52 protein-coding genes, 1 pseudogene and 1 riboswitch (2 of these 54 cut by a window edge) are annotated in these 56,056 nt (G+C 71.8%); of the genes and pseudogenes, 22 read left to right on the top strand and 31 right to left on the bottom strand.

What is annotated here, in order from left to right; all coding sequences use genetic code 11:
* The 4 genes from ftsH to KV097_RS00805 all read right to left on the bottom strand — a co-directional run.
* Positions 1–1,273, bottom strand: partial view of an ATP-dependent zinc metalloprotease FtsH gene (ftsH, locus tag KV097_RS00820; protein ID WP_220342258.1) — the 5' portion only. The gene continues 770 nt to the left of window position 1, outside the view; 1,273 of the gene's 2,043 nt are visible here — the first part of the coding sequence; its start codon is at positions 1,271–1,273; its stop codon lies beyond the left edge, outside the window.
* A gap of 186 nt (positions 1,274–1,459) precedes the next feature.
* A complete protein-coding gene (gene hpt / locus KV097_RS00815) occupies positions 1,460–2,020 on the bottom strand; it encodes a hypoxanthine phosphoribosyltransferase (protein WP_220342259.1) in 561 nt (186 codons plus the stop codon).
* Between the two features lie 23 nt (positions 2,021–2,043).
* Positions 2,044–3,048 (bottom strand): tRNA lysidine(34) synthetase TilS, encoded by a 1,005-nt coding sequence (tilS, locus tag KV097_RS19575; protein WP_220345448.1) that lies wholly within the window; start codon positions 3,046–3,048, stop codon positions 2,044–2,046.
* A 10-nt stretch (positions 3,049–3,058) separates the two neighbouring features.
* Entirely contained in the window at positions 3,059–4,141 is a 1,083-nt protein-coding gene (locus tag KV097_RS00805; protein ID WP_255558998.1) for a zinc-dependent metalloprotease, read from the bottom strand.
* Positions 4,142–4,255: 114 nt separating this feature from the next.
* Here KV097_RS00805 and KV097_RS00800 point away from each other — a divergent pair, with 114 nt between their 5' ends.
* Entirely contained in the window at positions 4,256–5,869 is a 1,614-nt protein-coding gene (locus KV097_RS00800) for a DASS family sodium-coupled anion symporter (RefSeq protein ID WP_220364827.1), read from the top strand.
* 7 nt (positions 5,870–5,876) lie between these two features.
* On the top strand, positions 5,877–6,935 hold the full coding sequence (locus KV097_RS00795) for a tartrate dehydrogenase (protein ID WP_220364826.1): 1,059 nt from the start codon (positions 5,877–5,879) through the stop codon (positions 6,933–6,935).
* On the opposite strand, the gene dacB is transcribed toward KV097_RS00795, so the two are convergent.
* Together dacB and KV097_RS19570 are read right to left on the bottom strand one after the other, a co-directional pair.
* Positions 6,925–8,403 carry a D-alanyl-D-alanine carboxypeptidase/D-alanyl-D-alanine-endopeptidase gene (gene dacB / locus KV097_RS00790; protein WP_220345450.1) on the bottom strand — a complete coding sequence of 493 codons (1,479 nt, stop codon included), beginning with the start codon at positions 8,401–8,403 and terminating at the stop codon, positions 6,925–6,927. The two genes, KV097_RS00795 and dacB, sit on opposite strands and share 11 nt — an antisense overlap.
* 10 nt (positions 8,404–8,413) lie before the next feature.
* Positions 8,414–10,078 carry a bifunctional UDP-sugar hydrolase/5'-nucleotidase gene (locus KV097_RS19570; RefSeq protein WP_220364825.1) on the bottom strand — a complete coding sequence of 555 codons (1,665 nt, stop codon included), beginning with the start codon at positions 10,076–10,078 and terminating at the stop codon, positions 8,414–8,416.
* Between the two features lie 155 nt (positions 10,079–10,233).
* Between KV097_RS19570 and KV097_RS00780 the strand changes: the two genes are divergently transcribed.
* Entirely contained in the window at positions 10,234–10,743 is a 510-nt protein-coding gene (locus KV097_RS00780) for an inorganic diphosphatase (RefSeq protein WP_220342560.1), read from the top strand.
* Positions 10,744–10,844: 101 nt separating this feature from the next.
* Here the strand turns inward: KV097_RS00780 and KV097_RS00775 are convergent, their stop codons facing one another.
* The 8 genes from KV097_RS00775 to KV097_RS00740 form a co-directional block, all read right to left on the bottom strand.
* Positions 10,845–12,143, bottom strand: a complete 1,299-nt coding sequence (locus tag KV097_RS00775) for a C40 family peptidase (RefSeq protein WP_220364824.1) — start codon at positions 12,141–12,143, stop codon at positions 10,845–10,847.
* Positions 12,144–12,217: 74 nt separating this feature from the next.
* Entirely contained in the window at positions 12,218–13,846 is a 1,629-nt protein-coding gene (gene pgm, locus KV097_RS00770) for a phosphoglucomutase (alpha-D-glucose-1,6-bisphosphate-dependent) (RefSeq protein WP_220364823.1), read from the bottom strand.
* Between the two features lie 10 nt (positions 13,847–13,856).
* Complete coding sequence (locus KV097_RS00765; RefSeq protein ID WP_220364822.1) at positions 13,857–14,606, bottom strand: hypothetical protein; 750 nt, start codon at positions 14,604–14,606, stop codon at positions 13,857–13,859.
* A gap of 46 nt (positions 14,607–14,652) precedes the next feature.
* On the bottom strand, positions 14,653–15,558 hold the full coding sequence (locus KV097_RS00760; RefSeq protein ID WP_220342269.1) for a carbohydrate ABC transporter permease: 906 nt from the start codon (positions 15,556–15,558) through the stop codon (positions 14,653–14,655).
* Positions 15,555–16,547 (bottom strand): carbohydrate ABC transporter permease, encoded by a 993-nt coding sequence (locus KV097_RS00755; protein ID WP_220342270.1) that lies wholly within the window; start codon positions 16,545–16,547, stop codon positions 15,555–15,557. Before KV097_RS00755 ends, KV097_RS00760 begins: the two co-directional genes overlap by 4 nt.
* Positions 16,544–17,962, bottom strand: coding sequence for an N-acetylglucosamine/diacetylchitobiose ABC transporter substrate-binding protein (gene ngcE / locus KV097_RS00750; protein ID WP_220342271.1), 1,419 nt, complete (start codon positions 17,960–17,962; stop codon positions 16,544–16,546). The genes KV097_RS00755 and ngcE overlap by 4 nt, the downstream gene beginning before the upstream one ends.
* A 30-nt stretch (positions 17,963–17,992) precedes the next feature.
* Positions 17,993–18,748, bottom strand: coding sequence for a sugar isomerase domain-containing protein (locus KV097_RS00745; RefSeq protein WP_220364821.1), 756 nt, complete (start codon positions 18,746–18,748; stop codon positions 17,993–17,995).
* Positions 18,741–19,718 carry a MurR/RpiR family transcriptional regulator gene (locus KV097_RS00740; protein WP_220342273.1) on the bottom strand — a complete coding sequence of 326 codons (978 nt, stop codon included), beginning with the start codon at positions 19,716–19,718 and terminating at the stop codon, positions 18,741–18,743. The genes KV097_RS00745 and KV097_RS00740 overlap by 8 nt, the downstream gene beginning before the upstream one ends.
* Positions 19,719–19,832: 114 nt before the next feature.
* On the opposite strand from KV097_RS00740, the gene KV097_RS00735 reads away from it, so the two are divergent.
* Complete coding sequence (locus KV097_RS00735; protein ID WP_220364820.1) at positions 19,833–20,825, top strand: BadF/BadG/BcrA/BcrD ATPase family protein; 993 nt, start codon at positions 19,833–19,835, stop codon at positions 20,823–20,825.
* Here KV097_RS00735 and KV097_RS00730 read toward each other — a convergent pair.
* Both KV097_RS00730 and KV097_RS00725 read right to left on the bottom strand, forming a co-directional pair.
* Positions 20,817–21,737 (bottom strand): GNAT family N-acetyltransferase, encoded by a 921-nt coding sequence (locus KV097_RS00730; RefSeq protein WP_220364819.1) that lies wholly within the window; start codon positions 21,735–21,737, stop codon positions 20,817–20,819. The two genes, KV097_RS00735 and KV097_RS00730, sit on opposite strands and share 9 nt — an antisense overlap.
* Positions 21,738–21,771: 34 nt before the next feature.
* Positions 21,772–23,436: a DUF885 domain-containing protein gene (locus KV097_RS00725; RefSeq protein WP_220364818.1), complete on the bottom strand. Its 1,665-nt coding sequence runs from the start codon at positions 23,434–23,436 to the stop codon at positions 21,772–21,774.
* A 103-nt stretch (positions 23,437–23,539) separates the two neighbouring features.
* On the opposite strand from KV097_RS00725, the gene KV097_RS00720 reads away from it, so the two are divergent.
* Positions 23,540–24,052, top strand: coding sequence for a GNAT family N-acetyltransferase (locus tag KV097_RS00720; protein WP_220364817.1), 513 nt, complete (start codon positions 23,540–23,542; stop codon positions 24,050–24,052).
* A 44-nt stretch (positions 24,053–24,096) separates the two neighbouring features.
* On the opposite strand, the pseudogene KV097_RS18960 reads toward KV097_RS00720, so the two are convergent.
* The 3 genes and pseudogenes from KV097_RS18960 to KV097_RS00710 form a co-directional block, all read right to left on the bottom strand.
* Positions 24,097–24,360 (bottom strand): annotated as a pseudogene (locus KV097_RS18960) (DUF2809 domain-containing protein); the annotation flags it as partial.
* Positions 24,357–25,019: a (2Fe-2S)-binding protein gene (locus KV097_RS19565; protein ID WP_220364816.1), complete on the bottom strand. Its 663-nt coding sequence runs from the start codon at positions 25,017–25,019 to the stop codon at positions 24,357–24,359. The gene KV097_RS19565 and the pseudogene KV097_RS18960, both read right to left, overlap by 4 nt.
* A complete protein-coding gene (locus tag KV097_RS00710) occupies positions 25,016–25,606 on the bottom strand; it encodes a bifunctional 2-polyprenyl-6-hydroxyphenol methylase/3-demethylubiquinol 3-O-methyltransferase UbiG (protein ID WP_220364815.1) in 591 nt (196 codons plus the stop codon). Before KV097_RS00710 ends, KV097_RS19565 begins: the two co-directional genes overlap by 4 nt.
* Before the next feature lie 149 nt (positions 25,607–25,755).
* Here KV097_RS00710 and KV097_RS00705 point away from each other — a divergent pair, with 149 nt between their 5' ends.
* The gene (locus KV097_RS00705) at positions 25,756–26,391 is read left to right on the top strand and encodes a maleylpyruvate isomerase N-terminal domain-containing protein (RefSeq protein WP_220364814.1); all 636 of its coding nucleotides are present in this window, start codon (positions 25,756–25,758) and stop codon (positions 26,389–26,391) included.
* Between the two features lie 34 nt (positions 26,392–26,425).
* On the opposite strand, the gene KV097_RS00700 is transcribed toward KV097_RS00705, so the two are convergent.
* Positions 26,426–27,019, bottom strand: coding sequence for a TetR/AcrR family transcriptional regulator (locus KV097_RS00700; protein WP_220364813.1), 594 nt, complete (start codon positions 27,017–27,019; stop codon positions 26,426–26,428).
* Between the two features lie 74 nt (positions 27,020–27,093).
* Between KV097_RS00700 and KV097_RS00695 the strand changes: the two genes are divergently transcribed.
* Genes KV097_RS00695 through KV097_RS00685 form a run of 3 tightly spaced genes read left to right on the top strand, consistent with a single transcriptional unit; the run spans position 27,094 to position 30,877 of the window.
* The gene (locus KV097_RS00695) at positions 27,094–28,584 is read left to right on the top strand and encodes an NAD(P)/FAD-dependent oxidoreductase (RefSeq protein WP_220364812.1); all 1,491 of its coding nucleotides are present in this window, start codon (positions 27,094–27,096) and stop codon (positions 28,582–28,584) included.
* Complete coding sequence (locus KV097_RS00690; protein ID WP_220364811.1) at positions 28,581–29,876, top strand: cytochrome P450; 1,296 nt, start codon at positions 28,581–28,583, stop codon at positions 29,874–29,876. Before KV097_RS00695 ends, KV097_RS00690 begins: the two co-directional genes overlap by 4 nt.
* A gap of 32 nt (positions 29,877–29,908) precedes the next feature.
* On the top strand, positions 29,909–30,877 hold the full coding sequence (locus tag KV097_RS00685) for an NADPH:quinone oxidoreductase family protein (RefSeq protein WP_220364810.1): 969 nt from the start codon (positions 29,909–29,911) through the stop codon (positions 30,875–30,877).
* Between the two features lie 30 nt (positions 30,878–30,907).
* Here the strand turns inward: KV097_RS00685 and KV097_RS00680 are convergent, their stop codons facing one another.
* Positions 30,908–32,437: an amino acid permease gene (locus KV097_RS00680; RefSeq protein ID WP_220342285.1), complete on the bottom strand. Its 1,530-nt coding sequence runs from the start codon at positions 32,435–32,437 to the stop codon at positions 30,908–30,910.
* Positions 32,438–32,616: 179 nt separating this feature from the next.
* Between KV097_RS00680 and KV097_RS00675 the strand changes: the two genes are divergently transcribed.
* The 5 genes from KV097_RS00675 to KV097_RS00655 are packed head-to-tail and all read left to right on the top strand — an operon-like array spanning position 32,617 to position 37,642.
* On the top strand, positions 32,617–33,984 hold the full coding sequence (locus KV097_RS00675) for a glutamine synthetase family protein (protein ID WP_220342286.1): 1,368 nt from the start codon (positions 32,617–32,619) through the stop codon (positions 33,982–33,984).
* Positions 33,965–34,702 (top strand): gamma-glutamyl-gamma-aminobutyrate hydrolase family protein, encoded by a 738-nt coding sequence (locus KV097_RS00670; RefSeq protein ID WP_220342287.1) that lies wholly within the window; start codon positions 33,965–33,967, stop codon positions 34,700–34,702. The genes KV097_RS00675 and KV097_RS00670 overlap by 20 nt, the downstream gene beginning before the upstream one ends.
* On the top strand, positions 34,699–36,087 hold the full coding sequence (locus tag KV097_RS00665) for an aldehyde dehydrogenase (protein ID WP_220364809.1): 1,389 nt from the start codon (positions 34,699–34,701) through the stop codon (positions 36,085–36,087). Before KV097_RS00670 ends, KV097_RS00665 begins: the two co-directional genes overlap by 4 nt.
* 11 nt (positions 36,088–36,098) lie before the next feature.
* Positions 36,099–36,866, top strand: a complete 768-nt coding sequence (locus KV097_RS00660) for a 3-oxoacyl-ACP reductase (protein ID WP_308289296.1) — start codon at positions 36,099–36,101, stop codon at positions 36,864–36,866.
* Positions 36,867–36,904: 38 nt separating this feature from the next.
* Positions 36,905–37,642, top strand: coding sequence for a FadR/GntR family transcriptional regulator (locus KV097_RS00655; protein WP_220342290.1), 738 nt, complete (start codon positions 36,905–36,907; stop codon positions 37,640–37,642).
* Here the strand turns inward: KV097_RS00655 and KV097_RS00650 are convergent.
* The 5 genes from KV097_RS00650 to KV097_RS00630 are packed head-to-tail and all read right to left on the bottom strand — an operon-like array spanning position 37,639 to position 42,486.
* On the bottom strand, positions 37,639–38,247 hold the full coding sequence (locus tag KV097_RS00650; protein ID WP_308289285.1) for an antibiotic biosynthesis monooxygenase: 609 nt from the start codon (positions 38,245–38,247) through the stop codon (positions 37,639–37,641). The two genes, KV097_RS00655 and KV097_RS00650, sit on opposite strands and share 4 nt — an antisense overlap.
* Entirely contained in the window at positions 38,244–39,122 is an 879-nt protein-coding gene (locus tag KV097_RS00645; RefSeq protein WP_301022896.1) for an ECF transporter S component, read from the bottom strand. Before KV097_RS00645 ends, KV097_RS00650 begins: the two co-directional genes overlap by 4 nt.
* Complete coding sequence (locus tag KV097_RS00640; protein ID WP_220364807.1) at positions 39,119–40,729, bottom strand: ABC transporter ATP-binding protein; 1,611 nt, start codon at positions 40,727–40,729, stop codon at positions 39,119–39,121. The genes KV097_RS00645 and KV097_RS00640 overlap by 4 nt, the downstream gene beginning before the upstream one ends.
* Positions 40,726–41,808, bottom strand: a complete 1,083-nt coding sequence (locus tag KV097_RS00635) for an energy-coupling factor transporter transmembrane component T (RefSeq protein WP_220364806.1) — start codon at positions 41,806–41,808, stop codon at positions 40,726–40,728. Before KV097_RS00635 ends, KV097_RS00640 begins: the two co-directional genes overlap by 4 nt.
* Before the next feature lie 3 nt (positions 41,809–41,811).
* The gene (locus tag KV097_RS00630) at positions 41,812–42,486 is read right to left on the bottom strand and encodes a hypothetical protein (protein WP_220364805.1); all 675 of its coding nucleotides are present in this window, start codon (positions 42,484–42,486) and stop codon (positions 41,812–41,814) included.
* A 73-nt stretch (positions 42,487–42,559) separates the two neighbouring features.
* Positions 42,560–42,674, bottom strand: a riboswitch (cobalamin riboswitch).
* Between the two features lie 46 nt (positions 42,675–42,720).
* Between KV097_RS00630 and KV097_RS00625 the strand changes: the two genes are divergently transcribed.
* The 3 genes from KV097_RS00625 to KV097_RS00615 all read left to right on the top strand — a co-directional run bounded on the left by KV097_RS00625 (position 42,721) and on the right by KV097_RS00615 (position 46,080).
* Positions 42,721–43,590: an alpha/beta fold hydrolase gene (locus tag KV097_RS00625; RefSeq protein WP_220364804.1), complete on the top strand. Its 870-nt coding sequence runs from the start codon at positions 42,721–42,723 to the stop codon at positions 43,588–43,590.
* A 65-nt stretch (positions 43,591–43,655) separates the two neighbouring features.
* Positions 43,656–45,545: an endonuclease/exonuclease/phosphatase family protein gene (locus KV097_RS00620; protein WP_220364803.1), complete on the top strand. Its 1,890-nt coding sequence runs from the start codon at positions 43,656–43,658 to the stop codon at positions 45,543–45,545.
* A 4-nt stretch (positions 45,546–45,549) separates the two neighbouring features.
* The gene (locus KV097_RS00615; protein WP_220364802.1) at positions 45,550–46,080 is read left to right on the top strand and encodes a DUF1440 domain-containing protein; all 531 of its coding nucleotides are present in this window, start codon (positions 45,550–45,552) and stop codon (positions 46,078–46,080) included.
* Positions 46,081–46,111: 31 nt separating this feature from the next.
* Here KV097_RS00615 and cbiE read toward each other — a convergent pair whose 3' ends face one another.
* Positions 46,112–47,314 (bottom strand): precorrin-6y C5,15-methyltransferase (decarboxylating) subunit CbiE, encoded by a 1,203-nt coding sequence (cbiE, locus tag KV097_RS00610; protein WP_220364801.1) that lies wholly within the window; start codon positions 47,312–47,314, stop codon positions 46,112–46,114.
* 197 nt (positions 47,315–47,511) lie between these two features.
* On the opposite strand from cbiE, the gene cobA reads away from it, so the two are divergent.
* Positions 47,512–48,618 carry a uroporphyrinogen-III C-methyltransferase gene (cobA, locus tag KV097_RS00605; RefSeq protein ID WP_220364800.1) on the top strand — a complete coding sequence of 369 codons (1,107 nt, stop codon included), beginning with the start codon at positions 47,512–47,514 and terminating at the stop codon, positions 48,616–48,618.
* A gap of 52 nt (positions 48,619–48,670) precedes the next feature.
* A complete protein-coding gene (locus KV097_RS00600; protein WP_308289284.1) occupies positions 48,671–49,675 on the top strand; it encodes an NAD-dependent epimerase/dehydratase family protein in 1,005 nt (334 codons plus the stop codon).
* A 24-nt stretch (positions 49,676–49,699) separates the two neighbouring features.
* Here KV097_RS00600 and mctP read toward each other — a convergent pair whose 3' ends face one another.
* Together mctP and KV097_RS00590 are read right to left on the bottom strand one after the other, a co-directional pair.
* Positions 49,700–51,358 (bottom strand): monocarboxylate uptake permease MctP, encoded by a 1,659-nt coding sequence (mctP, locus tag KV097_RS00595; protein ID WP_301022366.1) that lies wholly within the window; start codon positions 51,356–51,358, stop codon positions 49,700–49,702.
* A complete protein-coding gene (locus KV097_RS00590; protein WP_255558996.1) occupies positions 51,355–51,690 on the bottom strand; it encodes a DUF3311 domain-containing protein in 336 nt (111 codons plus the stop codon). Before KV097_RS00590 ends, mctP begins: the two co-directional genes overlap by 4 nt.
* Positions 51,691–51,929: 239 nt before the next feature.
* On the opposite strand from KV097_RS00590, the gene cobT reads away from it, so the two are divergent.
* The gene (gene cobT, locus KV097_RS00585; RefSeq protein ID WP_220364799.1) at positions 51,930–52,991 is read left to right on the top strand and encodes a nicotinate-nucleotide--dimethylbenzimidazole phosphoribosyltransferase; all 1,062 of its coding nucleotides are present in this window, start codon (positions 51,930–51,932) and stop codon (positions 52,989–52,991) included.
* A 10-nt stretch (positions 52,992–53,001) separates the two neighbouring features.
* A complete protein-coding gene (locus KV097_RS00580; protein ID WP_220364798.1) occupies positions 53,002–53,790 on the top strand; it encodes an adenosylcobinamide-GDP ribazoletransferase in 789 nt (262 codons plus the stop codon).
* 19 nt (positions 53,791–53,809) lie between these two features.
* Here the strand turns inward: KV097_RS00580 and KV097_RS00575 are convergent, their stop codons facing one another.
* Complete coding sequence (locus KV097_RS00575) at positions 53,810–54,343, bottom strand: bifunctional adenosylcobinamide kinase/adenosylcobinamide-phosphate guanylyltransferase (RefSeq protein ID WP_220345477.1); 534 nt, start codon at positions 54,341–54,343, stop codon at positions 53,810–53,812.
* A 151-nt stretch (positions 54,344–54,494) separates the two neighbouring features.
* Here KV097_RS00575 and KV097_RS00570 point away from each other — a divergent pair, with 151 nt between their 5' ends.
* On the top strand, positions 54,495–55,673 hold the full coding sequence (locus KV097_RS00570) for a hypothetical protein (RefSeq protein WP_220364797.1): 1,179 nt from the start codon (positions 54,495–54,497) through the stop codon (positions 55,671–55,673).
* Between the two features lie 28 nt (positions 55,674–55,701).
* Here KV097_RS00570 and KV097_RS00565 read toward each other — a convergent pair whose 3' ends face one another.
* A protein-coding gene (locus KV097_RS00565; protein WP_220364796.1) for an NAD-dependent protein deacetylase crosses the window boundary here: on the bottom strand, positions 55,702–56,056 show its 3' portion. It continues 470 nt past the right edge of the window; only the last 355 of its 825 coding nucleotides appear in the window; its start codon lies off the right edge, out of view; its stop codon occupies positions 55,702–55,704.

Here is a 56,056-nt window from a genome sequence, read left to right as displayed (position 1 = left end):
AGGCGGTGATCTTGCGCTCGTGCTCGCTCATCAGGCGGGTGCGCTTCTGCGGACCGGCGACGACCCGGTCGATCGCCTCGTCGAGCGTCGCGTTGTCGATCAGGGCGTCGGACTGGCGCGCGGTGAGCAGAGCCGCCTCGTTGAGCACGTTGGCGAGGTCGGCGCCGGAGAAGCCGGGCGTGCGTCGCGCGACGGACTGGAGGTCGACGTCGGCAGCCAGCGGCTTGCCGCGGGAGTGCACCGTGAGGATCTGCAGACGGCCCTTGAGGTCGGGGGCCTCGACGGCGATCTGGCGGTCGAAGCGTCCGGGGCGCAGGAGCGCGGGATCGAGCACGTCGGGACGGTTGGTCGCCGCGATGAGGATGACGCCACCCCGCACGTCGAAGCCGTCCATCTCGACCAGAAGCTGGTTGAGGGTCTGCTCGCGCTCGTCGTGACCGCCGCCGAGACCGGCACCACGGTGACGACCGACGGCGTCGATCTCGTCGATGAAGACGATCGCGGGAGCATTCTCCTTGGCCTGCTCGAACAGGTCGCGGACACGGCTCGCGCCGACGCCGACGAACATCTCGACGAAGTCGGAGCCGGAGATCGAGTAGAACGGCACCGCCGCCTCGCCGGCCACGGCACGCGCGAGGAGCGTCTTGCCGGTGCCGGGCGGACCGTAGAGGAGGACGCCCTTGGGGATCTTGGCGCCGACCGCCTGGAACTTCTGCGGGTCGGAGAGGAACTCCTTGATCTCGCCGAGCTCCTCCACCGCCTCGTCGGCCCCGGCGACGTCGGCGAAGGTCGTCTGAGGCGTGTCCTTGGCGATGAGCTTGGCCTTGGACTTGCCGAACTGCATCACGCGGCCGCCGCCGCCCTGCATGGAGTTCATCAGGAAGATGAAGAGGAGGAAGATCAGCGCGAACGGGAGCAGGAGGCCCAGCAGGTTGCCGAGGAAGCTCGGCTTGGGGATCTGCACGTCGTACGTCTTCATCTCCTTGTCGGAGACGCTCTGGTCGGCGAGCTTGCGCAGCTGGTTGCCCTGGTTGCCGAGCCAGTTGGCGCGCACCTTCTTGTCGTCGTCGAGCGTGGCACGGATCTCGTTGTCACCGGCCCCGACGAACGTGGCCTCCGAGACCTTGCCCTGCTCGAAGTAACGGACCATGGTCGCGGTCTTGACCTCTTGGTAGCCGTTGTTCGACGACACGATCTGGAGCAGCGCGAGCACCGCGATGACACTGATGATGATCCAGAGCCACGGGCCCTTGAAGATGCGTTTGACGTCCATGATCCGAGGCCGCGCCTCGCTCCTCCTGCGTAGGAATGCGTACGGTGAACGACGTTACACGCCTCGACCACGGCGGCCGGACGACTCGTGTCCCCAGGTGCTTCAACGATCGGCACCCTGGCCCATGTTCCCAGAACGGCCGATCACGTGTCCCGGACTACCCCGCACACGGGGCGAGGAGGTGCGTCAGGAGGAGTAGACGTGCGGCGCCAGGGTGGCGATGTCGCGCAGGTTGCGGTAGCGCTCGTCGTAGTCCAGGCCGTATCCCACGACGAAGGCGTTGGGGATGTCGAACCCGACGTACTTCACGTCGACGGCCATCTTCAGGGCCTCCGGCTTGCGCAGCAGGGTGCAGATCTCCACCGACGCCGGCTTGCGCGAGCGCAGGTTGGAGGTGAGCCACGACAGGGTCAGACCGGAGTCGATGATGTCCTCCACGATCAGCACGTGGCGGTCGGTGAGATCGGTGTCGAGGTCCTTGAGGATCCGGACGACGCCCGACGACGTCGTGCCCGAGCCGTACGAGGAGACGGCCATCCAGTCCATCTCGACGTCGCGGTCGAGAGCCCGCGCGAGGTCGGCCATGACCATCACTGCGCCCTTGAGGACGCCGACGAGGAGCAGCTGCTGCCCCTCGTAGTCGCGCGTCACCTCGGCGGCGAGCTCACGAAGCCGGGCCTGGATGTCGGCCTCGGAGATGAAGGTCTGGTCGAGCGCGAGGTCGCCCTCGATCTGCGATGCGTCCACGTGACCAGCGTGACACAGACGGCTCAGCCGCAGGTGCTCGGCCTCCGGAACTCCAGGGCGCCTGCGGCGCGGATCACAGCGACCCCGCCCGGCAGCGCCGGGCCGCCCTGGCCCCGCCACCGCGTGACGAGACCCTCGACGTCGGCGACGTGGGCGGCCGTGAGGTCTCCCGCCGGGCAGCCGGCGTCGATGGCGACAGCGCGCAGGACGCGAGTCCGCATCGCCCGGGGCAGCGCGGCCAGGCCGGCGACGTCCAGACCGCCGTCGGGCCGCGAGACCTCCTGACGTGCGTGGACGGCCAGACCGTCGAGCAGATCGGCGTCGTCACGGAGCAGGTCGGCGCTGCGCGCCAGCGCCCCGCTGATGCCGGGGCCGAGGGCCTGCTCGACGACCGGCAGCACGTCGTGCCGCACGCGCACCCGGGCGTACCGCTCGTCCTCGTTGTGCGGGTCGTCCCACCAGGTCAGCCCCGAGGCACGGCAGACCGCCTCGGTGTCGGCGCGCGTGAGCGTGAGGAGCGGACGCCGCCACGGGTCGCTGCGGGGCGCCATGCCCGCCAGCGACCGAGCGCCGGACCCTCGGGCGAGCCCGAGCAGCACGGTCTCGGCCTGGTCGTCACGCGTGTGCGCCAGCAGGACGGCTGCGCACCCGTGCCGGTGCGCAGACGATGCGAGCGCAGCACGGCGCGCGGACCGGGCGGCGGACTCCTGCCCACCGGAGCGACCCACCTCGACCGCCTCCACGTCCGCCTCCAGCCCGAGCTGCCGTACGACGTCCGCGGCGTCGCGAGCCACGCTCGCCGAACCCTCCTGAAGCCCGTGGTCGACGACCAGAGCACGCGCGCAGAGGCCTCGACGGGGCGCGACGAACGCGGTCAGCGCCGCCAGCGCGAGCGAGTCGGCTCCCCCCGACACCCCGAGGAGGACCCCCGTGCCCGGGGCGAGGTCGTCGAGAGCACCGGCGACCGCACGTCGTCCGCGGGCGACCGCCGGGTCGAGCCGACCCTTCCCGCGCGGCGCGCCCTCCACGGGGACGCCCTCAGCCGTGGACCCGCGCGACCCAGAGATCGGGCTTCTCGATCTCGGCCGCGGACGGGAGGTTCTCGGGCGCCGCCCACACCGCGTCGAAGCCGTCGCGCCCGACCTGCTTCTCGACCGTACGGACGAACGCGGCGCCGTCGCGGTACTGACGCATCTTGGCGTCGAGCCCGAGGACCTGGCGCACGATGCGGTCCAGCGGCCCACCGCTCCCGCGCCGCTTCTCGAAGCGCTTGCGGATCTGCGCGACCGAGGGGATCACCGACGGGCCGACGCCGTCCATGACGACGTCGGCGTGTCCCTCGAGCAGCGACATGACGCCGGTCACCTTGTCCACCACTTCACGCTGCTGGTCGTTCTGGAGCACCTCGATCAAGGAGACGCGCTCGCCCTTGACCATCCGGCCGGCCGCCTTGCCGAGCTCGCCGAGCGACCGCGAGACACCCTCGGGGTCCATGTCGGTGGCGTCGACGAGCTGGTCGATCAGCCCCTGGACGTGCGCACGCATCCACGGCACGGCGGTGAACTGGACCCGGTGGGTCTCCTCGTGCAGGCACACCCACAGGCGGAAGTCGTGCGGGTCGACGTCAAGCTCGCGCTCGACATGGACGACGTTGGGCGCCACCAGGAGGAGGCGGCCGCCGACCGGCACCCCGTCGGCGCCGGCGGGAGCGGTGAAGAACGGGTCGAACTGACCGAGGACCTTGGTGGAGAGGAACGCGAGCGCGGCCCCGAGCTCGGCCCCGGTGATCCGAGAGCCCACGGAGCGACCGATCCGGCCTGGCGTCTGCCCGCGGTCGGCTGCCGCACGCGACGCCTTCGTCAGCATCGGAGCGAGCACGACCTCGAAGGACGCGACGTTGGCCGCGATCCATCCCGGCCGGTCGACGACCAGGATCGGGGCGCTGGCCGCGGTCGCGGACAGCCCTGTGAACTCCCGGACCGAACCCTCCGAGCGGGCCGCCCCCTCACGCAGCTCGGCGACGGCGTCAGCTGCCTCGGCGCCGGCGACCTCCGGGCCCGTACGCGTCATGCGTACGGCCGTGGCGAGCGCGAAGTCCCAGTCGATCATGCTCTGCGTCATGCGCCGAGCCTACGCGGCTGTCCTCACTCACGAAGGGAGACGTTTTGTGACAGTGTGATCCAGGTAACACCGACTGCGTACCGACGACGCCCTGCCGACCCCAGGAGAGATGCCATGAGCACCGTCGACCGCGAGCCTGGTTCGAACACCACCGACGTGGACCAGGCATTCCTCGGGAGCGCCACCTACCGCAGTCTCGGCGAGCAACGCCTGTCACCGCAGGAGGAGCGGTTCGAGAAGGCGCGACGCACCTCCGGTCTCGCGCTCGCGCCGCTCGCCACGATCGTCATGCTGCTGATCCCGTTCGACCTCCCCGACCAGCAGCACAAGCTGGCCGCGGTCCTCGTCGGCGTCGTGATCCTGTGGGTCACCGAGGCGGTCCCGATCCCGGTCGGTGGCTTCATCGGCATCGCCGCGATCGTGCTGATCGGCGTCGTCCCGGCTGACGACGCGCTGGCGCCGTTCGGTTCGTCGACCGTCTTCACGTTCATCGGTGCCTTCATCCTCGCCCAGGCGATGCTCAAGCACGGGCTGGCGAAGCGGTTCGCGATGTTCGTGCTCAACCTGCCCGGCGTGGGGACGTCCACGACGCGGGTCATCATCGCGTTCGGCGCCATCACCTGTCTGCTCTCGGCCTTCGTCTCCAACACCGCCACGGTGGCGATGCTGCTCCCGACGGCCATCGGCATCCTGACCGTCATCGCGAAGCTCATGCAGTCCCAAGGCATCGTCGAGGACGACTTCGATCCCCTGCGGCTCCGGGTCGGCGCGGCGCTGATGCTGATGCTGGCCTACGGCGCGAGCGTCGGTGGGCTGCTGACCCCGGTCGGGTCCCCGCCCAACCTCATCGGCCGCGGCCTGATCGAGGAGGCGACCGGGGAGACGATCGCGTTCCTCGACTGGATGCTGCTCGCGATCCCGGTCTGCGCCCTGATGTTCGTCGCGCTGGCCGTCGTCCTCCTCCTGGTGAACCGGCCCGAGATCAAGCGCCTGGAGGGCGTCGACGAGTGGGTCCGCGCCGAGAAGGCCGAGCTCGGTCCCCTCTCGCGCGCGGAGAAGAACACCCTCCTCGCCTTTGTCGTCACCGTCTCGCTGTGGATCCTGCCGGGCATCGTGGCGCTGGTGGCCGGCACCGAGTCGGGGACGTACGAGACAGTCTCCGACCGCCTCGACGAGGGCGTCGTCGCGGTGCTGGGCGCCTCGCTGCTGTTCCTGCTGCCCACCGACTGGGCCAACCGTGAGTTCACCCTCCGCTGGAGCGACGCCACCAAGATCGACTGGGGCACCGTCGTCCTCTTCGGCACCGGCATCATCTTCGGATCGCTGCTCGCCTCGACCGGCCTGGCCGAGACGATCGGCAACGGGGCCTACAACTGGCTGGGTCTGAGCAGCGCGGTCCTCCTCACCGCCTTCGCGGTGGTGCTCGCGATCGCGGTCTCGGAGACCACGAGCAACACGGCGTCGGCGGCGGTCGTGGTCCCGATCATCATCCCGATCGCGATGGCGGCCGACGTGAACCCGTTCGTCCCCGCGCTGGCGGCGACGTTCGCGGCGTCGTTCGGCTTCATGCTCCCGGTGTCGACGCCGCAGAACGCGATCGTCTACGGCTCCGGCGTGGTCCCGATCACGCGGATGATCCGTTCGGGCATCTCGTTCGACGTCATCGGCGCGATCCTCATCATCGTCATCCTGCCGTTGATGATCTCGGTGCTCGGGCTGGGCACCTGAGCCGACGATGACGCAGCAGATCGCGGTGATCCCGGGCGACGGGATCGGGCCGGAGGTCGTCAGCGCCACCCGCACGGCGCTCGACGCGGTCGCACGGTCGCACGGGCTGGACCTCGCGTACGACACCTTCGACTGGTCGTGCCGCCGCCATCTGGAGCAGGGCGCGATGATGCCCGCGGACGGGCTGGACCTGCTCCGCCCGTACGACGCGATCCTGCTGGGCGCCGTCGGGTGGCCCGGTGTCCCCGACCACGTGTCGCTGTGGGGGTTGCTCATCCCGATCCGGCGGACCTTCCGGCAGTACGTGAACCTGCGCCCGGTGGCGGTGCTCGACGGCGTCGACAGTCCGCTGCGCGACGTCCGCGCCGGTGACGTCGACCTGGTGGTGGTCCGCGAGAACGTCGAGGGCGAGTACAGCGAGATCGGTGGCCGGCTCAACCGGGGCTTCCCCGACGAGATGGCGGTGCAGGAGTCGGTGTTCACGCGTGCGGGCGTGACGCGCGTCGTGGACTATGCCTTCGAGCTTGCCCGTGCCCGCAGCGGCTACCTCACGTCGGCGACCAAGAGCAACGGCATCGTGCACACGCTCCCGTTCTGGGACGAGGTGGTGGCCGAACGTGCCGAACGGTTCGGCGACGTGCGCTGGGATGCCGAGCACATCGACGCGCTCGCCGCGAAGCTCGTGCTCGAGCCCGGGCGGTTCGACGTGATCGTGGGCTCCAACCTCTTCGGCGACATCCTCAGCGACCTCGCGGCCGCGGTGGCAGGCAGCATCGGCGTCGCGCCCTCGGCGAACCTCGACCCGACCCGGACGTTCCCCTCGATGTTCGAGCCGGTGCACGGCTCGGCTCCCGACATCGCGGGCCGGGGAGTCGCCGACCCGGTCGGCGCTCTGTGGTCCGCGGCGATGATGCTCGACCACCTCGGTCACGAGGAAGCCGGGGCCGACCTCCTGGCCGCGGTGCGGTCCACGGTCCGCTCGCCCGCGACCCGGACACCGGACCTCGGCGGGACGGCGCGTACGACCGAGGTCGCCGACGCGGTCGCCGCGGTGGTCAGCCGCTAGCGCAGGTGCAGGCCGACAGCCGGGCGGTGATCCGGTCCAGGGTCGTGCGCGCGTCGAGCGTCTTCGGGACCGGGACCCGGTCGGTCATCAGGACGAACCCGACGGGAGTGCCGTCACGCGTCGTCGTCGTGCCCGCCAGGCTGTGGACGCCGCTCAGCGTGCCGGTCTTGGCGCGGACGGCACCGAGCGCGGGCTCCGTCCCGGTCGCGGTGAACCGCGCGGCGAGGGAGCCGTTGAAACCGGCGACGGGATAGCGGTCGAACAGCTCCGAGCCCGAGGTGACCACCGCGAGCATCGACGCGAGGGTGACCCGGTTGCCGCGTGCGAGGCCGCTGCCGTCGTAGACGGTGTTGCCCTGCCACGGGATCCCCAGACCGCTCAGCACGGACTCGACCGCCTTCACGCCTCCCGCGAAGCTCGCCGGCTGGTCCTCGGCGAGCGCGATGTGGCGTAGCAGGACCTCGGCCGCCTGGTTGTCGCTGTTCTCGATGACCGACTGGACGATCTGTGCCACCGTCGCGCTGGTGATGGCAGCGAGCTCCTCCGACTCCACCGGCCGTGCTGCCTTCGCGACCGTCGAGACGGCGATGCCGCGGGCCCTCAGCTGCCGGGCGAAGACCTGCGCCGCCTGGCGGTCCGGCTTGGCGCTGCGTCGCCATCCGTCCATGCCCTGATCGACCCACAGGGCGCTGACCGGGGTGGTGACGAACGAGGTGATGTAGGTCGGCTCCCACGCCGGACTGACCGCCGGGCCGGTGAAGAGCGACGGGTCATACCCCAGCGAGACCTCCGTGACGCCGTCGGCCTTCAGCGCGGCGGCGGTCCGGCGGGCGAGCTGGGCGAGTGACGCCTGCTGCGGGTACGACCCACGGGCCTCGGGGCCGGACGTAGCGGTCAGGTAGGGGTCGCCGCCGCCGACCAGGACGATGCGGGCGGGTGCGGGCGACGGTGCGTCGGTCGCCGGCGGGGCGGCGGTGCCGGGGGTGACCGACCCTCCCGTGCCGGTGCCGGTCGTGTCGTGCAGGACCGTCGTGCGGAAGCGGTGCTCGGCGCCGATCGACGTCACCGCCGCCAACGCGGTGAAGAGCTTGAGCGTCGACGCGGGCGCGAAGGTGCCGGTGCCCGAGGACCACACCTGCTTGCCCGTCGACAGGTCGGAGACGGCGAACCCGACGTGAGAGCCGAGTGCCTTGCGTCCGAGGAGCGGGCCGACCGCCTTCTGGACCGCGGCGGCGTCCAGCCCGGGGTCCGGTGCGGCAGCGAGGACCGGTCGGAGGGCGGGCGCGGGCGGGGTGTCGGGGACCGCGGCCCGCTCCGGCTGGCGGGCCTCGCAGGTGCCGTCCTCGCAGACCCACCGGTCGAGGTAGCCCAGGCCGTACGCCGCGACTCCGCCGCCGGCGATCAGCAGCACGACCGCGAGCAGCAGGTAGGGCCACGCACGGCCGGCCTCGGAAGTGCGCGATCGCATGCGGACGAGCCTATCCGGCGGGGGCGAACGTCAGTGGCGTCCCGGCGTGCACCAGCCGCCAGTGCGCGTGCGTCGAGGCGTACGGGGCACCCGCCGCGAGGTAACGCTCCACCAGCGTCCGCAGTGAGTCGCAGACCTCGTGGACGACCGGCGCCTCGGCGACGTCGGGGTACGCCGCCGCACCGGAGGCGCGGTATCGGCTCACCACCACGTGCAGCGGCTGGTCGTCGGCGAGGGAGGCGCCGTCGTACGACAGCCCCGTGATCCGCCGGCCGACGGTCCGCGCGAGGTCGATGTCGTAGGTCACCGGTGCGTCGATCCCGTAGGCGACGTCGTAGTCGAAGTCCGGCGTCCCCAGCGGCGTACGAGGGGTGGGCGCGTTCGTGAGCGTGTCGGGGTCGTGATCCCCGGCGGTCGTCACGCCGTGGAAGAAGGCGGCGGCGTGCTCGAGGTGCGCCCTCAGGCGCCGTCCGTCCAGGGCGACCACCACGATGCCGCTGTCGAAGGTGCAGAGCGCCGCCACCTGACGGCGGCGTACCGGGCCGACCGCGATGGATGCGTGGCGGCTCGTGGGGCTCACGAGGCTGATGAGGGGCACGTCGGCATCTGCTCGGCGACGGGCGCCCTCGGCCTGGGCGCGGGCGACGAGCGCGAGTGCGTCGGTGGCTCGATAGCGCGCCGGCTCGGCATCGACGGCTGTGACCGCGTGCCCGACGATCTGCGCGCCCAGGGCCCGGACGTGGGTGTGCTGCGGCTCGACCAGCGAGACCACGGCCGGGTCCTCGGGGGATCGCGCGGTGTCGACGAGGCGTGCCCGCGAGTCCAGGACGCACCAGCGACCGCCTCGGACGGTGAGGTCGAGCTCGACGACGGCGACGCGCATCCCCCAGCAGAGCGGCTCGGTCAGCACCACAGTGCGGCCGTCCGGCCCGCGTTCGCGGTGTTCGGCGACCTCGACGTGCGCGTGCCCCGCCACGATCACGTCGATCCCCGAGACCTCGCGGGCCAGCGCGACGGCGGCGTTCTCGCGGGTCGCCGGCTCGACGATGCCGGAGTGGACGACGGCGACGACGACGTCCGCACCACGCCCGCGCACATCGTCGACCAACGGTCCGGCAGCGGTCACGAGGTCGTCGAACCGGAGCTGCGCCGCGACGTCGCGGTTCCACGTCGTCACCTGGGGAGTCGTGAGACCGATGATCCCGACGCGGACCACCGCGCCGCCCGCGAGCGGGACGTCCCGGACCAGGCCTCCCTCGAAGGCGGGGACCCCGGTCGCGGCGTCGCGGACGTTGCCGGCGAGGAGCGGCGCGTCGAGCTGCTCGCGCAACCTGGTGAGCGCGGCGACACCGTAGTCGAGCTCGTGGTTGCCGAGCGTCACGGCGTCGTAGCGGAGGTAGTTCATCGCCGCGGCCATCGGGTGGAGCGGCGGGTCGTCGTCGCGGAGGCGGCCGGAGTAGTGGTGCGCGAGCGCACTCCCCTCGAGCAGGTCGCCCGCGTCCACGAGCAGGGCGCCAGGGGCGTCCGCGCGGATGCGCTCGACGACCGAGGCGACCCGAGCGAGTCCGATGCCGTTGCCGTAGACGTCGGCGTACGGGGCGTCGGTGCCGTAGTCGAAATCGCGCACCTGCCCGTGCAGGTCGGTCGTCGCGACCACGGTGAGACGTGCGGTCACGGCCGGCACGTGGTGTTGCCCACGTCACAGTCGATCACCCGGTGTCCTGCCGTCTTGCGCACGTACGAGACACTAGACACGCCGTGCGTGTCGGGTCGGACCGGCCCGGACACCCGCGCACGAGCCGGTCGCCGAGAACCAATGGAGGAACAGTGCTGGAATTCGACGTCACGGTCGAGATCCCCAAGGGCGTACGCAACAAGTACGAGGTCGATCACAAGACCGGGCGGATCCGGCTGGACCGCACCCTGTTCACCTCCACGCAGTATCCGGCCGACTACGGCTTCATCGAGAACACCCTCGGCCAGGACACCGACCCGCTCGACGCACTCGTCCTGCTCTCCGCGCCGACGTTCCCCGGCTGCCTAATCCGCTGCCGCGCGATCGGCATGTTCCGGATGACCGACGAGGCCGGTGGCGACGACAAGGTCCTCTGCGTACCCGTCGGCGATCCCCGCCAGGAGCACCTGCAGGACATCCGTCACGTCCCCGAGTTCGACCGGCTGGAGATCCAGCACTTCTTCGAGGTCTACAAGGATCTCGAGCCCGGCAAGTCCGTCGAGGGCGCCGAGTGGGTCGGCCGTCGCGAGGCGGAGCTGGAGGTGGAGGCGTCGTTCAAGCGCGTCCACGAGCAGCCTGCCCACGACGAGGACGGCGAGCACTGATCGTCCGCTGAGACTGCACGGAGGCCGCTGATCCCAGACGGGGTCGGCGGCCTTCGTCGTTCTCGCGACCGGTGCGGAGGGAGAGTATCTGCCGCCCGACCTCAGCGGATGCGGGCGGCGAGGTCCGGCCCGGTCCAGGAGTAGACCGACACGACCTGCACGCTCTTGCCCGGTCGCGGCGCCTCGACCATCCAGCCGTCGCCGAGGTAGAGCGCGACGTGGTGGATGGAGTCGGGGCCTCCGCGACTCCAGAAGAGCAGGTCGCCGCGGCGCGCGTCGGACAGCGCGATCGGCGTCGACGACGCGTACTGGGCGCCGCTGAAGTGCGGCAGGCTCTTGCCCGCGGCCTGCCAGGCTCGCATCGTCAGACCCGAGCAGTCCCAGACGTTCGGGCCGGCGCCCGCCCACACGTAGGGCTCACCGACCTGGGCGAGCGCGAACTGGACCGCGGCCTCCACGCCCTTCGCCCGCTTGGGGGGCGTGGCTCCTGGCTGCGGCGCGGGCGCCGGGCCTGGCGCGGGCGCCGGGCCTGGCGCGGGCGCCGGGACGGCCGCGGGCGGCTCGTCGACGGTCGGCGGCAGCGAGGGGGCAGCAGCGGGCGGACGGTTGGCCTGCTCCTGAGCGGCCTGGGCCAGCTTCTCCAGCGCCCGCTGGCGCTTGCTGGCCACGGTGACGGAGATGCCTTCGGCGTGTGCGAGCTCGCGGATGAGCTGGTCGCGGTCGCGCTGGAGCGATGCCCGCGCCGCCGCGGCGGCGGCCACGGCCTTCTGGGCCTCCTGCTTCGCCGCCCTCGCGGCGTCGGCGGCGGTCTCGCGCGCGGCGACGGCGACGTCTGCGCGGCGCTTCAGCGCGATGGCGACCGCCTGCTTGGACTCGTACGTCGCGAGCGCGGCACGACTCGCGTCCCCGACGGAGTCGTACGCCGCGAGCTGGTGCAGCAGCGAGCTCGGCCCGTCGTCGGAGAAGAAGCTGCGGAGCCGGTTGTACGGCGCGCGTGCGGCGATCCCACCCACGGCCTGCCGCTCGACGGCGAGACGCTCCTGCTCGGCGGCCGCGGCGGCGGTCCTGGCGGCAGCCTGCGCGGCCTTGGCGGCGTGCTCGGCCTTCCTGAGGGCGTACTGGGCGCCGTTGTCCTTCTCTGCCGCCTCGGCCGCTCGCACCGCCAGGTCGTCGACCCGCTTGGTCGCCGCGGCGATGCGCGCCCGGATCGCCGCCACCTGGTCGCCCTTGGCGACGACGTTCTGCTGGGCCTGCGCGACGGCCTCCGCGCTCGGGACCTCGTCGGCGTGGACGGCGGAGACGCCGGTCAGCGTCAAGGCGCCGGCGGCGAGCAGCGGCGCCGTACGGCGCCAGCGCAGTCGCCTCGGCGACACCGCGCGTCCCTCGTGCCCGAGCCTCACGTCGTCCCCCTGATGCGTTCTCGCAGACCAGCGTCGTCGCAGGTCAGCGACAGATGCCGACCGTGCTGCGCACTCTACGTCAGAGCCTCGCTCACCACGGCTTTTGCTGCATCTTGGACCTCGGCCAGGTGCTCGGGTCCCCGGAAGGACTCTGCATAGATCTTGTAGACGTCCTCCGTGCCCGAGGGTCGGGCCGCGAACCACGACTGCTCCGTCTCCACCTTGATGCCGCCGATTGCCGCATCGTTGCCGGGCGCGTGGGAGAGCACGCGTGTGATCGGGTCTCCGGCGACCTCAGACGCGGTGATCGCGTCCGGATCGAGGGCAGCGAGACGCTTCTTCTCCTCGCGGGTCGCCGGAGAGTCGACCCGGGCGTAGGCCGGGTCACCGTGACGCGCGGTCAGTCCGGCGTAGTGCTGGCTCGCGCTCCGCCCTGTCACGGCCTGGATCTCGGCGGCCAGCAGGGCGAGCACGATGCCGTCCTTGTCCGTCGTCCACACCGAGCCGTCCTTGCGCAGGAACGACGCGCCTGCGCTCTCCTCGCCACCGAAGACGGCTGACCCCGCCAGCAGCGGGTCGACGAACCACTTGAAGCCGACCGGCACCTCGTACAGCGCCCGTCCCGCGTCCGCGACGACGCGGTCGATCATGCGGGAGGAGACCACGGTCTTGCCGACCGCGGCCGCGGCGTCCCAGTCACGGTGCTCGGTGAGGTAGGCGACGGCGACCGCCAGGTAGTGGTTGGGGTTCATCAGGCCGGCGTCGGGGGTGACGATGCCGTGCCGGTCGGCGTCCGCGTCGTTGCCGGTCGCCACGTCGAAGCGCTCGCGCTGCGCGACCAGTGACGCCATCGCGTGCGGCGAGGAGCAGTCCATCCGGATCTTGCCGTCGTGGTCGAGCGTCATGAACCCCCACTGCGGGTCCACGGTGGAGTTGACCACCACGAGATCGAGCCCGTACTCCTCGCCGATCCGCCCCCAGTAGCCGACCGAGGCACCGCCGAGCGGGTCGGCTCCGATCCGTACGCCGGCCGAGGCGATCGCCTCCAGGTCGACGATCGATCCGAGGTCGTTGACGTAGTGGGTCAGGAAGTCGTATGTCTCGACCCGGTCGCGGGTCTCGTCGGTGCTGGCGCGCCTCACCCCGCGGAGCCCGTCGCGGAGGAGCTCGTTGGCACGGTCCTGGATCCAGCCGGTGATGTCGGACCCGGCTGGGCCGCCGTGGGGCGGGTTGTACTTGAAGCCACCGTCGCGCGGCGGGTTGTGCGACGGCGTGACGACGATGCCGTCGACCTGCCCGTGAGCTCCGAGACCGTTGAGCCGCAGGATCGCGTGCGACACCGCCGGCGTCGGGGTGAAGCCGTTCTCGGCGTCGACGAGGGTGACCACGTCGTTGCCGATCAGCACCTCGAGCGCGGTCTGCCACGCCGGGTGCGAGAGGGCGTGGGTGTCCCTGCCGACCAGGATCGGGCCAGCGATGCCCGCGTGCGCGCGGTGCTCGACGATCGCCTGCGTCGTGGCCAGGATGTGGGCCTCGTTGAAGGCGCCGTCGAGACTCGAGCCCCGATGTCCGCTGGTGCCGAACGACACCTGCTGCGCCGGATCGTCGGGGTCGGGGGTCCGGTCGTAGTACGCCGTGGCGAGCGCGTCGAGATCGACCAGGTCCTTCGGCTCTGCCGGCGAGCCGGCGCGTGGGTCCACCATGCGGCTCAGCCTAGGTGCGGACGACCTCGGCGTCCGGTGTGTGCAGCGGCCCGGTGGGGAGCAGCCGCGACTCGTCCGTCCAGGCCAGGACCCACCCGCCGTCGCGGACCCGGCCGACCATCCTCAGGGTGTCGCCGAGACGAGGAGGGGCGTCCGACCCGACCCTCGTCGTCCACTGGTAGGTCACGTCACCGACCGCCACGGTGACGAGGACCTCGTCCGGCTTCGCCAGCCGTGCCCAGCCGACCACGACCGCGTCGACGCCGTCGCGGCCGCGCAGGAGCGAGGGCAGCGCCATCGGCGTGAATCCGAGCGCGAGCCGCACCACGCCGTACGCGAGCGCGAGGACGAATCCGAAGAACCGCATGCCGTCGAAGGCGAGGAACCACAGCCAGTCGATCGCACGGAGAACGACGGGGTGGTCGGCAGGGGAAACCTCTGAGACGAGGAACGCCTGGTCGTCGCCGGGGAAGCGGACGACCCGGACCTCGTCACCGTCGTTCGGAGAGGCTTCCATCGTTGTCTCGGTCCGCCACAGCGGCAGGACGCGGCCGTCCTGGAGGCGGACGCGGTCCTCCGACCGGTAGTGAGCGACCAGGTGCGGTTCCGAGCCGACGAGAGCCTCCGCCCGCACCTGCATCCAGACGCTGTGGTGGATGCCGACGGCCGCCCCGGCGAGGGCACCCGACCCGGCGAGGAGCGCGGCGACGACACCGAGGACGACGCGACGGCGCAATGCGCTCGGGAGGTGGGCGATCACGGCGTGACTGTAGCGGTCTCCGCCGGTCCGGCGGACGACGAAGCCGCTACTTGCTTGCCCCCTGGGACACCGACCCCTGGAGCTGGCGCTGGAAGATCACGTACACGATCAGCACCGGGACGATGGTGATCACCACCGCCGCGAACAGCCGGCCGTAGTCGGTGTTGTAGCCCGCCCGCGAGGCGAACGCCGCCATCCCCTGCGACAGGACGTAGTTGTCCCGGTTGGTGTTGAGCGCGACCGGCAGCAAGAACTGGTTCCACAGCCCGAGGAAGTTGAAGATCGCCACCGACGCGATGCCCGGCTTGGCCATCGGGAGCATGACCTGGAAGAACTTCCGCCACTCCCCCGCACCGTCGATCTCCGCCGCCTCGGCGATCTCCTCGGGCAGCACCCGGAAGAACGGGTAGAGGAAGAAGACGGTGAACGGGAGGGCGAAGGCGACGTAGGTGATGATCAGCCCCGGCAGCGTGTTGAGGACACCGAAGCCCTTGAGCACGAAGAACAGCGGCACGATCGCCAGGAACACCGGGAACGTCAGCCCGGCCAGCATCATGTAGTAGATCAGGCGGTTGCCGGGGAAGGTGTAGCGCGCGAGCACGTAGGCGCACATCGACCCGAGCAGCATGACGAGCACCAGTGCCGTGCCGACCACCACGACGGTGTTGAGGAAGTAGCGGCCGATGCCCTCCGACGTCCAGGCCGAGACGTAGTTGTCGAAGCTCCAGGTCGCGGGCCAGGAGAACGGGGAGGAGAAGATCTCGTTGCTGGTCTTGAACGACGAGAGCAGCGTCCACAGCAGCGGGACGATGACCAGCAACGCCCAGAAGCCCAGCACGATGTGGGCGAGCGACGAGACCGCGCGATCGGCCTTGCGGCCGGGCGCGCCGCCCGCCGGGGCGGCGACCTCTCGCACGGACTCCTGTCGTGACGGCTCGGTGCTCGTCGTCATCGCCGTACCCCTTCCTGTCGGCCGCCCGCGAGGCGGTTCACGGTGAAGACGAGCGCCGCGAAGACGAGGGTCGCGATCGCCATGACCACACCCATCGCGCTCGCGAGCCCGAACTGACCCTTCTCGAACGCGGTGAGAAGCAGTCGCTGCGGCATGACCAGCGTCGAGTTCTCCGGGCCACCGCCCGGGTTGAGCGCCGCCATGTAGACGAAGGCGTCGAGCGCGAGGATGCCTAGATAGATGTACGCCGTCTGGACGTTGTCCCGGATCAGGGGCAGCGTCACCGACAACGCCGTACGCAGGCGACCCGCGCCGTCGATCCGGGCGGCGTCGTACAGCTCGCCGGGCACGCTCTTGATCGCCGCGACGAACAGCACCATGTAGAACCCGACGAAGCCCCAGATGATGACGAACATCGACGCGGGCATCGCCGTACGCGCGTCACCGAGCCAGGGGTACGAGGCGAACCCGTCCAGCCCGATCCCGGTCAGCACACCGTTGAGCAACCCGTTGGACGGGTCGAACATCTGCAGCCAGATGAGCCCGATGACGATCGCCGGGATCGTGTACGGGAAGAACGAGATGACGCGGTAGAAGCTGGACCCCCTCAGGCCCCGGGTTGCTCCGTACGACGAGCCGCCGACCGTGATCATCGTGGCCAGTGCGAACGCCAGCACGACGGTCACGAACGGTACGACGATCGCCAGGTAGACGTTGTTGCGCAGCGACGTCATGAAGATGTCGTCGTCGAGCAGCTTCTGGTAGTTCTCCAGGCCGATGAAGTTCATGTCGGGCGTGAAGCCGGACCAGTCGGTCAGGGAGTACCAGAACGCCTGTACGAAGGGCCACACCACGAACACCGAGAAGATCGCGAGCGGCAGCACGAGGAACACCAGCACGAAGCTGATGCGGTCGAACGTCCAGGGCCGCCGCTTCTTCTTGCGCGGCTTCTCGGTGTCCGCGATGGGGACCAGAGGGGACTCGATCACGTGACGGGGATCTTCTTGATCGAGTCGTCCTCACGGACCTTGTCCGTGATGTCCTGCAGACGCGAGGTCAGCTCCTTCACGCTCGACTTGCCCGCGAGGAAGCTGTTCCAGACGACGAGCTGGTCGACGTTGGTGCCGTAGAGGTCGACGAACGTCCAGGTGAAGACGTTCGGGCCCGCCGCCTTGAGCATGTCGGTCTGAGACACGAGGGCGGTCGACCCGAAGCCGTCGGCGGGAACGGTGTCCTTGACGATGGTCGGCGCCAGCTTGGTCTTGGCGAAGTTGGTCGCCGCCTCCTTCGAGAGCATCGTCCGCAACAGCTCCTTGCCGCCGGGGACGTTCTTGCCCTTCGACGGCACCTGGAACGGCTCACCTGCCGCAGCGTGCAAGGCCTCCCACGGCATCGCCGAGCTGTCGTCGACGACCATCTCGGGGAAGCCCTTCATGTCGAAGCCGGCCTTCGTCTGGTCCTTCATCTCGTTCTCGATCCAGGACCCGGACGGGTAGAGCAGCGCGTCCTGGTTGTTGCTCCACTGCGCCTGGGCGGCCGTGAACTGCGTGCCCGCACCGCCGGGCTTCATGTAGCCGCGGTCCACGATCGTGCCCATGGCCTCGAAGACCGCCTGCACCGCCGGCTTCGACCAGCAGTTGGCCTCGAGGTTCTCCAGCGCCAGCCGGACCTCGTCGCCGCCCTGCTTGATCGCCGACCCGATCGCCATCGTCTGGTAGTAGGTCGCCGCCTCCTTGCCCCACAGGAAGAGGTACTTGCCGGCCTTCTTCGCCTCCGCGCCGAGCGCGATGGCCTCGTCCCACGTCTTCGGAGGCGTCCACCCGTTCTTCTCGAACAGGCTCGAGGAGTACCAGACGGCGTACACCGTCATCACGTAGTTGAGCGCGGCGAACTTGCCGTCGAACGTGCCGGGCGCCTCGATGCCCTCGTACAGGGTGTCCCGGATCTTCGTCCCCTCGAGGTTCTCCGCGTCCAGGACGTCGGAGAGGTCCTCCACCTGGTCGAGGATCGTGGCGAAGCCGATCGAGTTCTCGCCGGAGTTGTCGATCAGGTCGGGCGGGTCGCCGGCGACGAAGCGCGGCTGCAGCTCCTGGGAGATCTCGGTGGTCGGCGAGACCTTGACCGTCGATCCCTTGTGGTTCTTCTGCATGATCGTCGCCGCGAAGGCGACGTAGTCGGTGCCGTAGCCGCCGTCGAAGATCACCGCGTCGGTGGTCGAGTCGGCGGCCATCCCGAACGGGTTGTCCTCGCTCTTCTTGCCGCCCTTGGTGGAGCTGTCGTTGTCGGAGTCGTTGCTGCTCCCGGCGCAGGCGGCCAGCGCGCTGCTCAGCGGCAGCACCGCCGCCGCGGCCAACGCGCCCCGTAGCAGGGTGCGCCGGTCGACCGTCTTCTTCTCGATACTCATCTGGAGTGCCTTCCCTGTGGTGGTGTGGTGTCAGGCATGGCGCCGGAGCCGGTCGCCGTACTGGTCCTCGAGCTGGTGGTTGTGGTCGTCGCCGCCGGGGATGTTGGCGGAGAGGTAGATGGGCGGCACCGAGCCGGCTGCCGCGAGGCGCTCGGAGACGCCGATCGTCAGCAGCTGCGCGATGAACGCGGCGGTCAGGGACGAGACCGCGCCGACGCCGATGTCGCCGTCGAGCGTCAGTGTGGTGTCTCCGTACGGGGCGAGGTTGTCGATCACGACGTCGGCGACCTCGCTGAGGCGCTTGCCGCTCGGGTGCTTGGGGGTGACGCGTGAGGTGTGCTCGATGCTCGTCACCGCGATGACAGGGTTGCCGTGCTCCTTGGCCAGCAGGGCGAGGCCGACGATCGACCCGTTGACGCCGGAGTTGGAGGCGATGACGAAGACGTCGTTCGGATGTGCCTTCGTGATCTCCCACAGCTCCTCGACGACCGACGGGTCACGCTCGAGCTTCGGGTCGCTCAGGACCGAGACGTCCTGGCTGCCGAACAGGGCGACGTCACGCAGGGCGAGGTTGGCCGTGGGGATCAGGCCACCGGCACGGCCGGCGATCTCCATCGCGAACGCCTGCGAGTGGCCGGTGCCGAAGGCCTGCACGATCCCGCCGGCCTGGAGCGCGGTCGTGATCAGCTCGATCGCCGGGTCCAGCCCGCCGTCGTCGGCCAGCCTCGCGAGCTGCTCGAGCCGGCTCGTGGTCTCGTGCAGGAACTGCTGGGAGGTGTCAGACATGCGTCTCGCTTCCGGTGCTGTCGGAGGTCGGGCGGGCGGATCGGGCAGATCGGGCGGCTCGGGACCTGATGGACCGGCGGTGCGGGAGCACCGCCATCGCGGAGGCTGCGAGCTTGGTCGTCGTCCGCGCGAAGTCCTGCTGGGCGACGAGCAGGTAGATCAGGTCGAGGAGGAAGAGCTGCGAGTGCTTGGCGGAGAGGTCATCGGGCTGGAGATACTCCTCCGGGGCCGCGGCGACGACGTGCTCGTGGGCGACGCTGGCCAGCGGGGAGTCGGGGTTGTTGGTGAGGGCGACCGCGTACGCGCCCGACGAGTGCGCCTGGGCAAGCATCTGGATGGTCTCGAGGGTGCGTCCGGTGTTGGAGATCCCGATGGCGACGCTGTGCTCGTCCTGGATCGAGGCGCTCGCCAGGCCCGCGTGCACCTCGGACCAGGCGTGGACGTTGATCCCGATCCGGTAGAGGCGCGACTGCAGCTCGTCGGCCATCAGCCCGCTGCCACCGATCCCGTAGATGTCGAGGTGCTGGCAGCCCGCGATCGCGGTGGCGATGCGATCGATCTGGGGGAGGTCCACCGAGCTGGCGGTCGCCTGGACCGAGCGGGTGTGCGCGTGCAGGAGGGAGTGGAGGATGTCGTGGGAGGAGTCCTCGGGGTCGAACGCCCGCCCGATGTCGGTGTGCCACGAGGCTTGGACGTCGCCTCGTCCCACGTCGGCCGCCACCCCCACCCGCAGCGGCACGTAGCCGGAGTAGCCGATCAGCCGGCAGAACCTGGTGACTGTCGCGGGCGAGGTGCCGGCGCGGGCAGCGAGCTCGGTGATGGAGAGCTCGAGCGGCGCGGTGGGCTGCTCGAGGAGGAGCGCGGCGATCTTTGCCATGGCGCTCGACATCTGCGGGCGTCTAGCCTGGATCCGCTCGGCCACCCCGAGCGCGCTCGGCATCCCTGGCGCGGTGTCTGTGCGAGCGTCCATGCCTGCTCTCCGTGAAAATCCATCTCAGAGACTTGGAAATCGGTTGAAAACTATTCCCACCAGGCGTGTGTGGTCAATGTCACATGCGGTTTCGGATCGATAACGATGTCTGTCGTGCTCGCTGTCGATGCCGGAGGAACCTCCACGCGCGCCGTCGTGGTGGACATGTCCGGACGGTCCCTGGGCTATGGCCGGTCCGGCGGCGGCAACCCTGTCTCGTCCGGCCGCGCCGCGGCCGCTGAGTCCCTGGCGGAGGCGGTCGGCGGGGCTCTGGGCACCGCCGGTGTCGCGGCGTCCTCGGTCTCGTCGGTGACGATCGCGATGGCCGGGGCGGCGACCCACCTGCCTCCCGCCGACCCGAGCAACGACGCGATCGGGGACGCGCTCGGGGCCTGCGGAGTGGTCGCACCGTTCGCCCTCCGCGCCGACCTCCTGGCGATGTTCTGCGCAGGGACCCCCGACCTCGACGGCTACGCGATGGTCGCCGGCACCGGCGCCGCCGCGATCCGCGTCAGAGGTGGACAGGTCGAGCGTGCTGTCGACGGCATGGGGTGGTTGCTCGGTGACTCGGGGTCCGGGTTCTGGATCGGCCACGCGGTCGCCCGCGCGGTCGTCGCCGACGTCGACGGCCGCGGCCCCTCGACCCCGATGACGCCGGCGCTGCTCGGGATGCTCGACCTCACCCCGACGGAGACGACCAGGACCGTCCCGCGCGCACCTGCGCTCCAGCAGCTCGTCGACGTCGTGTACGCGATGCGACCGGTGCGGCTCGCCCAGTTCGCCCCGCTGGCCTTCGCCTATCCCCGGGACCCGATCGCCCGGCAGATCGTGGACGAGGCTGTCGGCGCCCTCGCGAGGACCATCACCGCCGCGGTCGTCCCGGACGTCGACGGTCCGCTCGTCCTCGGTGGCAGCGTGCTGCTCCGGCAGGAGGAGGTCTCGACCGCGGTCGAGAAGACATGGCGCGCGCGCGGTCGTACGGGCGCCGCCCACCTGGTCGAGGACGGCACCGCGGGTGCGGCCGTCCTCGCCCTCCGCGACGGCGGCACCGTGGTCGACGGTGAGGTGTTCGGGCGCCTGGTCAGCAGCCTTGCCGCGTTACGCTGACGCGTCGCTGCCCGCGTCCAGCGGCTTGCGGAGCGCGAGGAACGTGCGCCCCGGCACGGCGCCGACCGTCCGGGCGTAGAAGTCGACCGGCCCCACCCAGGCGATCTCGCACGAGGTGCGTCCGGCGTCGACGTAGTCCGACAGGCACGCACGCAGGAGTGCGGACCCGACGCCCCTGCCCCGCGCCGCGGGCGAGGAGCCCATCGGCCCGAACCACCCGGCGCGGTTGGTGTCGTACGCGGCGAAGCCGAGGTAGGCGCCGTCCTCGACCGCCACGAAGCAGCTGACGGGCTGCCGCAGCAGCGCCGCCCCCGCCTCTGCCGCCCACGTCTCGCCCCAGGTCTCGCGCATCCACGCCTCGAACGCCGGCCACTCCTCGAGCCTCAGCCGACGCAGCGGGACCGACGCAGGGGTGGCCGCACGGACGAGGTCGACGTGGGTGGCGAGATCGACCTCCAGGTTGGTCGCCGGTGGCCCGTCTGGCGGCTCGTAGCCGCACGCGGCGAAGAACGCGGTCGTGCCCTCGTCCGCGGTGTCGACGCCCGGCCACCAGTACGCGGGGGCGCTCCCGCCCGCCTGGATGCCGGTCGCGCCACGCGCGGCCGCAGCCTCCTCGAGCGCGGTCATGAGCAGGCGACCCACCCCGGAGCGCCGGTGCCCCTCCCCCACGACGACCACCGTCACGTACGCACGGACCGTCCCGTCGTGTTCGGCGACACTGCCGAAGGCTCCCCCGACGACCTCACCGCCGCGCTCGGCGACGAACGCCAGACGCTGGTCGTCGAGGGCTCCCCACAGGAGGTGCTCCAGACCGCCGGTGTCGTCGCCCGCGTCGTCGGGGAGGCCTGCGCGCAGCAGGTCGAGGACGGCGGTGCGGTCGTCGGCGGCCGCGGGGCGGACGGTGGTCGTCATGGACGCCGACCCTAGGCGCTGGGGCTGCGGGCCGTCAGCCGAGGAGAGCGCGGCGCAGCGTCCCGAGGCCGACGCTGCCCATCGCGAGCGCCCTCGAGTGGAACTCCTTGAGGTCGGCCGCGCCGGGTCCGCCGTGTTGATCGACCCAGGCCTCGCGGAGCTGCTCCCAGAGACGCTGACCGACCTTGTAGGACGGCGCCTGCCCCGGCCAGCCCAGATAGCGGTCGACCTCGAAGCGGACGAACGCCTCGTCCATGTTGACGTGCTCGAGCATGAACGGGAGCGCGTCGTCGCCGGTCCACCGTCCGCTCCTGTCGGGCTTCGGCAGGCCGAGGTGGACGCCGATGTCGACGACGACCCGCGCCGCGCGCATCCGCTGACCGTCGAGCATCCCGAACCGGTCCGCCGGGTCGTCGAGATAGCCGAGGTCGGCCATCAGCCGCTCGGCGTAGAGCGCCCACCCCTCGCCGTGCCCGCTGTTCCAGTTCAGACGCCGCCAGCCGTTCAGCTCGGCGCTGTTGTAGGTCGCGAGACCCACCTGGAGGTGATGGCCGGGGACGCCCTCGTGGTAGACGGTCGTCAGCTCGCGCCAGGCGTCGAACTCGGTGACGCCCTCGGGCACCGCCCACCACATCCGCCCCGGCCGTGTGAAGTCCTCGGTCGGGCCGGTGTAGTAGATGCCGCCGTCGTGCGTCGGAGCGAGGCAGCACTCGAGGCGGCGCAGCGGCTCGGGGATGTCGAAGTGGGTGGCACCGAGCTCGGCGACGGCGCGGTCGCTGGTCGTCTGCATCCAGGCCTGGAGGGCGTCGGTGCCCTTCAGCCGTCTGTCCGTGTCGGACTCGAGGTGGGCGACGGCCTCGATGACGCTCGCCCCGGGAAGGATCCGGTCGGCGAGCGCCTCCTGCTCGGCCACCATCCGGGCGAGCTCCTCGACCCCCCAGGCGTAGGTCTCCTCGAGGTCGACCTCGACGCCGATGAAGCCGCGGGAGGCGAGGGTGTACCGCTCGCGTCCTACGCCGTCGGCGGTCGGCGCCGCCGGGGCCAGCTCGTCGTCGAGGAACCGGGCGAGCCCGGCGTACGCCTCCGCCGCGGCACGCGCGCCGCGCTCCAGGTCGCCCGTCAGCGAGTCGGGCGCGGTCGACGATTCGACCAGGCGCGCGAAGTAGCCGTCCGGCGCCGCGTGGCCGCGCGCCTGCTCGGCGACCGCCCACGCCTGCCGTACGGCCGGCATGGTGCCCGCCGCGATGCCGGCACGGAGGGAGGCGATGTAGCCGTCGATCGCCGCGGGGACGTTCGCGAGGCGCTTGGCGACGTGGTCCCAGTCAGCCTCGGTCGCCGTCGGCATCAGGTCGAAGATCTCGCGGACGGCCTGCGCGGGGGAGGCGATGACGTTGAGGTTGCGCTGCCACTCCCCGGCGTCGTGACGCTCGACCTCGAGCTCGAGGGTGCGGACGAGCTCGTCGCGGGTGATCTCGTCGGTCGCGTCGCGCACTTCCGTCGTACGGACCTGCGCGAGCGTGCGGCGCACCGCATCGACGTGGGCCTCGGCCCCCTCCGGCGAGAGATCGGTGTAGTCGCCTTCGCGACCGGGTCGGCCCAGCTCGACGTGGAGCTCGGGGTTGAGACCGAGGAGCTCGTCCAACCATGAGTCGGCGAGCTGGTCCATCGGTGTTGCGGTCCGAGAGATGGAAGAACTCATGGAACGAACGTACCTACCGCCCCGTGCGGGGCCGTGCGGGTGGCCCGGCGCAACGTCGCCAGGTCGGCGCCGCCGGACACGCGGCACCCCTAGCCTGACCAGCATGAGTCCGCAGCTGCGTCCCGCACGCGTGGAGGACGCGTCGACGCTGGCGATGATCTGGCACGAGGGTTGGGGCGACGGCCATCTCGGCCAGGTCCCCGACGCGCTGGTGGCCGCACGGACCCCGGCGTCGTTCGAGGAGCGCACGCTCGCCCGGATCGCCGACATGACGGTCGCCGTGGTCGACGACACGGTGGCGGGGTTCGTGATCGTGGCCGGTGACGAGGTCGAGCAGGTCTACGTCGACCGCGCGTACCGGGGCCGCGCCGTCGCCCCTGTGCTGCTCGCGGAGGCCGAGCGGCAGGTCGCCGCAGCCGGTCACACCCGCTCGTGGCTCGCGGTTGCCCCCGGCAACCTGCGGGCGCGACGCTTCTACGAGCGGTCCGGGTGGGTCGACGCCGGCGGCTTCACGTACGAGGCAGAGGTCGCCGGGGGCCGGTTCCCCGTGCCGTGCCGCCGGTACGAGAAGCAGGTCGCACAGAGCACGCCACCCAGCGCCGCGCCGACGGCGTAACACAGCAGATCCGGTGCCCAGAACGTCGTCCCCAGCACGAGACGTGCCGCGGGCACGCGTTCGGCCATCGCCGCCGGCACGCCGGTGAGCTGGAAGAGCTCGACGGCGACGCACACCGCGAAGCCGACGAGCGTCGCCACGAGAGGCGACGTCCGCGGCCGGACAGCCACGACGACCAGGACGACGACGGTCGCGTAGAGCGTGTCCCCGAGCGGCCCGGCAAGCGGTGCGGGCGCGACGGCCCGCGCGGCCAGTCCGGCCGCGACCACACCGAGGACGGCGACCGAGATCGCAATGCGGGAGCTCATCGCGTCAGGACGCAGTCGCCGCAGTAGCCGCCGCCCGGCACGCGGTAGTAGAGGCAGCACGACCGCCGGACAAAGGTGCCGCGGACGACGTCGCCGGTGCCGGCGTACGGAGGTCGGCCGAGCGTGGCGAGGGCGAACGCGGTGGCCGCGGGCACGAGGTCGGGCCGGCTCGCCCGCAGGCCCGCGACCGCTCCGAACAGCGCGGAGGACACGTTGCCCCACAGGATCATGCGTGAGAGTCCGAAGCCGGTGGCGAAGCGGTCCACGAGGAAGGAGAGGGCCTCGTCGAGTCCCCCCGGCTGGCCGGCGCGCTCGACCGCAAGCGGCCAGGGTCCCGTCTCGAACGGCCGCCACCACACCGTGTCCAGCGCCAGCGGCGGGGCCGCCACCCCGAGTGCCGCCGCGCCGACGACCGGGGACAGCAGCCGGGAGAACAGCCCGAGCGACACCGTCGATGCCGCCACCCGCTCCTCGACCTCACCACCGGCGAGCCCGGCCAGGGACGCGCGGGTGTATGCGGTCCGCTCCTCCAGCGGCCCCGGCTGCAGCAGATCCTCGAACGGACGCCATCCCGCGGCGGCAGGGTCGGCGGGTGCCGGGTCGAGCGAGAAGTACGGCCCGAGCGAGGCCAGCGCCGGACGCCAATCGTCCCCCGTCACTCGGGGACGCGCAGGAGCGTGACGGCGAAGTCGGCGTCGTCGTCGTACGGCACGAGGTCCCACGTCGCGAACCGTTGCTCGACGACGAGGCCGACCGCAGCGACGTCGACGTCCAGGTCCGCAGGCCCGTACGGCCGGTCGGTCCGGAAGCCGAGCACGATCCGGCCACCGGGGCGGACGTGCACCCGCAGGCGTTCGAGCACGGCGCGCTCCGACCCGGGGGCGAGGAAGATCATCACGTTGCCCGCGCACACGGCGAGGTCGAACGGGTCGCCGGTGAGGTCCAGCGTGGCGAGGTCGGCGACCCGCCAGTCCGGACCGGGATGGTCCTCCTCTGCGGCCGCGATGAGTGCGGGGTCGACGTCGACGCCCACCACGTCGTGGCCGGCGGTGTGCAGACGCGCCGCGATCCGCCCAGGACCGCAGCCGGCGTCCAGGATCCGAGCACCCGGCGGGACCAGCGCGTTCACGAGACGGGCCTCACCGCCGAGATCCACACCCTCGCGCTCCATGGTGCGGAAGCGATCGATGTACCACTGGGAGTGCCCGTCGGAGGTGTCGGTGAACCAGCGTGGCGTCGAGGTCATGCCCTCATCCTGCCGCCGTGTCCGCCGTCACCCCACCCCGCCCGGTGTGACGAGCGCGAGGGCGGGTGGCGCGCCGCAGTCCCGTCGTCACCACGGACGTGCCCGCGTCGGAGGTCGTCCCCGTGCAGTCCCGCCTAGGATCGCGTCGCATGGACTCCTGCGACGACGCCTTCGTGACCGCAGCGCACCTCGCCCTCGACCTCGTGACGCGGCCCGAGGTCGCGAGCCGTTGGGACGCGCGGAGCGCGCTGCCCGAGATGACGGTCGGGATGCTGGCCTGCCACCTCGGGAGGCAGAGTGCGCGTGCCGCCGAGGTCCTCGTGATGGACTCACCAGACGCTCCGCTGCGCGACGCCGGTGAGCACTACCGGCGCGCCGCCTGGGTGCGCACGACGGATCTCAGCGATCCGGCGCACGACCGGAGCACCGACGCGGACGAGGCGTCGCAGGGGTTCGCAGCGATGCGGGACCGGTGCAGCGACACCGTCAGCGCCGTAGGCCGGCTGTTGCGGGACGGCGGCGCGGCGGAGGTCGTCGCGATCCCGTGGCAGGGCTGGAGTCTGCGGCGCCCCGACTTCCTGCTCACGCGGATGGTCGAGATCGTCGTGCACGCCGACGACCTCGCTCGGAGCATCGACGTGCCGACGCCGCCGTTCCCCGACGACCTCTACCTGCCCGTCCTCCACCTGCTGGCCGAGCTCGCGACCGAGCGGCACGGCCAGGCCGCGATCATCAGCGCTCTCACGCGCCGCGAGCGGATGCCGGACACGGTCAGCGCGTTCTGAGCTCGGCGGTCGTCGCGGCGCTGGGTGGTTGACCTCAGTCCGCGTCCGGGGGGAGCAGCAGCGAGCGGATCGTGGCGGTGAACGCATGCACGTCCAGGCCCGGGTCGAGCGACCGCTGCGCGCCGAGGCCGATGCCGAGGCTCAGGAGGACGAGCGCGACCTGGTCGGCCGGCAGCGCGAGGCGCATCCCGGTGCGGTGCTGGAGCTCCACGAGCAGCGAGGCGATGGCGGCGCGGATCTGCCGGTGCCGGGTCGCGAGCTCGGTGGCGACGAACGGGCTGGTCCGCACGACCGCCGCGAACTCGACCTCGAGCGCCGTCCAGCGCGGTTGTCCGAGACGCACCTTCAGCCATCCCTCGAGGGCGTGCAGCGCGTCCTCGTACGCCGTGGCGATGCTGAGTGCCTCGACGACCTCGGCCACCATCTCGCGGTGGATCTCGTCGAGGACGGCGAGCCCGAGCTCCTCCTTGCTCTTGAAGTTCGAGTAGACCGCGCCCTTGGAGAACCCGGCCTCGACGGCAACCCGGTCGAGGCTCGTGGCGGCGAAGCCGTCGTGGAGGAAGAGGGATCGTGCGGTGCCGACCAGTGCCTCACGCGTCTGCGCCTGGCGTTCTGCTCGTGTGGGCATCGACCTCTCCTGCCGGGAAAGAATGTGACATCAAGAGTGTTGCATCCCTCTCGGATACCATTAGTATCTGAGTCGTGATCACCCAAGATATCGTCATCGTCGGCTCCGGCTTCTCCGGTATGGGCATGGCCATGAAGCTCGAGGAGGCCGGTCGCGACGACTTCGTGATCCTCGAGAAGGCCGACGAGGTCGGGGGCACCTGGCGCGACAACACCTACCCGGGGTGCGAGTGCGACGTCCCGAGCCACATGTACTCGTTCTCGTACGAGCTCAACCCGCGCTGGTCGAAGTCGTTCTCCGGCCAGGCCGAGATCTGGGACTACATGCGCAAGGTCGCCGACGAGCGCGGCATCCGCAAGCGCATCCACTTCGGCAAGGAGGTCGTCGGAGCGCACTGGGACGACGACCGCCGCCGCTGGCAGATCCACACCGCCGACGGCGACGTGTACGACGCGCGCGTCCTCGTCTCCGGCATGGGCGGGCTCCACATCCCCAACGTGCCGTACATCGACGGTGCCGAGTCCTTCGCCGGTGCACGCTTCCACTCCGCCGAGTGGGACCACGACCTCGACCTCCGTGGCAAGCGGATCGCCGTGATCGGCACCGGGGCGAGCGCCGTCCAGTTCGTGCCCATCATCGCCGAGCAGGCCTCGCACCTCACCCTGTTCCAGCGCACCGCTCCGTGGGTGCTGCCCAAGCGCGACAAGCCGATCAGCCCGCGCAAGCAGGCGTTCCTGCAGAAGGTCCCGGGCGCGAACCGCGCCTACCGCGACGCGCTCTACTGGGCGCTGGAGTCCCGCGCGATCACGTTCAACGGACACGTGCCCGCCATCTTGCGGATCGCCGAGCGTGTCGTCGCGGCGCACATCGCCCGGCAGGTCCCGGACCCGGCCCTGCGAGAGAAGCTCACCCCCGACTACCGGCTGGGATGCAAGCGCGTCCTCCAGTCGAACGACTACTACCGGACCTTCAACCGCGACGACGTCACGCTCGAGACGACCGGCATCGCCCGGATCGTGCCGGAGGGTGTCGTCGACCTCGCGGGCACGCTGCACGAGGCCGACGTGATCGTCTACGGCACCGGCTTCCACGTCGTCGACGCCTACGACCACCTCGACATCCGCGGACGCGGCGGCGTACAGCTGTCGGACCAGTTCGCCGAGGGTGGCGTGGAGACCTACCTCGGCATCAACGTCAACAACTTCCCCAACCTGTTCCTGATGCTCGGCCCCAACACGGCCCTCGGTCACAACTCCGTGGTGTTCATGATCGAGCAGCAGGCGAAGTACATCGTTCGCTCCCTCAGCACGATGGACAGGCTGCGGGCCGACGCCATGGAGCCGACCCGGCTCGCGCAGGACGCGTACAACGCCGACATCCAGGCCCGAGTCACGAAGGGCATCTGGACCCAGGGCGGCTGCACCAGCTGGTATCTCGACTCCCAGGGCAACAACCGCACGATCTGGCCGAAGTTCACCTTCCAGTACTGGTGGGAGACCCGGACGGTCCGCGAGCAGGACTACGTGTTCGCGCGGGCGCGCCGAGACGAGCCGGTCGCGGCATGAGCCTGCCCCCCGGCCCGCGCTGGCCGGCCTCGGTCCAGACGGTGGCCTTCCTCGGGTTCCGGACGCCGTTCATGCGGATGCTCGTACGGCGCTACGGGCCGGCGTACACGATCCGCATCCATCCCGGCCCTCGTACGATCGCGACGATCAGCGCTCCGGAGCACATCAAGCAGGTCTTCGCCGGCGACCCCCGCGACTTCCATGCCGGCGAGGGAAACCAGGTGCTGCGTCCGGTGATGGGCGAGCACTCGGTCCTGCTCACCGACGAGGCCGAGCACATGCGCGCCCGCAAGCTCCTCATGCCGGCCTTCAACGGCGCGTCCCTGCGGGGCTACCGCGGTCTCGTCGAGTCGCTCGCCAAGGAGGAGGTCGACCGCTGGCACGACGGCGAGCGCCTCGTGACCCACGAGCGCATGAACGCCCTCACGCTCGAGGTGATCCTCCAGGTGGTCTTCGGCGTCACCGACGAGAAGACGCTCGGCGCCCTGCGCCCCCGCATCCGCCGGATGGTCGAGATCGGACCGACGATGTTCGTCGGCTGGATCTTCCCGAGGCTGAGGTCACTCGGGCCTTGGAAGCGCTACTTCGACAACCAGGCGGCGGTCGACCGCATCCTGTACGCCGAGATCGCCGCGCGCCGTCAGGTGTCGGACCTCGATGCGCGCACCGACGTGCTGTCGCGCCTCCTCCAGGTCGGCGTCGAGGGAGACCTGGCACCCCTCACCGACGCCGAGCTGCGAGACCAGCTCGTCACCCTCCTCCTCGCCGGCCACGAGACGACCGCGTCGGCGCTCTCGTGGACGCTGTACGAGCTGGGCGCCAACCCCGACGTCCAGGAGGAGGCGCTCCGCGCCGCCGACACCGGTGACGACGCGTTCGTGGAGGCCTGCCTCAAAGAAGCGATGCGGCGGCACCCCGTGATCGACTCGGTGGCCCGGCGTCTGACCACACCGCAGCGGGTCGGGCCGTGGGACCTGCCGGCCGGCACGGTCGTCTCGCCGTCGATCGCGGGCGCCCACTTCACCTACGCCAGCTTCCCCGAGCCTGCACGCTTCCGGCCGCGCCGGTTCCTCGACGACGACATCGCGCCCGGCACGTGGATCCCGTTCGGGGGCGGCGTGCGACGCTGCCTCGGAGCCGGCTTCTCGCTGATGGAAGGGACGGCGGTGCTCAAGGAGATCCTGACGCGCTACCGCGTGAGCGTGGACGCGGAGGAGGTCTCCGTGGTCCGCAACATCACCCACGTCCCCGAGCACGGTGCCGTCGTCACCCTCCACGCCCGCTCCTCCTGACGACTAAGCGCCCGCTTAGGTAGGCTCCGGTCATGCGTGCAGTGCAGATCACATCCCTGGAAGGCCCCTCCGCCGTCGAGGTCGTCGACATCGACGCTCCCGAGCCGGGTCCGGAGCAGATCGTCATCGACGTCAAGGCGTCGGGCGTGTCCTTCCCCGAGGTCCTCCAGACCCGCGGCCTCTACCAGCTCAAGCCCCCGCTCCCCTTCGTGCCAGGCTCGGAGGTCGCCGGGGAAGTCGTGTCGGCACCGTCCGGCTCGGGCTTCTCCACCGGTGACCGCGTCGCCGCCTTCCCGATGCTCGGCGGCTTCGCCGAGCGAGCGGTGTCCGGCGTCGACATGACGTTCCACCTCCCGGACAACGTCTCGTACGAGGAGGGAGCGGGCGTCCCGCTCAACTACCTCACCGCGCACTTCGCGCTGCTCAAGCGCGGGCACCTGCGCAACGGCGAGTCCGTCCTGGTGCAGGGCGCGGCCGGCGGCGTCGGGACGGCATCGATCCAGGTCGCGAAGGCGTACGGCGCCGGCCAGGTCATCGCGGTCACCTCCACCGATGCCAAGGGGGAGGTCGCCGTGGCCGCGGGGGCAGACTCGTACGTGCTGGCCGACGGCTTCAAAGAGGCGGTGAAGGACCTGACCGGCGGGCACGGCGTGGACCTCGTCATCGACCCGGTCGGCGGCGACCGCTTCACCGACTCCCTGCGCAGCCTCAAGGACGACGGCCGCCTCCTCGTCATCGGCTTCACCGCCGGCGACATCCCTGAGGTGAAGGTCAACCGGCTTCTCCTCAACAACATCGACATCCGCGGCGTCGGATGGGGGGCGTACGTGATGAAGCGCCCCGGCTACGTCGCTGCGCAGTGGCAGGAGCTCGTGCCGCACCTCGAGTCCGGCGCCCTCGCGCCCCCGATCGGCGGGCGCTTCTCGCTCGAGGACGCGGCCCGCGCCCTCGAGATGATCGACGCGCGCGAGGCGCTCGGCAAGGTCGTCCTCGTCCCGTGACAGACGGCTCCATCTAGTCCGCGAGCGGGGTCACTCGGTGCGGCCCTTGAGGATCTCGTCCTCGATGGTCCCTCCGAGTCCCTCGCTCGCCGGGTCGTAGCCGTGGAGGCCGCCGGTCACCGCGTACTCCTCCTCCGGCGAGAGGACGAGGCGGTGGCGTCCCCAGACCGCGAAGATCGCCAGCATCACGACGTAGATGACGACGATGGCGACGACGGCCGGACGGTAGTCCGGGTTGAGCAGCACGCCCACGAACGTCACCGCGGCGATCACGGCGGCGACGATTGCGCCGGTCCGCCCGACCGGGCTGACGTACGGGCGTACGGCGTTGGGGAACTTCCGCCGCAGCAGCAGGAACGCGACCATCTGGAGGAAGTAGGCGAGCACCGCGCCCCAGACGGCGATGTTGAGCACGATGTCGCCGGCGGCGTCGCCCACGAGGTCGACGACGAAGAGCGCCACCAGGCCGATGACGGCACCGGCGACCAGCGCCACCCACGGCGTCTGACGTGAGCCGGTGAGCGAGAGGAACTTGGGGTAGTAGCCGGCCCGCGACAGGGAGAACATGTTGCGGCCGTAGGCGAACATGATGCCCTGCAGGCTCGCCAGCAGGCCGATCAGCGCGAACGCCGACAAGAGCGCGGCCAGGTCGGCCGACAGGAACGCGCGGAAGCCGTCGAGCAGCGGCTCGTCGGAGTCGCGGATCGCTTCCGACCCGGTGACGGCCGGGTTGAGGAAGAGCACCAGGCCGCCGGTCGCGACGAGCGTCACCAGGCCCCCGATCCCAGCGCGGGGGATGTCCTTCTGCGGGTCGTGGGCCTCCTCCGCCGCCAGCGGCAGCTCCTCGATCCCCAGGAAGAACCACATCGCGAACGGCAACGCATAGAGGACGCCCTCCCAGCCGAACGGCAGGAAGTCGGAGTTGCCGTCCTCCGGTGCGATGTCGAGGAGGTTGCCGACGTCGACCGCCCCGTTGGCGAACGCGAGGACGGCGAACAGGACGAGGACACCGATGGAGATGATCGAGACCACGATCGCGAACCTGAACGAGATCTCCGCGCCGACCGAGTTGAGCGCGATGAACACGGCATAGAGGAAGATCCACCAGACCCACATGGTGTCGCTCAGGTCGAGCCCGATCAGCTCGGCGGTGATCGCGTTGGCGTAGCCGGCCGAGAAGAGCACGATCACGCCGGTGGTGAAGACGTACTCGATGGTCTCCGCCAGCCCGGTGACGAAGCCGCCCCACGGACCCATCGCCGCCCGGGAGAACGAGTAGGCGCCCCCGGTGTGCGGCATCGCGGCCGACATCTCGCCGATCGAGAACAGCATCCCGAAGTACATGACGACGATGATGATGCTGGCGACGAGCAGCCCGCCCCACCCTGCGGCGTCGAGGCCGAAGTTCCAGCCCGAGAAGTCGCCGGAGACCACGGCGCCCACACCGATGCCCCACAACCCCCAGAAGCCGGCCGAGCGCTTGAGCTGACGCTTCTCGAAGTAGCCGTCCTGGGCGTGGGAGTAGGTCGCTCCCGACGCCGAGAGCTTGTCACCGGACATCGCTGTCTCCTGTCGGGAGGGCCGTTGCTTGGACCGAGGTTAGACCCGTCAATGGTCGATTGGACATACCTTTGGCTGGCCAAATTCTGGTCGAGCATCACGAGATCGCAGCATTTGACGGGTCCCAATGGTCGGCCGGGCGTGATTGACTGAGCAGACGCCGGGCCGAGGAGGAGACCATGGGTGTGTCGTCGGGAAACCTGACGCTGGAGGAGCTGCGCAACGACGTCCGCACCGGTGACATCGACACGGTGATCGTCGCGTTCGGTGACATGCAGGGACGGCTCACCGGCAAACGGGTGTCGGCACGACTCTTCCTCGAGGAGGTCGCCGAGCACGGCGCCGAGTGCTGCAACTACCTGCTCGCTGTCGACGTCGACATGAACACGGTCGACGGCTACGCGATGTCGAGCTGGGAGACCGGCTACGGCGACATGGTGATGCGTCCGGACCTCCCCACGCTCCGGCGCGTCCCGTGGCTCGCCTCGACCGCACTGGTCATCGCGGACCTCGAGGACCACAGCCGCGGCGCCGTCGCACCGTCACCACGCGCCGTCCTCCAGGAGCAGATCGCCCGACTCGCCGAGCGGGGCCTCGTCCCGTACGCCGGCACCGAGCTCGAGTTCATGGTCTTCGACACCGGCTACCGCGACGCGTGGGCCAAGGGCTACCGCGACCTCGCTCGCGCCAGCGACTACAACGTCGACTACGCGATGCACGCCTCGACCCGGATGGAGCCGCTGCTGCAGGACATCCGTCGCGGCATGGACGGGGCGGGGATGTACTCGGAGGGCGTCAAGGGTGAGTGCAACCTCGGCCAGCAGGAGATCGCCTTCCGCTACGCCGACGCGCTCACCACCTGCGACAACCACACGATCTACAAGAACGGCGCCAAGGAGATCGCCGATCAGCACGGCAAGAGCCTCACCTTCATGGCGAAGTTCGACGAGCGCGAGGGCAACTCGTGCCACATCCACCTCTCGCTGCGCGGAGACGACGGCACGGCGGTCTTCGCCGACGACAGCGGTCCGGAGGGGATGTCGGAGACGTTCCGTCACTTCCTCGCCGGTCAGCTCGCGACGATGCGCGAGCTGACGATGTTCTACGCGCCCCACATCAACTCCTACAAGCGCTTCGCCGAAGGCAGCTTTGCGCCCACCGCGGTCGCCTGGGGGCTGGACAACCGAACCTGCGCGCTCCGCGTGGTCGGCCACGGGCACGGGATGCGCATGGAGTGCCGGGCGCCGGGCGGTGACGTCAACCCCTACCTCGCCGTGGCGGCGCTGATCGCCGGTGGCCTCCACGGCATGGACGCCGGCCTCGAGCTGGCGGACCCCCTCACCGGCAACGCCTACACCAGCGAGGCCGAGCACCTCCCGACCACGCTGCGCGAGGCGGCGGCGCTGCTGGCCGAGTCCAAGGTGGCGCGCGACGCGTTCGGCGACGACGTCGTCGACCACTACCTCAACAACGCGCGGGTCGAGCAGACGGCGTTCGACGCCGCCGTCACCGACTGGGAGCGGGTGCGTGGCTTTGAGCGGCTCTGAGGTCCGACCCGTCATCGGCCTCACCACCTATCTCGAGCAGTCGGTCACCGGCGTGTGGGACGTGCAGGCGTCGTTCCTCCCTCGGATCTACGTCGACGGTGTGACGGCTGCCGGCGGAGTCGCCGCCCTCCTCCCGCCCCAGCCGCCCGAGGGCGCCGAGCAGATGCTCGACCGCCTCGACGGGCTCGTCCTCACCGGCGGCAAGGACCTCGACCCCGCGTCGTACGGACAGCGGCCGCACCCGCTCACCGACGAGCCCCGGCACGACCGCGACGCGTGGGAGCGCGCGCTGCTCGACGGCGCGCTCGCCCGCGACCTTCCCGTGCTCGGCATCTGCCGAGGCGCGCAGGTGCTCAACGTGGCCCTCGGGGGCACGCTGCACCAGCACCTCCCCGACGTCGTCGGGCACCCGCGCCACCAGCTCGGCGACGCGACCTTCTCGACGACCTCCGCGACGGTCGTGGCAGGCACGAGGCTGGCGACCATCGTCGGCGACGCCGTCGACGGCCAGTGCTACCACCATCAGGGCCTCGACCGGCTCGGTGACGGTCTCGTCGCCGCCGCCCGGGCCGACGACGGCACGGTGGAAGCCGTCGAGATGCCGGCGGCGACGTTCGTGGTCGCCGTCCAGTGGCACCCCGAGGAGACGCTCGACGACCTTCGGCTGTTCGCGGCGCTGGTCGGCGCGGCCGCCGACCGGAGCGGCGTGCGCACATGACCACCACCGAGGTCCACAACCCCGCCGACGGCTCGGTCCTCGCCACCGTCGAGCTGGTGGACGCTGAGGCGGTCGACGCTGCCGTCGCTCGCGCCCGCTCGGCGCAGCGGACGTGGTCGCGCCTCGCGCCCGCCGCACGGGCCGACGGGCTCCGTGCGTTCGCCACCGTCGTACGCGCCCACGTCACCGAGCTGGCCGCCCTCGAGGTCGCCAACAGCGGCCACCCCGTCGGACAGGCACGCTGGGAGGCGGGGCACGTCGCCGACGTCCTCACCTACTATGCCGCCGCGCCCGAGCGGCTCTTCGGGCGTCAGATCCCGGTCGCCGGCGGCATCGACCTGACCTTCGCCGACCCGATCGGTGTCGTCGCCGTGATCACCCCGTGGAACTTCCCGATGACGATCGCGTCGTGGGGGTTCGCACCGGCGCTCGCGGCCGGCAACGCGGTGCTCGTCAAGCCGGCGGAGTGGACACCACTCACGACGATCCGGCTCGGTGAGCTCGCGACCGAGTCGGGGCTCCCCGACGGGCTCCTGCAGGTGCTGCCCGGCTCGGGCGCGGTCGTCGGCGAGCGCCTCGTGACCCACCCCGGCGTCGGCAAGGTGGTCTTCACCGGCTCCACCGTGACGGGTGCCCGCGTGATGGCCGCCGCCGCGCCGACCGTGACCGCCGTGATGCTGGAGCTCGGCGGCAAGAGCGCCAACATCGTCTTCGCCGACGCCGATCTCGAACGCGCCGCGGCCACCGCCCCGTACGGCGTGTTCGACAATGCCGGCCAGGACTGCTGCGCCCGGAGCCGGATCCTCGTCGAGGAGTCGGCGTACGACCGGTTCATGGAGCTGCTCGAGCCCGCGGTCGCCGCGGTCCGCGTCGGTGATCCTGCCGACGAGGAGACCGAGATGGGTCCGCTGGTGTCGCGGCCGCACTGGGAGAAGGTCGCCTCGTACGTCCCCGACGACGCGCCGGTCGCCTTCCGCGGCTCGGCGCCGGACGGGCCGGGCAACTGGTTCGCCCCGACGGTGCTCACACCTGAGTCGCGCACCGACCCCACCGTCGTCGAGGAGATCTTCGGTCCGGTCGTCACCGTGCAACGGTTCCGCGACGAGGCCGACGCGATCACGCTCGCGAACGCCACCGCGTACGGCCTGTCGGGGTCCCTCTGGACCCGCGACCTCTCGCGCGGCGTACGGGTCGCCCGGGCGGTCGAGGCCGGCAACCTCTCGGTCAACTCGCACGCCTCGGTCCGCTACACCACCCCGTTCGGCGGCTTCAAGCAGTCGGGGATCGGACGCGAGCTGGGTCCGGACGCCCCGTTCGCGTTCACGGAGACCAAGAACGTCTTCATCGCCGTCGCCGACGGCCCAGCACCGGAGGAGTCCGCATGAGCCCGCTCGACCTGACACAGAGACTCGCCGGCAGGGTCGCGGTCGTCACCGGCGGCGCGAGCGGGATCGGTCTCGCCGCCGCCGGCCGGCTGGCCGCCGAGGGTGCTCGCGTCGTCGTGGGTGACGTGGACCACACCGCGGGCAAGGAGGCGGCCGAGTCGGTCGGGGGCCTCTTCGTCCCCGTCGACGTCGCCGACGAGGCACAGGTGGACGCGCTCTTCGACGCGGCGGCCGACGCGTACGGCGCGGTCGACGTCGCGTTCAACAACGCCGGCATCTCGCCGCCGGAGGACGACCTGATCGAGGTCACCGACCTCGACGCGTGGAAGCGCGTCCAAGACGTGAACCTGACGTCGGTCTTCCTCTCGTGCCGGGCGGCACTGCGTCACATGGTGCCCGCGGGCCGGGGGTCGATCGTCAACACGGCCTCGTTCGTCGCCGTGATGGGGTCGGCCACCTCGCAGATCTCCTACACCGCCTCCAAGGGAGGAGTCCTCGCCCTGTCCCGCGAGCTGGGCGTGCAGTACGCGCGCCAGGGCATCCGGGTCAACGCGCTCTGCCCCGGCCCGGTCAACACGCCGCTGCTGCAGGAGCTGTTCGCCGCCGACCCCGCGCGCGCGGCCCGCCGACTCGTGCACGTGCCCGCAGGCAGGTTCGCCGAGCCGGCGGAGATCGCGGCGGCGGTGGCGTTCCTGGCCAGCGACGACGCGTCCTTCGTCACCGCGACCACGTTCATGGTCGACGGCGGCATCAGCTCGGCCTACGTCACGCCCCTCTGACAGCGCCCTCGTGAGCGAGCCGGGATAAGGTCGCGACGATGAGCACCGCACCGTCCGACGGGGCCGAGGACGGCGGCGTGGAGGACGCGCTGCTGCGCCCCGTGCGCACCGGCAACGCGTTCGAGGACACCGTCTCGCGCCTCCTCCAGACGGTGCGTCTCGGCGTCGTCGCGCCGGGTGACTCGCTGCCGGCGGAGCGCGACCTCGCGTTGCGGCTCGGCGTCAGCCGCGACACGGTCCGCGAGGCGATCCGGTCGTTGACCGACGCCGGCTACCTCGTGCGGCGCCGCGGCCGCTACGGCGGCACGTTCGTCGTCGACGAGCTGCCGCGCGGCACCGGGCGCGAGTCGCCGGCCATCTCCGCGGGCGAGCTCGACGACGTCCTCCGGCTGCGCGAGATCCTCGAGGTCGGTGCCGTACGGATGGCTGCCGGCCGGACCCTCACCTCGGCCGAGCGCGAGGCCTTGTGGTCACGTCTGCAGGACGTGCGCGGCTCGTCGCCCGCGGACTACCGGCGCCTCGACTCGCGGCTGCACCTCACCCTCGCGGAGCTCGCCGGCTCGCCGTCCCTGCTCCCGCTGGTGGCCGACGCCCGGACGCGCGTCAACGTCCTGCTCGACGACATCCCGCTGCTCCCCCGCAACATCGCCCACTCCGACGAACAGCACGAGACCATCGTGATCGCCGTCCTGGCGGGGGACGCGGACCGCGCGGCGGCCGCGATGGACGAGCACCTGGCCGGGTCCGCGGCGTTGTTGCGCGGGTTCTTGAGCTAACCCTCGAGCAGGCCGCGGGAGCGTGGCGACCGTCCGTGCAGCCACCACTCGAACGTCGACGTGACGGCGGGCAGCACCGCGTAGGTCATGATCGGGGTCGCGACGAGGGTCGTCAGCAGGGTGCGGGCGACGATGTGGAGGTCTGGCCACAGGAGGTGCAGCACCGTGCCCAGCAGCAGCGACAGCGGGAAGAAACCGACCCAGATCAGCGTCGCCTGCTTCCATCGGGGCGGTGGTGCCGGCAGCGGCCTGAGGTCCTCGACGTCGTAGTCCTGAGGCGGGTCGAACCAGCCCTCGATGCCCGTGCGGCGCTCCGCGTGCTGGTCCTCGACGATGTCCTTGCCGGCGTCGAGCCACCAGCGGCGCTGCGGAGACGCCTCCCAGTGCGCGAGGCTGTCGGCGTCGGCGAACCGATAGAGCATGTGCCACTCGTCGGACACCACGCTGGGCCGCATCCACCCCGTGCCGAGGAAGCCCTCGAACCGCTCGGCGAGCGCCGAGCCGGCATGCACCCACGCGACGACCTGGTCGACCGTCGACGGGTCGATCCGGCGGGTGATCGCCACGGTCACCGGCGCGCCGGACACGGTCGTCTCTGCTGTCACTTCCCCGAGCGTACGGGCGAAAAAGGCGCCTCCGGCCCACTCGTGACCGGTCTCACCGCGGGGTCGTCCGCGCTCCGGGCACCGAACGTCGGCGTACGGCCGAACGACGCACGCCGCGCCGCCCGTCTCAGGGTGAGCAGCACGGCCGGGCCGATCACCACGATCGCGACGGCGTTCGTGATCGCACGGCCGGTGTCCCACGAGCCGCTCGACGTGAGCAGGGTGAACCAGAAGAAGCGCCCGAGGTTCTCGGCCAGCGACGCGCCGGGGACGAACGCGAGGCCCTGCTCCCCGCTCGTGTCGACCCCGGCGAGGAACGGCCAGAACCACAGGTTGAGCAGCGCCCCGTAGAAGTACGCGGAGAACACGCCGTACGCGGCGAGCATCGCGATCTCCCAGCGCCCGGTGATCCTCCTCGGCAGCAGGCCGGCGCCCATCCCGAGCCACGCCGCGCACATCATCTGGAACGGCAGCCACGGCCCGACGCCCGCGGTCAGCAGGGCCGAGGCGAACAACGACGTGCACCCGAGCAGGAAGCCGAAACCTGGCCCGAAGACCCGTCCGGCGAGGACCAGCAGGAAGAAGACCAGGTCGAGCCCGGCCGTCCCTGCACTCAGCGCTCGCATCCCGCACTGCATCGCCGAGAGGACGCCGAGCATCGCCAGCGCCTTGGCGTCCATCCCACCTTCGGACAGCTCGGCGAGCACGATGAGGAGGAGCAGGGGCAGGAGCAGGACGAAGTACATCGGGCTCTGGGCGTCCTGCTGACCCGACCCCGGCTCGAACAGCAGCGGCCAGCCGAACATCGCGAGGCCGGCGACGGAGACGAGGACGAGCACCGCGGTGGAGCGCGGCCGGAGCGCGACGGCGGTCACGACCGGTCCTCCAACGCCTCGCGCACGTCGCGGAGCGTGAGCCACGGCTGCCCGAGGACCTTCGCGACCTGCGGCGCGAAGGCGGGCGACGTCGCGAGCACCTGCCGTACGTCCCCTGAGGCGATCAGCTCGCCCTGAGCCATCACCGCCGCCCGGTCGGCGACCTCCGCGACGAACTCGACGTCGTGGGTCGCCACCAGCACCGCACCTCCCTCGCGAGCGAGACCGCGCAGCACCTCGGCGAGGGCCGTCTTCGCCGTGTAGTCCAGGCCACGCGTCGGCTCGTCGAGGAGGACCACCTGCGGCGCCGCGGTGAGCTGCACGGCGAGGACGAGCGCGAGCTTCTGGCCCTCGGAGAGGTCGCGCGGGTTCGTGGCCGGGTCGATCGGCCCGGCCAGGCGCGTGAGCAACGCGGCACAGGTGCCTTCGGCGGTGTCCGCCTCGGCGTCGGATGCTGCACACTCGGCGGTGACCGACTCGAGGTAGAGGAGGTCGCTCGCGGTCTGCGGGACGAGGCCGACCCGACGGCGCGCGTCCTTGCGGGAGAGTGTCGCCGGGTCGTCGCCGAGGACGCGGACGTCTCCCCCGTGCCGCTCGCCCGATCCCTGGAGCGCCCAGAGGAGCGTCGACTTGCCCGATCCGTTGCGGCCCATCAGCGCCGTGACCGACCCGGCGGGGAGGTCGAGGTCGACCTTCCGTACGGCGTGCAGCGGGCCGTACCGCACCGCGACCCCGCGAGCAGTCAGCAGCCCTCCGTCCCATCCGCGTTGACGGGACGACGTGGGCGGGGGCGCGTCGGAGAGAGCCTTGCGCAGCGTCGTCGAGGCACGGCGCGCCTCGCGGACGGTCAACGGCAGCGGCTCCCACCCCGCGAACCGGCCGAGGTCCACCAACGGGGGGACGACAGGGCTCGTGGCCAGCACGGACGCCGGGGCCCCCGCGACGACGGAGCCGTCCGTCCCGACGTACGCCACGACGTCGGCGAACGGGACCACCCGCTCGAGCCGGTGCTCGGCGAGGACGACCGTGGTCCCCAGGTCGTGCACCAGCCGGGCCAGCGTCGCGAGCACGTCCTCCGCCGACGTCGGGTCGAGCGCGGACGTCGGCTCGTCGAGCACCAGCACGGGCGGGTGCATCGTGAGGACCGACCCGATCGCGACCCGCTGCTGCTGCCCGCCGGAGAGCGACCGGAGGGAACGCCCCCGCAGGTCGGCGATGCCGAGCAGGTCCAGCGTCTCCTCGACACGCCGCCGCATCGCCTGCGGGTCGACCCCGAGCTGCTCCATCCCGTACGCAAGCTCCTCCTCCACCGTGTCGGTGACGAAGCCGGCGAGCGGGTCCTGTCCGACCCAGCCCACGGTGGCAGCGAGCTCGCGCGGCTGATGGTCCTGCGTCCGGAGCCCGCCGACCGTGACCGTGCCCTCGAGGTGACCACCGGTGAAGTACGGCACGAGCCCGTTGAGCAGCCCGAGGAGGCTCGACTTGCCGGCGCCTGTCGGCCCCGTGACGACGACCAGCTCACCCTCCTCGACGTGCAGGTCGACATCGCGGAGGACCGGCCGGGCCGCGCCGTCGTACGAGAACGTCACGCCCTCGATCGCGATCACGCCGCCACCCCCGCGGCTGCAGGCACGGCCGCCGTCGCATGCAGGGCGGCGTACGGCGAGGTGGGCTCCGGCGTCACCAGGGCAGGCAGCGCGGCGACGACGAGCCCGGCGAGGGTGAGCGCGTCGAGCTCGTACGACCCGAAGAACGCTGCCGCGGCCACGACGCCGCAGCCGGCCGTGAACCACTCCCACCCGTGCCACGGGTCGGGCCGGTAGCGGGTGTGCCCGACCGTGCGCCCCGACAACCAGAACCCGACCCCGGCGACCGCGAAGCCGCTCACCAGCACCGGCGCCGCGAGCAGCCGCGGCGCCGTGAGGTCCGCCGTCGCGTACACGCCGACGCAGACACCCATCAGCCCGACGAGCAGGAGGGCGCCGCTGAGGGTACGGCTGCCGCGGCTCGCGGAGCCCTTGCGTCCGTAGCCGCGCGCGTCCATCGAGGCCGCGAGCCGCATCGACCGCTCGAGAGCGTCCTCCATCACGGGGATCACCACGGCGCGCAGCGCTCGCGTGTTGCGGCCGGTGTCACCGCGCAGGCGGCGCGCTCGCCGTACGCGTCCGATGCTCTCCGCCAGCTGAGGGAAGAGCGTCAGGGCGACCACGACCGCCGCCCCGACCTCGTACAGCGCCGGCGGGAGCGACTTCAGCAGCCGGCGGGGGTTGGCCAGCGAGTTGGCGGCGCCGACGCAGATGATGAGCGCCGCCAGCTGCAGCCCGACCGCGAACGACCGCTGCAGCGACTCCCAGGTCACCGGTCCGAGCAGCCGGATCCCGTCCGCCCACGACGGCAGCGGCACCTGCGGCAGGTCGAGGACCACGGTCCCGGTCGACGCTCCCCCGAGAAGAACGCCGAACAGGACCCGGATCACGACCACCACCGCCCCCAGCCAGAGGTAGAGCCGGAACGACATCGCCCACGGCGCGACCGGCCGCCGCGCCGCGACCATCAGCGCGGCGACGCCGATGACCAGCCCGAGGAGGAGGACGTCGAACGTGCGGCTGGCCGCGACGGCGAGCCCGAGCGCCCACACCCACCAGGCTCCGGGGTGCAGGTCGCGCCGGGCGCGACGCTCGGGCACGGCTCAGGCGTCTTCGCTGCGACGACGCCGCACGAGCGCGAACCCGGCGGCGACGGCGAGCAGGACCGCGACGCCGAGGCCGATCCAGACGATCGAGCCGCCATCCTCAGCGGAATCGGCGTCATCCGCGTCGTCGGCCGTGTCGCTCGCCGCGGCCGTCGGCGGGTTCGCCGGGTCGAAGTCCGGCATCGGGGCCGAGTCGACCGGCTGGTTGAGCTGGTAGCGCCAACCCTCGAAGCCGCCCGGCACTGCCTTGTTGGTGTCGGCACCAGTCTGCGCATAGGTCCAGTCACCGTTCGCCGGGGCGACGTAGTAGGACCAGTAGGCGCCGCCGGGCGGGAACTGCTGGCACTTCTCGACGTAGTCCCGTCCACCGACGTCGAGCGTGTCGTCGGCCGCGGGCTGCCCGTCGATGCGGCACGCCCCCGTCATCCCGCTGGCGGTGACGGGCGTCATCTCGAAGCCGGCGGCCTCCAGGGCCTGCATGCCGGTCATCCCGTCGGAGTCCTCGGCGCAGCCGACCTCGACGTCGCCCCCGAGATCGGTGAAGTCGACGACGACGGTCGTGCCGTCGGCATCGGGGCAGGGACCATCGGCGGCGTGGGCGGGGAGTGCGGTCGCCGTGAGCGGCAGGGCCGCGGCGATGAGTAGGGCGGTGGCGGCAGCGCGCATACGCATGACGCATCCTTCCTGCTGCGACGGGCACAGGCCCGTTTTCCTCGGCAGCGTCAGGAGGTGGCTCCAGGTCACGGTTCGGACCCGGAGTGGCAGCAGGTGCTCCGGCTCGCCTCGGATGAGGCCTACGGTTGCGGGTCAGCGCCGGACTTCGACCGGCTTCCCCTGATGCCGCCCTCAGGGTAGCCCACCCCGTGGGGGCCTGCCGCCGCCGTCGGTCTGCGCGATGATGCTGCCGTGTTCGAAGGCTTCCAGACCAGTGTCGTCCACCTCGACGACAGCGAGGTCTTCGTACGCCACGGCGGCTCCGGGCCTGCGGTCGTCCTCCTGCACGGGCATCCGCGGACGTCCTCCACCTGGCACTGGGTGGCGCCAGGTCTGGTCGAGCGCGGGTTCACCGTCGTCTGTCCGGACCTCCGTGGGTACGGTCGTTCCCGCGGACCCGCGCCGACTCCCGACCACGCCGCTCACTCCAAGCGCGCGATGGCCGCCGACATCCTGGGAGCAGTGCGGCGGCTCGGGATCGAGCGTTTCCACCTCGCGGGGCACGACCGTGGCAGCTACGTCGCGTTCCGGCTGGCGATGGACGATCCGGGGGTGGTGGACCGGCTCGCCCTGCTGGACTGCATCCCGATCAGCGAGCACCTGCGACGGATCACGCCCGGCTTCGCGACGCGGTGGTTCCACTGGTTCTTCTTCGCCCAGCCCGAGACGCCCGAGCGAGTCATCAACGCCGACCCCGACAGCTGGTACGCGGGAGGACCTGAGGAGCTCGGCGACGAGAACTATGCGGAGTTCCGCGCGGCGACCCGCGACCCGGACGTGGTCCGGGCGATGCTCGAGGACTATCGAGCAGGTCTGACCGTCGACCGCCGTGACGAGGAGGAGGACCGCGACGCGGGTCGGCGCCTCCGTCCCCCGCTGCTCGTCGCGTGGTCCGCCGGTGAGGACCTCGACGACCTGGGCGGCGACCCGGTGGAGGTCTGGAAGACCTGGGCCGACGACGTCCGGGGCGGCGCGGTCATCGACTCGTCCCACCACATGGCCGAGGAGGCGCCCGAGCAGCTGGTCGACGTGCTGGCGGCGTTCTTCGGCGCCGAAGGGTGATCGAGCGGTACCCCGAGCCACGTCGGCTCTGGCGGCTGCTCCCGCGGCTCCGGTAGAACTCCTTCATGTCGCTGGTCCGCCCTCGCACGTCCGCCCTGCTCGCGATGGCCGCGGCGGTGTGGATCCTCGTCGACGTCGTCCGGGTCTGGGCGCCGTCGCTGATCACGATCTTCGGTCAGGCCGCCACCACACCTCCCGAGCTCATGGGGGCGTACGCGCTCGGATGCGTGGTGGTCGCGGTGGTCGTCGTCAGGCTCACCGCGCGGCGCGCAGCGGGGGTCACCCTCGTGGCCGCGCTCGCCGTCGCGGTCGTCGCCCGGGCCGGTCTCCAGCTGGGCGACGGCGGCCGCGCTCAGCTGGTCCTCGCCTCGGTGGGACTCGTCGCCTCCCTCGTGTGGCTCGCGCTCGCGGTCGCGCGGTACGGCGACGTGGCCGTGGTCGGCACCGTGACCGGCCTGGCGATCTCGGTCACGACCCATGCGGCGCTCGGCACGTGGGGTGCGGTCTGGCGGGGCGACGCCTGGGGATGGGCACTGCTCGTCGTGCAGGTGGCGCTGACCTGCCTCGGCACGTACGGCGCTCGCAACCGTGAGCCGTCGCCCCCCGCCGGGCGTCGGTTCGCCTGGTTGCTGATGCCCGGTGTGCTGCTCGCGGGGATCGTCGTCGCCGACGCCGGCCGAGCGAGCGCGGTCGCCGGCACGGTCGGGCTGGCGGTGCTCGCGGCGGCGGGGGTGCTGGCCGTGGCCCTCGCCGGCACCCGCCCTTCCCCGGCGGCGACATGGGTCGCGGCAGCGGCGCTGGTCGCCTCCGTGGCGCTCGTCCTCCTCGTCACCGTCGAGCGGCATGGCGTCCCGGCCACAAGTCCACCGTGGGTGGTCGTCGCGTACGCCGTCGGGCTGCCGGCGCTCGCGACGCTCTGGGCCGCGTCGTCCCAGGGCACGCCGGCGTCGCCGTCGGCGGTCGGGTGGGGCGCGCTGGTCTGGGTCGTGCTGTTGTTCATCTACTACGCCGGCTACGACCTCGGCTATCGCGCCGATCTGGTGGTGGTCGCCACGGCGGCAGCGGTCGGTGTCGCCGCGGCGACGACCAGCGCCTCGCGCGCCCCGGACGCCCGCGACCGGCGACCGCGCACTCCGGTCCTCGTCCTCGCCGCCGTGGCCTCCGTGCTGGCCGCGGCGCTCGGCCCGGCGGTCACCGTGCGTCCGCTGGAGGGCGGCGGTCCGACCGACGGTGCGCCCGGTGCCGCACGTGTCACGGCGTACAACCTGCGCATGGGGTACGGCATGGACGGGACCTTCCGTCCGGACCGCGTCGCCGAGGTGCTGAAGGAGGCCGACGTGGCACTCCTCAGCGAGGTCGACCGTGGCTGGTACCTCAACGGCGGCCAGGACCAGCTGGCGATCCTCGCCAGGCTCCTCGACCGGGACAGCGTCTTCGCCCCCGCCGCCGACCCGGTGTGGGGCGACGCCGTGCTCAGCCGCTTCCCGATCGACGAGGCCGTAGGCACGCCGCTGCCGTCGTACGGTGCGGTCACCGGCGCCCAGGCGCTCTCGGTCCGGCTCGACGTCTCCGGCGTGCCGACGTGGTTCGTCTCCACGCACCTCCAACCTCACGACGGCGACGAGGGTGTCCGTGAGCAGACCGGCGATCTGGCCGACGCTCTCCGGGACCGTCTGGACGACGGCTTCTCGCTGGTCCTCGGCGGCGATCTCAACACCCAGCCCGGCAGCGCCGCGTACGAGATGCTCCTCGACGTCGGCCTCGTAGACGGGCTCGGCGGCGCCGGGCCGACCTCGCCGGCAGACCGACCGACCGCGCGGATCGACCATCTCCTCGTCACCGGGGACCTGACAGCCACCGACCCCGCCGTGGGGACGAGCCAGGCGTCCGACCACCGCCCCGTCCTCGTGACCGTCTCACCGTCGGACACCATCGGCACACCGGGCGTACGGTGACCGGATGAGCGCTCGAGGAGTCCTGCGCGGAGCGGTGGTCGGCGCCCTCGCATCGGTGCCCGCGTCGTACGTCACAGCGGTGACGGAACCCGGCCTACAACGGGCCGCCGAGCGGCTGCTCCCGCCTGAGCCGTGGCAGAAGCGGCTGGTCGGTGCAGACCCCGCGGGGCGACCCGAGAACATGCCCCCGGCTGTGGTCGCCGCGGAGGTCGACGAGCTGCGGGGTGGCCCGGGCCTCGATACCGACGAGAAGATCCGGGCCAGCCGGACGATCCACTACGCGTTCGGCGCTGCGACGGGCACGGCGTACGGAGCGGCCGCGGCGTCGCTGCCATGGGTCGCCCGCGGCGGAGGGGCTCCGGCTGGGCTCGCGCTCTACGCGCTGACCCACGGCACCGCGCTCCCGGTGCTCGAGATCCAGGAGCCCCCGTGGGACCTCCCGCGCTCCGCGGTCCTCTGGGAGGCCGCGAGCCATGTCGTGTTCGGGCTGACGTTGGAGGTCTCCCGCCGGGTGGTCGACCGCCTCCTGCCCTAGCGGCAGGGCGGCGGCGCCAGGGCAAGCCGGGTCAGCGCACCAGGCTCCACTGCACGACGGCCCGCCGCGGCGTCCACGCGAGCGAGTCTGCGGGGAGGACCTCCTCGACGCCGATCCGCACGAGCTCGCCGTCGTGCGCCCGGAAGAGCTCGAGCAGCGCCGCCTCCTCATCGAGGGACGCCGCCTGGACGACCAGCCGACCCCCGGGGCGTACGGCACTTCGCACCGCGTCGAGGATCGGGGCGTCGGCGGCCCCACCGCCGACGAACACCGCGTCGGGGGCGTCGAGACCGTCGAGCGCGGCAGGTGCCGCGCCCTCGACGATCCGCAGCTCAGGAACGCCGAGATCGGCCGCGCTCTCCTTGACCGCGACGGCCACGTCAGCCCCGACCACGACCACCGCGGCGGCGAGGGGCTCGCTGCGCAGCCACTCGATCGCGACCGAGGCGGCACCGGCACCCAGCGCCCACAGGAGGTCACCACCCGCAGGAGCCAGGCGCGACAGGGCCGCAGCACGCGCATCGCGGCCGATCGGGGCGATCTCCGATCCGAACGCGGCCTCGGGAAGCCCCGGCACGCTCGACATCGCAGAACGGCGCGACCCGTCCGCGACGCACTCCAGGCAGATGACGTTGACCTCCGCCGAGACCCGGTCGCGCCACGCGGCGGCCGTGGCCTCGGTACGGGACTCCGCGAGGCCCCCCAGGTCGCTGAGGACGGTCATGGCGGTCTCGCCGTACCCCTGCGTGACGAGCAGCGCCGCGACCGACGCGGGGGTGCCGCCGTCCGACGACAGCACGATGAGCTTGCGGCCCGGGGCGAGGTGCGGGAGCAGGCGGCGGACGTCGCGCCCGTGCAGCGACACCAGCGAGGTCTCGTCGAACGACCACCGCATCCGCGCCCGGGCGAGAGACTCCGACGAGACGGTCGGGATCACGTCGACGTCGTCGGCGCCGACGAGGTTCACCAGTGGGGTCGCGATGCCCGCGACGAGCGGGTCTCCGGCGGCCAGGACCACGATGCGCTTGCCGTCGTGCTCCTCCAGCAGACCCGGGAGCGCCTCCTCGACCGGCCACGGCCACTCGACCCTGGCCTGCCACCACGACCAGGGGACGGAGTCGAGATGCCTCTTGTCGCCCATGACGACCTCGGCCTCCCGGACGAGGCGCCGCGACTCCATCGCGAGCCCGTCCCAGCCGTCCGCACCGATGCCTACGACCGTGATCCGCTGCATGGACGCAGACGCTATCCGTCATCGGGGTCCTGACCCAAGCCCGCCCCGCGCATCGGGGAGGATCGGCAGCCACGGCGTCCCGGAATGTCCGCGATGCGGCGGATCAGGAGGCACCTGCCGACCCGCGCCTACGATCGTGGCCCTGGGAGGCGCCGCCGGCGCCACCCCCTCGCAGCGCCGAGAGGATGGTCTGGCCGATGGCACGCGACGCAGGTTTCCGGACGACCCTTCCCGTCTCCGGTCGCCGTGTCCTCGTGGTCGGCGGAGGGTCCACCGCGCTCGGCCGGATCGCGGCGCTGCGCGACGCGGGCGCCGAGATCACGGTGATCGCCCCCGAGGTCGTCCAGTCCGTCCAGGACCTCGCCGAGCGAGGGCTGCTGCGCTGGGACTCCCGGGCGTACGACACCGCGGACGTCTCCGATCACGACCTCGTCGTCCCCGCCACGGGCGATCCGGGTCTCGACGCACGGGTCGCCGGGGACGCACGGGCTTTCGGCCGGTGGTGCACCATCCCCGACGCGGTGCCCGGGCCCGGCTCCGACACTGGCTCCGACACCGACGCGGCGCGGCCCCGAGCAGGAGGCGGGTCCGTGACCCTCGTCGGCGGTGGCCCGGGCGATCCAGGGCTTATCACGGTCGCCGGCCTGGAGGCGGTCCGCACCGCCGACGTCGTCGTGACCGACCGCCTCGCCCCTTTGGGGGTGCTCCACGGCCTGGACGTCGAGGTGATCGACGTCGGCAAGATCCCTCGGGGTCGCTCAACCCCGCAGGAGGCGATCAACCGGATCCTCGTCGAGCACGCCCGGGCCGGTCGGCGCGTGGTGCGCCTCAAGGGCGGTGACAGCTTCGTCTTCGGGCGTGGAGGCGAGGAGATGGAGGCGTGCACGGCGGCCGGCATCCCCGTCGTCGTCGTGCCGGGGGTGACGTCGGCCATCGCGGGGCCGGCGCTGGCCGGGATCCCGGTGACCCACCGCGGCCTCACCCAGGGGTTCACGGTGGTCTCGGGCCACGTGCCTCCCGGTGATCCCCGCTCGACGGTCGACTGGGGAGCACTCGCGCGCACCGGGACCGACATCGTCCTGCTCATGGCGGTCGCGACCCTTCCCGCGATCACGCAGACGTTCGTCGCCGAAGGGCTGGACCCGGCGACGCCGGCGGTCACGATCGCCGACGCCGCGCTCCCGACCCAGCGCGTCGTCCGAGGCGACGTCGCCACCATCGCCTCGCGGGTGGCCGAGGCCGGCATCGGCGCACCGGCGGTCACGATCGTCGGACGCGTCGCGGGCTTCGCTCCCTCCGTTTGACCTCCTCGCCGGCGGGGTATCGGGTCTGCGACGAAGGGAGCAGCGTGTGCGCGTGGTGGTGACAGGGGCAAGTGGCAACGTCGGCAGTGCGCTGCTCAGAGAGCTGGGCAGCCGGGGGCACGACATCGTTGCGGTCGCGCGCCGGGTTCCCGAGGCCACCGAGACCGAGCAGGGCTCGATCGAGTGGCACGCCGCGGACGTCGCCGACGACCGCCTCGACGCCGTGCTCGAGGGGTGCGACGCGTTCGTCCATCTGGCGTGGATGTTCCAGCCGACCCACGATCCCGACACGACGTGGGAGGCGAACGCCGTCGGGACTCGGCGGGTCCTCCAGAGCGCCGCACGGAGCCGGGTCCCGGTCGTGGTGGTCGCCTCGTCGGTCGGCACGTACTCGCCCGCCGTCGACGACCACCCGGTCGACGAGGGGTGGCCGACCGACGGCCCCTCGCCTGCGGCGTACTGCCGGGAGAAGGCCTATGTCGAGCGGCTGCTGGACGCGTTCGAGGCTCAGCGGCCCGACGTCCGGGTCGTACGGATGCGCCCGGCGTTCGTCTTCCAGCGCTCGGCAGGGTCCGAGCAGCGACGCATCTTCGGCGCTCCCGCACTCCGCCCCTGGATGCTCGAGCGCCGCATCCTGCCCGTCGTCCCGATCCCTCGCGGGCTCCGGCTGCAGGCGGTCCACGCGGGCGACCTTGCGCGGGCGTACGCGGAGGCGGTCGAGCGGCCGGTCCACGGCGCCTTCAACATCGCGGCCGCCGATGTCCTGGGCCAGGACGAGCTGGGACGGATCCTCGACGCACGGACGTTCGAGGTCCCGGCGCGCCTCACTCGGGCGGTCGTCGAAGGAGCGTGGCGAGCCCGGCTCGTCGGCGCTCCGGGCGACCTCTTCGACGCCCTGCTGCGCCTCCCGGTGATGTCGACGGCACGGGCCCGGGCCGAGCTCGGCTGGGAGCCGCAGCACAGCGCGGCGGACGCGCTCTCGGCCATGGTGGTCGGTGCTCGCGAGGGCGCGGGATCCGGGCTGCCACCGCTGCAGCCCGACTCCCGCTTCCCCTGAGCCGTCGTCAGGACCTAGCCGTCGTCAGGACGTCGTGTCCCTCCCGGTCGGCTCGCCGACGAGAGGGAGCCTCTTCATGACCCGCGGGTCTCCCGCATCGGCGAAGTAGTCCCCCGCGATGGTCTCGTCGTGCCCGTTGTCGACCTTGCCGGCACGCAGCGCCACCGTGATCAGGGCAGCGACGAGCACGTTGATCGCGAAGGCGGTCAACGCGATGTATCCGAGCGTCCCGATCACGGGGATGTCGGCCAGCGAGCCGCCGAAGTGGCCGCCCGTGGTCGGGTTGACCACGTTGTACGCCGTGATCGTCCCGTACACCATGCCCACGGCCCACCCGAGCAGCAGACCCCAGCGGTGGAACCACCTGGTGTAGAGGCTGAACACGATCGCGGGCAGGGTCTGCAGGATCCAGATGCCGCCCAGCAGCTGGAAGTTGATCGCGTTCTGCCGGTCGAGCGTGAGCACGAAGACGAGCGCGAACAGCTTGACGACCAGCGACGACAGCTTGGAGACCTGCGCCTCCTGCTTCGGCGTCGCGTCCGGCTTGATGAACTCCTTGTAGACGTTGCGGGTGAACGTGTTCGCCGCCGCGATCGACATGATCGCCGCCGGCACCAGTGCCCCGATCGCGATCGCCGCCCAGGCGACGCCGGCGAACCACGCCGGGAACATGTCCTCGAACAGCTGGGGGATCACCAGCTGGGCGTTCGGCTCGCCGTCGAGTCCGATCGGCTGCGTCCCGGCGGCGATCGCGACCCACCCCAGCAGCGCGAGCAGACCGAGGATGAACGAGTACGCCGGCAGGATCGACGCGTTGCGCCTGATCGTGTTGCGGCTCTGGCTCGACAGGGTGGCAGTGATGGAGTGCGGATACATGAACAGCGCCAGCGCCGAGCCGAGGGCGAGCGTCGCGTAGGCCCAGTGGGCGTCGATCCCGGTCGGGATGAACGAGCCGGTCGGCGCGCCCGTCGCCGGGTTCGGGGTGCTCATCTTGTCCTGGGCGGCGCCGAAGATCGCGTCCCAGCCACCGACCTTGGTGGGGAGGTAGATGATCGCGACGATGATGACGAGATAGATGAGCGTGTCCTTCACGAACGCGATCACCGCCGGCGCCCGCAGACCCGAGGAGTAGGTGTACGCCGCGAGCAGGGCGAACGCGATGAACAGCGGCGCGTCCTTCGCGACCCAGTTGGAGCCGCCGCCGAGGCCGGCCACCTCGAGGACCGCCTGGATGCCGACCAGCTGGAGCGCGATGTAGGGCATCGTCGCGAGGAAGCCGGTGATCGCGACGGCCAGCGAGAGCTCGCGACTGCTGTAGCGACCGCGGACGAAGTCGGCCGGCGTGACGTATCCGTGCCGGTGGCTCACCGACCACAGCCGCGCCATGAACACGAAGATGATCGGATAGAGCACGATCGTGTACGGCACGGCGAAGAAGCCGGCGACGGCTCCGGTGGCGAACATCGCGGCGGGCACGGCGACGAACGTGTAGGCCGTGTAGAGGTCGCCGCCGAGCAGGAACCACGTCACCCACGTGCCGAACTTGCGTCCGCCGAGTCCCCACTCGTCGAGCGACTCCATCGACGGCGGGCGTCGCCACCGCGACGCGTAGAACCCCATCACCGTGACGAGCGCGAAGAGCAGGATCAGGACGGTCAGGCCGACCCCGTTGACGTTGCTCACCGGTCACCCTCCGCTCGATCGCTGTCCGTCTGCTCGTCGGGACGGTGCTCGTCGCGATGGTGCATAGGGCGGTGCGGCCGCGCGACCAGCACGATCCGGTACGAGGTGTAGGTCAGGGCGGCGGTGATGAAGACCCAGAGGAACTGGTACCAGAAGAAGAACGGCCACGGTCCGAGCTTCGGCTCGATGCGGGCGTACGAGTCGACCCACAGCAAGGCGATCACGGGGATGGCGAGCAGCACGGTGGCCAGGATCAGCAGCGGTTTGTTGGCCGGTGGCGTCGTCTCGTGCAGGGTGGGATCGTCGGCAGTCGGCGGAGGTCCGGAGGTCATCGGCAACCCTTTCGCGTCACGGCCCTGGGCGGGCCCGAGGTCTGCGTCGCGCGGGGAGGTCGTCGTCACCCCGTGTGACCGCGGTCACACGCTGCCAGTGGCGTCCGCACCGGTCCACGGGGACACGGCTCCTGTCGGTGAGCGGTCGGTATGTCGCGACGGACGGTCGCCACTGGTCGCCCGGCGGCACAGGATTAGGGTGAGGAGACCTCTCACCACCCGCTCGGAAGGGCCTCTCGATGACTCACGCGCAGGTCGGCCAGGGCCGGGTCGCCCCGCCGTCGGCGGACGTACGGCGCCGCGCGGAGGAGCGTCTCGCTGGTCTCGCGACGCCCGCGGGAGCACTCGGGCGGCTGGGTGAGTGCGCGGTGTGGCTGGCGTCCGTGCAAGGGCAGTGTCCGCCTCGACCGCCGAGCAACGTCCGCGTCGTCGTGTTCGCCGGCGACCACGGCGTCACCCGCCACGGCGTCTCGGCCTACCCGTCGGAGATCACCGCTCTGATGGTTCGGCAGTTCCTCTCCGGCGGCGCTGGAGTGGCGGTCCTGGCCCGAGCGAACGGTGCCACCTTGCGGGTGCTCGACATCGCCGTCGACGTCGACGCGACCGCGTTCCCGGCCGAGGTGACGGCGCACAAGGTGCGCCGGAGCTCGGGCGCCATCCACGTCGAGGACGCGCTCGCTCCGGCGGAGACGGCCGCGGCCCTCGCGGCCGGGGTCGCCGTCGCCGTCGAGGAGGTCGCGGCCGGTGCCGACCTCCTTGTCGCCGGCGACATGGGGATCGGCAACACCACGCCCTCTGCGGCCCTGGTCGCGGCGTCTCTGGGCCTGAGCGCGGCCGAGGTGACGGGCCGCGGCTCGGGCGTCGACGGGGAAGCCCTCGCACGCAAGGAGGCCGTGGTCGCTCAGGCGCTCGAGCGCGCGGGCGGCCGCACGTCCGACCCGATCGACCGTCTGACCGCGCTCGGGTCGGCCGACCTGGCCGCCCAGGTCGGGTTCCTCACCGAAGCCGCGCGCCGAGGAGTCCCGATCCTCCTCGACGGGGTGATCTCGGTGGCGTGCGCCCTGGTGGCCGAGGACCTCGCCCATGGGTCGGCGGCGTGGTTCGCGGCCGGTCACCGTTCGCCGGAGCCCGCACAGGCGTCGGCGCTGTCCAAGCTCGGGCTGGAGCCTCTGCTCGACCTCGGCATGCGGCTGGGCGAGGGCAGCGGCGCCGTCGCCGCACTCCCCGTCCTCCGTTCTGCGGCCGCGCTGCTGTCCGAGGTGTCGCTGCTCGCCGACGTGCTCGGCCCGCAGGACGCCTGACATCGCCGTGATGGGCGACCGACCGGCTCGGGGTGTCCTCACCGACGCCGCGCTCCTGGCGGCCGGGACGTTCACCACCATCCGGGTGGCGGCGCCGTCGGTCGTCGACCGCCCCCGTGCACGCGTCGCGATGCTGCTGGCACCGCTGGCGGCGCTGCCGCTCGGCGCGGCCGCCGCGGTCGTCGTCGCCCTCGGCTCCGTGGCCGGGCTCCCGGCGCTGATCACCGGCGCGCTCGCGGTGACCGCGATCGCCCTCGGCACCCACGCCCTCCACCTCGACGGTCTCGCCGACACCGTCGACGGGCTTGCTGCCCCGTACGACCGTTCCCGTCGGCTCGCGATCATGAAGTCCGGCGACGTCGGGCCGGCGGGGGTGGTCGCACTCGTCGTCGTCCTGCTCATCCAGGCGGCGGGTCTGGGCACCGTCGCTAGCCGTCCGTACGGGTGGCTCCTCGTCGGCGTCCTGGTGTGCGTCTCTCGCGCGGCGGTTGTCGCCCCCTGCGCCTCGCCGGTACCGCCCGCGACGACCGGCGGGCTCGGTGCCGCGGTGTCCCGCTCGGTGCCCCTGCCTGCCGCTGTCGGCATCGCCGTGGTCGCCGCCGCGGCGGTCGGCCTCGCGTCCGCGGCCGGCGCCGCACCGTGGTGGCAGGGAGCGGCGGCCGTCGTCGTCGCCGCAGCGGTCGTCGTGAGCGTCGTCCGCCGAGCGGTCGCGCTGCTCGGCGGCATCACCGGCGATGTCGTCGGCGCCTGCGTCGAGGTCGCGCTCACCGTGCTGTGCGTCGTGGTCGCCGCGGCCTGAGCCGGCGTGCGGCGGTAGGTCAGAGGTGGAGCACGCGCCCCGCGACGACGAGCGCCACCTCGGCGGACGCCTCGGCCAGCCGCTGGTTGGTCATCCCGAGGACGTCGCGGAAGATGCGGCCCGACCGGTGGTCCGGCACCACGCCGAACCCGACCTCGTTCGTCACCGCGACGCTCAGCCGATCGCGCGCGAGCCACGCCTGGGCCAGGCTCTCGATCCGCTTCTCGGCCTCGGGGCGCCACTGGTCCTCCGGAACCTCCCACGCCCCGAGCTCGTCCAGCACGGCCGTCACCCAGGTGCCGATGCAGTCGACCAGGACGGGCGTCTCGGCACCCCTGAGCGCACCCGCGACGTCGACGGTCTCGATCGTCGTCCAGCCCTCGGGCCGACGCCGCTGGTGCTGGAGGATCCGCGCCTGCCAGTCGAGGTCGCTGCCGTCCGGGATGGGTCCCGGCGCGATGTAGGTGACGTGCTGCTGACGCGCCAGCAGCGACTCCGCGTACCGCGACTTGCCGGAGCGTACGCCTCCGGTGACCAGCACTCTGCGGCTCATGTCCGCCCCTCTCACCCCGTGAAGGCCGTCCTGGCTCCAGCTCTCCTGCGAGCCTCGCACGGTGCAGGCCCGACCGCCTCACCGGGTCTCACGTGGCGGCTGTCCTGGCCGGCGCAGGCCACGAGGGCTCCCGCCGTCGTACGGTCGACCCATGCACCGGGTGGTCCTCTCGCTGGCGACGACGGTGGTCGCGCTCACCGCATGCTCCTCGGCGGCAGACCGCGTCGACGACGTCTCCTCAAACCCCACCCCGGTCCCCACGTCACTGGCCCCGCCTCCACGCGCGACGCTGCCCGGGGGCTGGTTCGCCGAGCCGCTTCCGGGCCGGACACGACCGGCGTCCGTGGAGGCGGCCGGTGACCGCCTCGTGGTCGGCGGGTCGGTCGGCAGCGGAGACGGTGCACGTCCGCGCCTGCTGGCGCACGAGGGATCGGTCTGGGCAGACGTCCCGCTGGAGCCTGCCACGGGGTACGGCCGCATCGCGTCCCTGGTCCACCTCGCCGTCGCTCCCGACGGTGGCGTCGTCGCCCTCGGCAACGCGACGGGAGGCGCGCACCTGATGCCGCGCTGGACGGCGTGGTCGGGGACGCTCGACGGCGTCGCGGAGGTGCCTCAGGTCTTCGAGACCTTCGGCGGTCCGTCGGCCGGAGGGCTCACCGGGCTCACGGCCGCTCCTGTCGACGCTGTCGTCGGGAGCTGGGCGACGTCGCCGTCGCGCCTGTCCCCCGCCGTGTGGCGCGAGGACCGCGGCCGATGGGTTCGGCGCACCGACATCGGCCCCTTCTCCAGCGCCGGCGACGTCCAGGCCCTGCCGACGGCCGTCGGCGCGACCGGGTCCGCGGTCGTGGTCGTCGGCACCGAGACCGTGACCGACGACGCCGGCACCCGTCAGACCGCGGCCGCGTGGACCACACCGGACCTGCGGACGTGGCGACGGCTCGCGCTGGGCCCGTCCGACGGTCCTTCCAGCGGAGCCGTCGACGTCGCGTGCGCCGGTGACGCCTGCCTCGTCGCGGGATGGGTCGGCGACCGGCTCGCCGGGTGGCGCATCGGTGCCGAGGACGTCCGCCGCATCCGGCTGCCTGCGGTCCGGGTCGATCCGTACGTCGCACAGCCGCGCGCCGCGTACGACGGCTCGTGCGCAGCGATCGCGGTCGGAGCAGGGTCCCGTACGGCGCTGGTCTCGGCCGACACCGCACGCTGGGCCGCCACCGACCTGCCGCAGCCGCACGTGTCACACCTGGCGATGGCGCGCGGGCGACTGTTCGTGCTGACGCCTGACGGGGCGACCGCGCTGGTCTCGCATGCCGAGGCCTGCGACCTCCGATGATCGCCGGGCCGCCTCGCTCCGACGGAGGTCAGCAGACCGAGGCCGCCCACGGGACGAGCGTCTCCGCGCACCCGGCGTCGAGCTTCAGGGTGGCCAGGTCGTCCCCGCGGGTCGCCCCCCGGTTCACGATCACCACCGGCTTCCCGGCCTTCGCCGCCTGCCGGACGAAGCGCAGCCCGGACATCACCTGCAGCGACGACCCGACGACGAGCAGCGCGTCCGCGGCGTCGACCAGCGCGCGGCAGTGCTCCACGCGCGGCTTCGGGACGGTCTCGCCGAAGAAGACCACGTCCGGCTTCAGGATGCCGCCGCACCTCAGGCACGGGGCGACCCGGAACGTGCTGGTCTCCTCCAGCACCGCGTCGCCGTCGGGTGCGATCGCG

It is taken from the genome of Mumia sp. zg.B17, assembly GCF_019550915.1.
Classification (GTDB): domain Bacteria; phylum Actinomycetota; class Actinomycetes; order Propionibacteriales; family Nocardioidaceae; genus Mumia.
The sequence above is the reverse complement of the archived record's forward strand: the minus strand, read 5'-3'. Positions and strand labels throughout refer to the sequence as shown.

Excerpts from the sequence above, each read along its gene's own strand:
- KV097_RS00805 (WP_255558998.1), bottom strand. The coding sequence starts at position 4,141 with ATGACGCAGAGCATGATCGACTGGGACTTCGCGCTCGCCACGGCCGTA.
- KV097_RS00800 (WP_220364827.1), top strand. The coding sequence starts at position 4,256 with ATGAGCACCGTCGACCGCGAGCCTGGTTCGAACACCACCGACGTGGAC.
- KV097_RS00795 (WP_220364826.1), top strand. The coding sequence starts at position 5,877 with ATGACGCAGCAGATCGCGGTGATCCCGGGCGACGGGATCGGGCCGGAG.
- dacB (WP_220345450.1), bottom strand. The coding sequence starts at position 8,403 with ATGCGATCGCGCACTTCCGAGGCCGGCCGTGCGTGGCCCTACCTGCTG.
- pgm (WP_220364823.1), bottom strand. The coding sequence starts at position 13,846 with ATGGTGGACCCACGCGCCGGCTCGCCGGCAGAGCCGAAGGACCTGGTC.
- KV097_RS00760 (WP_220342269.1), bottom strand. The coding sequence starts at position 15,558 with ATGACGACGAGCACCGAGCCGTCACGACAGGAGTCCGTGCGAGAGGTC.
- ngcE (WP_220342271.1), bottom strand. The coding sequence starts at position 17,962 with ATGAGTATCGAGAAGAAGACGGTCGACCGGCGCACCCTGCTACGGGGC.
- KV097_RS00745 (WP_220364821.1), bottom strand. The coding sequence starts at position 18,748 with ATGTCTGACACCTCCCAGCAGTTCCTGCACGAGACCACGAGCCGGCTC.
- KV097_RS00740 (WP_220342273.1), bottom strand. The coding sequence starts at position 19,718 with ATGGACGCTCGCACAGACACCGCGCCAGGGATGCCGAGCGCGCTCGGG.
- KV097_RS00730 (WP_220364819.1), bottom strand. The coding sequence starts at position 21,737 with ATGACGACCACCGTCCGCCCCGCGGCCGCCGACGACCGCACCGCCGTC.
- KV097_RS00725 (WP_220364818.1), bottom strand. The coding sequence starts at position 23,436 with ATGAGTTCTTCCATCTCTCGGACCGCAACACCGATGGACCAGCTCGCC.
- KV097_RS00720 (WP_220364817.1), top strand. The coding sequence starts at position 23,540 with ATGAGTCCGCAGCTGCGTCCCGCACGCGTGGAGGACGCGTCGACGCTG.
- KV097_RS00710 (WP_220364815.1), bottom strand. The coding sequence starts at position 25,606 with ATGACCTCGACGCCACGCTGGTTCACCGACACCTCCGACGGGCACTCC.
- KV097_RS00705 (WP_220364814.1), top strand. The coding sequence starts at position 25,756 with ATGGACTCCTGCGACGACGCCTTCGTGACCGCAGCGCACCTCGCCCTC.
- KV097_RS00700 (WP_220364813.1), bottom strand. The coding sequence starts at position 27,019 with ATGCCCACACGAGCAGAACGCCAGGCGCAGACGCGTGAGGCACTGGTC.
- KV097_RS00690 (WP_220364811.1), top strand. The coding sequence starts at position 28,581 with ATGAGCCTGCCCCCCGGCCCGCGCTGGCCGGCCTCGGTCCAGACGGTG.
- KV097_RS00685 (WP_220364810.1), top strand. The coding sequence starts at position 29,909 with ATGCGTGCAGTGCAGATCACATCCCTGGAAGGCCCCTCCGCCGTCGAG.
- KV097_RS00680 (WP_220342285.1), bottom strand. The coding sequence starts at position 32,437 with ATGTCCGGTGACAAGCTCTCGGCGTCGGGAGCGACCTACTCCCACGCC.
- KV097_RS00675 (WP_220342286.1), top strand. The coding sequence starts at position 32,617 with ATGGGTGTGTCGTCGGGAAACCTGACGCTGGAGGAGCTGCGCAACGAC.
- KV097_RS00665 (WP_220364809.1), top strand. The coding sequence starts at position 34,699 with ATGACCACCACCGAGGTCCACAACCCCGCCGACGGCTCGGTCCTCGCC.
- KV097_RS00655 (WP_220342290.1), top strand. The coding sequence starts at position 36,905 with ATGAGCACCGCACCGTCCGACGGGGCCGAGGACGGCGGCGTGGAGGAC.
- KV097_RS00630 (WP_220364805.1), bottom strand. The coding sequence starts at position 42,486 with ATGCGTATGCGCGCTGCCGCCACCGCCCTACTCATCGCCGCGGCCCTG.
- KV097_RS00620 (WP_220364803.1), top strand. The coding sequence starts at position 43,656 with ATGTCGCTGGTCCGCCCTCGCACGTCCGCCCTGCTCGCGATGGCCGCG.
- KV097_RS00615 (WP_220364802.1), top strand. The coding sequence starts at position 45,550 with ATGAGCGCTCGAGGAGTCCTGCGCGGAGCGGTGGTCGGCGCCCTCGCA.
- cbiE (WP_220364801.1), bottom strand. The coding sequence starts at position 47,314 with ATGCAGCGGATCACGGTCGTAGGCATCGGTGCGGACGGCTGGGACGGG.
- cobA (WP_220364800.1), top strand. The coding sequence starts at position 47,512 with ATGGCACGCGACGCAGGTTTCCGGACGACCCTTCCCGTCTCCGGTCGC.
- KV097_RS00590 (WP_255558996.1), bottom strand. The coding sequence starts at position 51,690 with ATGACCTCCGGACCTCCGCCGACTGCCGACGATCCCACCCTGCACGAG.
- cobT (WP_220364799.1), top strand. The coding sequence starts at position 51,930 with ATGACTCACGCGCAGGTCGGCCAGGGCCGGGTCGCCCCGCCGTCGGCG.
- KV097_RS00580 (WP_220364798.1), top strand. The coding sequence starts at position 53,002 with ATGGGCGACCGACCGGCTCGGGGTGTCCTCACCGACGCCGCGCTCCTG.
- KV097_RS00575 (WP_220345477.1), bottom strand. The coding sequence starts at position 54,343 with ATGAGCCGCAGAGTGCTGGTCACCGGAGGCGTACGCTCCGGCAAGTCG.
- KV097_RS00570 (WP_220364797.1), top strand. The coding sequence starts at position 54,495 with ATGCACCGGGTGGTCCTCTCGCTGGCGACGACGGTGGTCGCGCTCACC.